General features: G+C 41.8%; 50 protein-coding genes and 5 tRNA genes. 21 read left to right on the top strand and 34 right to left on the bottom strand.

The annotated features are described in order from the left end of the window. Positions 1–15: 15 nt before the first annotated feature. The gene (locus tag CS921_RS06995) at positions 16–555 is read right to left on the bottom strand and encodes a YceD family protein (protein ID WP_099222375.1); all 540 of its coding nucleotides are present in this window, start codon (positions 553–555) and stop codon (positions 16–18) included. 142 nt (positions 556–697) lie between these two features. Between CS921_RS06995 and CS921_RS07000 the strand changes: the two genes are divergently transcribed. Beyond that, entirely contained in the window at positions 698–1861 is a 1164-nt protein-coding gene (locus tag CS921_RS07000) for a nucleotidyltransferase (protein WP_099222376.1), read from the top strand. A 455-nt stretch (positions 1862–2316) separates the two neighbouring features. Here the strand turns inward: CS921_RS07000 and CS921_RS07005 are convergent, their stop codons facing one another. From CS921_RS07005 to CS921_RS07030, 6 genes are all read right to left on the bottom strand, one after another. Next, a complete protein-coding gene (locus CS921_RS07005) occupies positions 2317–3363 on the bottom strand; it encodes a SepM family pheromone-processing serine protease (RefSeq protein ID WP_099222378.1) in 1047 nt (348 codons plus the stop codon). 20 nt (positions 3364–3383) lie between these two features. Next, on the bottom strand, positions 3384–3869 hold the full coding sequence (gene coaD / locus CS921_RS07010; RefSeq protein ID WP_099222380.1) for a pantetheine-phosphate adenylyltransferase: 486 nt from the start codon (positions 3867–3869) through the stop codon (positions 3384–3386). Next, complete coding sequence (rsmD, locus tag CS921_RS07015) at positions 3866–4429, bottom strand: 16S rRNA (guanine(966)-N(2))-methyltransferase RsmD (protein ID WP_099222382.1); 564 nt, start codon at positions 4427–4429, stop codon at positions 3866–3868. The genes coaD and rsmD overlap by 4 nt, the downstream gene beginning before the upstream one ends. A 121-nt stretch (positions 4430–4550) precedes the next feature. Then, complete coding sequence (locus CS921_RS07020; RefSeq protein ID WP_099222384.1) at positions 4551–4832, bottom strand: YlbG family protein; 282 nt, start codon at positions 4830–4832, stop codon at positions 4551–4553. A 33-nt stretch (positions 4833–4865) separates the two neighbouring features. Beyond that, on the bottom strand, positions 4866–5315 hold the full coding sequence (locus CS921_RS07025) for a YlbF/YmcA family competence regulator (RefSeq protein WP_099222386.1): 450 nt from the start codon (positions 5313–5315) through the stop codon (positions 4866–4868). Positions 5316–5363: 48 nt separating this feature from the next. Then, positions 5364–6419, bottom strand: a complete 1056-nt coding sequence (locus tag CS921_RS07030; RefSeq protein ID WP_099222388.1) for a CAP domain-containing protein — start codon at positions 6417–6419, stop codon at positions 5364–5366. A gap of 357 nt (positions 6420–6776) precedes the next feature. Here CS921_RS07030 and CS921_RS07035 point away from each other — a divergent pair, with 357 nt between their 5' ends. Then, positions 6777–8030 carry a sugar ABC transporter substrate-binding protein gene (locus CS921_RS07035; protein ID WP_099222390.1) on the top strand — a complete coding sequence of 418 codons (1254 nt, stop codon included), beginning with the start codon at positions 6777–6779 and terminating at the stop codon, positions 8028–8030. Positions 8031–8128: 98 nt separating this feature from the next. Here CS921_RS07035 and CS921_RS07040 read toward each other — a convergent pair whose 3' ends face one another. Further along, a complete protein-coding gene (locus tag CS921_RS07040; RefSeq protein WP_099222392.1) occupies positions 8129–9187 on the bottom strand; it encodes a tetratricopeptide repeat protein in 1059 nt (352 codons plus the stop codon). Positions 9188–9342: 155 nt separating this feature from the next. Beyond that, entirely contained in the window at positions 9343–10260 is a 918-nt protein-coding gene (gene cyoE / locus CS921_RS07045; RefSeq protein WP_099222394.1) for a heme o synthase, read from the bottom strand. A gap of 351 nt (positions 10261–10611) precedes the next feature. Here cyoE and CS921_RS07050 point away from each other — a divergent pair, with 351 nt between their 5' ends. Then, entirely contained in the window at positions 10612–11529 is a 918-nt protein-coding gene (locus CS921_RS07050) for a COX15/CtaA family protein (RefSeq protein ID WP_099222396.1), read from the top strand. Positions 11530–11605: 76 nt separating this feature from the next. Further along, a complete protein-coding gene (locus tag CS921_RS07055; protein WP_099222398.1) occupies positions 11606–12448 on the top strand; it encodes a Cof-type HAD-IIB family hydrolase in 843 nt (280 codons plus the stop codon). 74 nt (positions 12449–12522) lie between these two features. On the opposite strand, the gene CS921_RS07060 is transcribed toward CS921_RS07055, so the two are convergent. Continuing rightward, complete coding sequence (locus CS921_RS07060; protein ID WP_099222400.1) at positions 12523–13197, bottom strand: cyclic nucleotide-binding domain-containing protein; 675 nt, start codon at positions 13195–13197, stop codon at positions 12523–12525. Positions 13198–13532: 335 nt separating this feature from the next. Here CS921_RS07060 and CS921_RS07065 point away from each other — a divergent pair, with 335 nt between their 5' ends. Next, positions 13533–14252, top strand: coding sequence for a potassium channel family protein (locus CS921_RS07065; RefSeq protein ID WP_099222402.1), 720 nt, complete (start codon positions 13533–13535; stop codon positions 14250–14252). Positions 14253–14330: 78 nt separating this feature from the next. On the opposite strand, the gene CS921_RS07070 is transcribed toward CS921_RS07065, so the two are convergent. The 6 genes from CS921_RS07070 to groES all read right to left on the bottom strand — a co-directional run bounded on the left by CS921_RS07070 (position 14331) and on the right by groES (position 20036). Beyond that, positions 14331–14981 carry an MOSC domain-containing protein gene (locus CS921_RS07070; RefSeq protein WP_099222404.1) on the bottom strand — a complete coding sequence of 217 codons (651 nt, stop codon included), beginning with the start codon at positions 14979–14981 and terminating at the stop codon, positions 14331–14333. A gap of 16 nt (positions 14982–14997) precedes the next feature. Continuing rightward, positions 14998–15330, bottom strand: a complete 333-nt coding sequence (locus CS921_RS07075; protein WP_099222406.1) for a magnetosome magnetite crystal formation protein family — start codon at positions 15328–15330, stop codon at positions 14998–15000. Beyond that, the gene (locus CS921_RS07080; protein WP_240422319.1) at positions 15327–15944 is read right to left on the bottom strand and encodes a YcnI family copper-binding membrane protein; all 618 of its coding nucleotides are present in this window, start codon (positions 15942–15944) and stop codon (positions 15327–15329) included. The genes CS921_RS07075 and CS921_RS07080 overlap by 4 nt, the downstream gene beginning before the upstream one ends. Positions 15945–15955: 11 nt before the next feature. Further along, positions 15956–17575, bottom strand: a complete 1620-nt coding sequence (locus tag CS921_RS07085; protein ID WP_099222410.1) for a copper resistance CopC/CopD family protein — start codon at positions 17573–17575, stop codon at positions 15956–15958. A gap of 502 nt (positions 17576–18077) precedes the next feature. After that, on the bottom strand, positions 18078–19706 hold the full coding sequence (gene groL, locus CS921_RS07090) for a chaperonin GroEL (RefSeq protein WP_099222412.1): 1629 nt from the start codon (positions 19704–19706) through the stop codon (positions 18078–18080). 45 nt (positions 19707–19751) lie between these two features. After that, on the bottom strand, positions 19752–20036 hold the full coding sequence (gene groES / locus CS921_RS07095; RefSeq protein ID WP_099222414.1) for a co-chaperone GroES: 285 nt from the start codon (positions 20034–20036) through the stop codon (positions 19752–19754). A 333-nt stretch (positions 20037–20369) separates the two neighbouring features. Here groES and CS921_RS07100 point away from each other — a divergent pair, with 333 nt between their 5' ends. Both CS921_RS07100 and CS921_RS07105 read left to right on the top strand, forming a co-directional pair. After that, positions 20370–21053 (top strand): CPBP family intramembrane glutamic endopeptidase, encoded by a 684-nt coding sequence (locus CS921_RS07100; RefSeq protein WP_099222480.1) that lies wholly within the window; start codon positions 20370–20372, stop codon positions 21051–21053. Between the two features lie 3 nt (positions 21054–21056). Then, positions 21057–21260, top strand: a complete 204-nt coding sequence (locus CS921_RS07105) for a YdiK family protein (protein ID WP_099222416.1) — start codon at positions 21057–21059, stop codon at positions 21258–21260. A gap of 53 nt (positions 21261–21313) precedes the next feature. Here the strand turns inward: CS921_RS07105 and glmS are convergent, their stop codons facing one another. Next, on the bottom strand, positions 21314–23122 hold the full coding sequence (gene glmS / locus CS921_RS07110; RefSeq protein ID WP_099222418.1) for a glutamine--fructose-6-phosphate transaminase (isomerizing): 1809 nt from the start codon (positions 23120–23122) through the stop codon (positions 21314–21316). 450 nt (positions 23123–23572) lie between these two features. Here glmS and CS921_RS07115 point away from each other — a divergent pair, with 450 nt between their 5' ends. After that, positions 23573–23776, top strand: coding sequence for an LPXTG cell wall anchor domain-containing protein (locus CS921_RS07115; RefSeq protein ID WP_099222420.1), 204 nt, complete (start codon positions 23573–23575; stop codon positions 23774–23776). A 40-nt stretch (positions 23777–23816) separates the two neighbouring features. Here CS921_RS07115 and CS921_RS07120 read toward each other — a convergent pair whose 3' ends face one another. From CS921_RS07120 to CS921_RS07175, 12 genes are all read right to left on the bottom strand, one after another. Continuing rightward, the gene (locus CS921_RS07120) at positions 23817–24650 is read right to left on the bottom strand and encodes a hypothetical protein (protein WP_099222422.1); all 834 of its coding nucleotides are present in this window, start codon (positions 24648–24650) and stop codon (positions 23817–23819) included. A 23-nt stretch (positions 24651–24673) separates the two neighbouring features. Further along, the gene (locus CS921_RS07125; protein WP_099222424.1) at positions 24674–25135 is read right to left on the bottom strand and encodes a DUF6568 family protein; all 462 of its coding nucleotides are present in this window, start codon (positions 25133–25135) and stop codon (positions 24674–24676) included. Positions 25136–25216: 81 nt separating this feature from the next. Further along, positions 25217–26563, bottom strand: a complete 1347-nt coding sequence (gene glmM / locus CS921_RS07130; RefSeq protein ID WP_099222426.1) for a phosphoglucosamine mutase — start codon at positions 26561–26563, stop codon at positions 25217–25219. Between the two features lie 174 nt (positions 26564–26737). After that, complete coding sequence (locus CS921_RS07135; protein ID WP_099222428.1) at positions 26738–28087, bottom strand: CdaR family protein; 1350 nt, start codon at positions 28085–28087, stop codon at positions 26738–26740. Next, positions 28084–28905 carry a diadenylate cyclase CdaA gene (cdaA, locus tag CS921_RS07140; RefSeq protein ID WP_099222430.1) on the bottom strand — a complete coding sequence of 274 codons (822 nt, stop codon included), beginning with the start codon at positions 28903–28905 and terminating at the stop codon, positions 28084–28086. Before cdaA ends, CS921_RS07135 begins: the two co-directional genes overlap by 4 nt. A gap of 178 nt (positions 28906–29083) precedes the next feature. Continuing rightward, positions 29084–29527, bottom strand: coding sequence for a hypothetical protein (locus CS921_RS07145; RefSeq protein WP_099222432.1), 444 nt, complete (start codon positions 29525–29527; stop codon positions 29084–29086). 97 nt (positions 29528–29624) lie between these two features. Further along, positions 29625–31895 carry a glycoside hydrolase family 65 protein gene (locus CS921_RS07150; RefSeq protein WP_099222434.1) on the bottom strand — a complete coding sequence of 757 codons (2271 nt, stop codon included), beginning with the start codon at positions 31893–31895 and terminating at the stop codon, positions 29625–29627. Beyond that, positions 31892–32749, bottom strand: coding sequence for a DUF1189 family protein (locus tag CS921_RS07155; protein ID WP_162921709.1), 858 nt, complete (start codon positions 32747–32749; stop codon positions 31892–31894). Before CS921_RS07155 ends, CS921_RS07150 begins: the two co-directional genes overlap by 4 nt. Before the next feature lie 26 nt (positions 32750–32775). Further along, positions 32776–33627, bottom strand: a complete 852-nt coding sequence (locus CS921_RS07160) for a sugar ABC transporter permease (protein ID WP_099222438.1) — start codon at positions 33625–33627, stop codon at positions 32776–32778. Beyond that, positions 33628–34932: a sugar ABC transporter permease gene (locus tag CS921_RS07165; protein WP_099222440.1), complete on the bottom strand. Its 1305-nt coding sequence runs from the start codon at positions 34930–34932 to the stop codon at positions 33628–33630. 106 nt (positions 34933–35038) lie between these two features. Then, positions 35039–36295 carry an extracellular solute-binding protein gene (locus CS921_RS07170; protein WP_099222442.1) on the bottom strand — a complete coding sequence of 419 codons (1257 nt, stop codon included), beginning with the start codon at positions 36293–36295 and terminating at the stop codon, positions 35039–35041. Positions 36296–36469: 174 nt separating this feature from the next. After that, positions 36470–38245: an alpha amylase N-terminal ig-like domain-containing protein gene (locus CS921_RS07175; protein WP_099222444.1), complete on the bottom strand. Its 1776-nt coding sequence runs from the start codon at positions 38243–38245 to the stop codon at positions 36470–36472. Between the two features lie 137 nt (positions 38246–38382). On the opposite strand from CS921_RS07175, the gene CS921_RS07180 reads away from it, so the two are divergent. After that, a complete protein-coding gene (locus CS921_RS07180) occupies positions 38383–38883 on the top strand; it encodes a hypothetical protein (RefSeq protein ID WP_162921710.1) in 501 nt (166 codons plus the stop codon). A 57-nt stretch (positions 38884–38940) separates the two neighbouring features. On the opposite strand, the gene CS921_RS07185 is transcribed toward CS921_RS07180, so the two are convergent. After that, positions 38941–39915 (bottom strand): LacI family DNA-binding transcriptional regulator, encoded by a 975-nt coding sequence (locus CS921_RS07185; protein WP_099222448.1) that lies wholly within the window; start codon positions 39913–39915, stop codon positions 38941–38943. A gap of 196 nt (positions 39916–40111) precedes the next feature. Here CS921_RS07185 and CS921_RS07190 point away from each other — a divergent pair, with 196 nt between their 5' ends. Next, the gene (locus tag CS921_RS07190) at positions 40112–40465 is read left to right on the top strand and encodes a hypothetical protein (protein WP_099222450.1); all 354 of its coding nucleotides are present in this window, start codon (positions 40112–40114) and stop codon (positions 40463–40465) included. A 144-nt stretch (positions 40466–40609) separates the two neighbouring features. Here the strand turns inward: CS921_RS07190 and CS921_RS07195 are convergent, their stop codons facing one another. The 3 genes from CS921_RS07195 to CS921_RS07205 form a co-directional block, all read right to left on the bottom strand. Beyond that, positions 40610–40858 carry a hypothetical protein gene (locus CS921_RS07195; protein ID WP_099222452.1) on the bottom strand — a complete coding sequence of 83 codons (249 nt, stop codon included), beginning with the start codon at positions 40856–40858 and terminating at the stop codon, positions 40610–40612. A gap of 236 nt (positions 40859–41094) precedes the next feature. Further along, on the bottom strand, positions 41095–41997 hold the full coding sequence (locus CS921_RS07200) for an arginase family protein (RefSeq protein ID WP_099222454.1): 903 nt from the start codon (positions 41995–41997) through the stop codon (positions 41095–41097). Positions 41998–42276: 279 nt separating this feature from the next. Beyond that, positions 42277–44100 carry an APC family permease gene (locus CS921_RS07205; RefSeq protein WP_099222456.1) on the bottom strand — a complete coding sequence of 608 codons (1824 nt, stop codon included), beginning with the start codon at positions 44098–44100 and terminating at the stop codon, positions 42277–42279. A 293-nt stretch (positions 44101–44393) separates the two neighbouring features. Here CS921_RS07205 and CS921_RS07210 point away from each other — a divergent pair. From CS921_RS07210 to CS921_RS07235, 6 genes are all read left to right on the top strand, one after another. Further along, positions 44394–44465: transfer RNA gene (locus tag CS921_RS07210), tRNA-Glu, on the top strand. 115 nt (positions 44466–44580) lie between these two features. Further along, positions 44581–44654 (top strand) — tRNA-Thr (locus CS921_RS07215). A gap of 12 nt (positions 44655–44666) precedes the next feature. Further along, positions 44667–44750, top strand: a tRNA-Tyr gene (locus tag CS921_RS07220). 5 nt (positions 44751–44755) lie between these two features. Further along, positions 44756–44830, top strand: a tRNA-Gln gene (locus CS921_RS07225). A 7-nt stretch (positions 44831–44837) separates the two neighbouring features. Next, positions 44838–44910 (top strand) — tRNA-Lys (locus tag CS921_RS07230). Between the two features lie 171 nt (positions 44911–45081). Next, positions 45082–45738 carry a phosphatase PAP2 family protein gene (locus CS921_RS07235; protein ID WP_099222458.1) on the top strand — a complete coding sequence of 219 codons (657 nt, stop codon included), beginning with the start codon at positions 45082–45084 and terminating at the stop codon, positions 45736–45738. Here the strand turns inward: CS921_RS07235 and CS921_RS07240 are convergent. Next, positions 45731–46378 carry a GntR family transcriptional regulator gene (locus CS921_RS07240; protein ID WP_162921711.1) on the bottom strand — a complete coding sequence of 216 codons (648 nt, stop codon included), beginning with the start codon at positions 46376–46378 and terminating at the stop codon, positions 45731–45733. The genes CS921_RS07235 and CS921_RS07240 overlap by 8 nt on opposite strands. A gap of 342 nt (positions 46379–46720) precedes the next feature. Here CS921_RS07240 and CS921_RS07245 point away from each other — a divergent pair, with 342 nt between their 5' ends. The 5 genes from CS921_RS07245 to CS921_RS07265 all read left to right on the top strand — a co-directional run bounded on the left by CS921_RS07245 (position 46721) and on the right by CS921_RS07265 (position 51728). Continuing rightward, positions 46721–47626: an ABC transporter ATP-binding protein gene (locus CS921_RS07245; protein ID WP_099222462.1), complete on the top strand. Its 906-nt coding sequence runs from the start codon at positions 46721–46723 to the stop codon at positions 47624–47626. Continuing rightward, a complete protein-coding gene (locus tag CS921_RS07250; protein WP_099222464.1) occupies positions 47619–48851 on the top strand; it encodes an ABC transporter permease in 1233 nt (410 codons plus the stop codon). Before CS921_RS07245 ends, CS921_RS07250 begins: the two co-directional genes overlap by 8 nt. Before the next feature lie 18 nt (positions 48852–48869). Beyond that, positions 48870–49343, top strand: coding sequence for a GNAT family N-acetyltransferase (locus tag CS921_RS07255; protein ID WP_099222466.1), 474 nt, complete (start codon positions 48870–48872; stop codon positions 49341–49343). A 620-nt stretch (positions 49344–49963) separates the two neighbouring features. Further along, a complete protein-coding gene (locus CS921_RS07260) occupies positions 49964–50863 on the top strand; it encodes a helix-turn-helix domain-containing protein (RefSeq protein ID WP_099222468.1) in 900 nt (299 codons plus the stop codon). Positions 50864–51419: 556 nt separating this feature from the next. After that, positions 51420–51728, top strand: coding sequence for a helix-turn-helix domain-containing protein (locus CS921_RS07265; RefSeq protein WP_099222470.1), 309 nt, complete (start codon positions 51420–51422; stop codon positions 51726–51728). Positions 51729–51935 lie beyond the last annotated feature (207 nt).

Raw genomic sequence — 51935 nt, forward strand, 5'->3', positions numbered from 1 at the left:
CAGCTTAGCAAGTCGTCATTCAGATTCCTGATTTTTATCAAAGAAATCTGCCAGACCTGCAAGACGAGGATCCACTTTCGGTTGTTTTTCTGCTTGCTCTTTTAAAAGCTGCTCTTCTGTTTTGAGCGCCCATTCTTCACCTTTAGGAAGTGCCGTATCATCCAGCGCTTCTTCGCTAAAGACCTGCATGGGAATCTCAACAAGGAGTAGTTCCTCTACAACAGGCGTCAAATCTACGGTGTCCTTCTCCATCAAATGAAAAGATTCATCCGCCAAAGCCTCTTCCGTTTTCACAAAAGTTTCTTCCGCTGTGATTTCATAAGGAACATGCACATCCACAAGAGTACGTGCACACGGCAAAATCCATTCACCTGTCAGTTTGATATGTGCCGCTACTTGATTCGCCGCTACATCCAGACTGCCTGTGACATGTACAGGACTCGCATCTCGCACATCCTGATGATTTGCTTGTAAAAATTCTGTCAGGTTGACCGTCTCATCCAATTGGAAGATTCCGTCGCGTGATTTTTTCAACTGACTTAAAGCCCATTTCATTTTCATCACTCCAAGCGCAACAAAAAATATTATAGCTTTTTACAAAGGTTTTGTCAATGTTTTTCGAGCTTTTGTATCGCTATAATTCTTCTTTTATTTTATGGTAAAATAATGAAAAAGTACATTCAAAGGAGGGCGAAAAATGAAAGCCGTAGGAATCGTGGTCGAATATAATCCATTTCATAATGGGCACCTCTATCATTTAGAGCGAGCGCGGCAGGATACGGGGGCAGATGTCGTGGTGGCCATCATGAGCGGCTCGTTCGTGCAGCGCGGCGAACCGGCTGTGCTTTCAAAATGGACGCGCACCAAGATGGCTCTCTCGGCTGGGGTTGACCTAGTGATCGAGTTGCCCGTTCGTTTTGCGGTGCAGCAGGCGGATATTTTTGCGCGCGAGGCCGTTCGACTGTTGGGTGATTTGCAGGTTGATACGCTTTATTTTGGCAGCGAGGACGGGCAGGCAGCACATTTTGAAGAGCTGGCCGAGCTGGCTGTTTCAGAAGCATTTACGCTCAAATTAAAGGAACTTCTGGCAGATAAAAAAAATAGCTACGGGACGGCCTATACAGAAGCTTTGCGGCACGCTGGGCAAAAGCAACCGCTAGATTTGACTTTGCCTAATAACATTCTCGGCTTTCATTATGCGCTGGCGGTTCGTGAGCTGGGACTGTCGATGAAGCTTCAGACACTGCGCCGCCAGACGGACTACCATGAAGAGCTGCCGACTGATGCCCAACTGACCAGTGCCACAGCCATCCGGAAAATGATTTTGAAAGACGACTTTGCCGAGCTTGCCCCTTATGTGCCAACAGCCGTTTTTCAGGATTTGACCACCTATGATGCCCGTTTTTTGGCATTTGACGACATGTGGGCGCCGCTTCGTTACCGGCTTTTGACCGATTCGCCGAATGAGCTGGCCAAGATTAACAGCATCACAGAGGGCATTGAGAATCGCATGGTAAAAACGGCGTTAGAGACGGACTCGGCGGACGAATTTTTGCAGTTGATGACGACCAAGCGTTACAGTACATCTAGAATTAAGCGGGCAGCGGTTCAACTCGTGCTTCATCATTTGAAAGATGAACAGCAGACACCGTATCATCACATTCTTGGCATGACGCGCGCTGGGCAGAATTACCTTTCGTCTGTCAAAAAAGGGCTGAGTTTCCCGCTTGTGTCAACGATTTCCAAGGCTCCTACTGAACTTGTTGCTGCTGATATTCGGGCGACACGGATTTATGCCCTGCTTGAAGGTGGAAAGCTCGACATGAATGAAGATTTTAGACGACCGCTTCTATTATTTTAATAAAAAGGTCCTGATCAAATACGGTCAGGACCTTAAAAATTATTTTTATTTTTTTCGCATACTGACGGGCGTAAAAAAAGTTGACTATCATCACAATCACAATTAATCCCATCTCAATCAGCAGTAATGGTGATTTATACGATGGTGAATAGCGATGAAAATAGTTGACTCCTGTAATCAACAACAGCACCAAATATAAAATTGGAACGCCTATTCTGCAAATTTTATGGGAATAAAACTTTTTCCACATTTTTATCACCCGCTTTTTATGTTCATTATAAAAATAAAAACGGTTTAATGGAAATGTTTAACGGATAGATTTCCTTATTTTTGTCACCTGTCAATGGATTTATATCTTATTAAAAACTGAGTCATGTGAATCGTTTATAAAAAAACTGAAAATCAGACGCAGTCATTTAAGAGCTGACTCCAGCCACTGATTTTCAGTTCATTTTTTATTTTTTCTCCAACCGCTCCAAATAATCGACGGCGTCTTGGAATGTTTTGACGGGAACGATTTTCATGTTCGAGTCAATGTCCTTCGCGGTCTTTTTAGCCAGATCATAATTGGATTCGATTGTTGGGTCTTCTTTTTTCATGTCTTTTGTGATCGTGTCGTCCGGCGCAAAGAAAATATCAGCACCGGCATTATCGGCCGCGACCACCTTCTGATCGATTCCGCCGATTCGACCAACATTTCCGTCCGGGTCGATCGTGCCAGTTCCCGCAATTTGGTAACCTTTTGTAATGTCTTCATCTTGGAAACGGCTGTAGATTTCCAGACTGAACATCAGGCCGGCAGACGGTCCGCCGATTTTGTCCGAATCAATGTCGACTTTGGGATCCGTCGTGACTTTCTGATCGTCTACAAGCGTTATCCCAATTCCAACCGTGCCTTTGTTATCAATGGTTGTCAATTCAATTTCAGCGGATTCATGCTTTTTATTGTGCACATAGTCGACCTTGATTTTGTCGCCCGCTTTTTTACTTTTAACATATTTGATAAATTCTTCGCTAGATTTAAATTCATTGCCATCTACGGCTTTGATCAAATCGCCGGCATGCAGATATTTCGCGGCTGGCACATCATCCATCACACTCAGCACATAAACGCCGTTGTATTCGACTTCCACTTGCTGCCCGGCCGCTTTATAGGCCACCTGAATGGCGTTATTCTTGGACTCGTTCATCATGTACATCTGGCGGACATTGTATTCCTCATCCGACTCATCCTCATATTTCACTTCATCGTCTTTTTCAATCTCATGATAAGGCAAAAATTTTGCTGCTACATATGAATAAATATTGGCTGGTGACTGGGCAACCGTCACAAGGCTAAAGGAACCCTTGACAGTTTCTGGATGTCCCTTTACGGATACAAGCGGCTCCAATTCATCAGCTGAACCAGGTTTCGTGATGTAATAAGGCATTGGGATAAAGAATCCCACGATAAGTACGAGTAAAATGGCGATCAATGTAATCTGTTTCCACTGTTTGCGCATCTGATTCAACTCCTGCTTTCCTACTTTTTAAATTTTGTTTGTAAGGCCTGCTCGACAACTGCCGGCACAAGTCCGCTCACATCTTCGTGATACTGGGCTACTTCTTTGACAATACTGGAGCTTAAAAATGAATATTGCGTATTGGTCATCATAAAAAAGGTCTCGACTTCTGGATCAATCGTCCGGTTCATGGCGGCAATCTGCATTTCATATTCAAAATCGCTGACTGCTCTTAGGCCCCGCACGATCGTTTTGGCTCCCTTCGCCTTGGCATAGTGGACGAGTAGACCGCTGGAACTTTCAACGACCACGTTTGGCAAATGAGCGGTAGCCGCTTTAATCAGTGCCATCCGCTCCTCTAAAGAAAAAAGCGGCTTCTTGCTGGAATTGATCAGCACGGCCACATAGAGCGTATCAAAAATTGCAGCCGCCCTCTCAATGATGTCTAAATGACCATTGGTGATCGGATCAAAAGTGCCCGGGCAAATTGCTGATACCTGCTTCATTCTGCTTCCTCCTCCAGTTCATAAATCGACAAGATGGTGATGCCATAAGCAGGTTCTTTGATTTTCTTGAGCCTGCCGACTGCATCTGGAAGTTCAACTGTTTTGTCATGCTCACAGACAACTAGACAGCCCGAACGAAGCAGCGCCAGTTCAGAAAGTCGCGTCATCAGTTTTTCCAGTTCTTGTTTTTTATACGGGGGATCAAGCAGCACTAAGTCAAACTGATGCTCATTTTTTGCTAAAAGTGTGAGCGCCCTGAAAGCATCATTTCGATAGACTTCCGCCTGATCCGAAAGGCGCGTTGCCCGTAAGTTCTCATGGATTGTCTTTATGGCCGGTGTAGCCTGATCAATAAAAACAGCGCGCGCCATGCCACGGCTCAGTGCCTCAATACCAAGTCCTCCACTGCCTGCAAATAAATCGAGCACGTTCCCGCCATCGAAAAACGGACCGATAATCGAAAACAGCGACTCTTTGATTTTATCTGTTGTCGGGCGCGTGTTATTTCCCGGGACAGCTTTTAGCGGATGTCCCTTTCTCTGTCCTGCAATTACTCTCATCTTTCATTCCTACATTTCCTGATTAGTTTGATGATTACTTTTCCATTTTACCTAAATTGAGAAGAAAATCAAAGTCGCGACCTTATAAAAAAAGAGCAGATCCATAAGATCCGCTCTTTCCTTAAATACTAATCTGTACATCATCGCGCTTCCGTTCATAGCCCGATTCAATTTTGGATTCATATTCCGTTTTTAAAAATGGACGGAATGATGGTTCCACACGCTTTACATAGTGAAAGCGAGCAATCTTTGCTGAAATTTCTTCCACATCGCACATATTGCAGTAAAGCACCGCATATTTCAGCTTACGCGAAACATAATGCACATTGCCGAAGCGTTTCAACGAACGAACTTGCTTTAAATGATTCAGCCAAATGACGATGGCTTGACGATCATTTTCCATTGTAACCTGCCCCTTTTCCTTACCTTAACCGAATCAGGCCGAACAGCCGCAGCTTCCCCCGCTACCACAACCACCTGATGAGCAGCTTGATTTTTGCTCAAAAAATGGATTTCCGGTTGGTACTTTTATATTTTCTGAAACCGCACCGGCAAACAGCAAACTGATCTCATCGAGCAATGTCTGAAGCGCCATTTCGGCCTGCCTGAAAGCAGCAACATGTTCGTCCATATCAAGTTCGCGTTTTAAAGCACGGGTTTTTCGTGTAACTTCTTTATAATCAGGATGATAACGTCCAAAGCGCTGCACTTCATCATACCGTTCTTTGATGGTGATAAAAGCACGCCGCCTTTGCTCGGTTTCCGGACTGGTTTCCATCGCTTTTTTCTTTGCTGCATAATCGAGCATGATCTCCGAGTCCAAAATCTTCGCAGCTAAATCATCCGCCATGTCAAGAAGCGCAAGGTTTTCCATTGTGGCAATCATCCCTTATTCCCTCCATGACTTTTTATATCCTTCATTATACCATAATTCTTATTTTGTAAGAAAGTTTTGCGTGTAGTACTTCTGATAGGTTCCCTCACCCATATAGGTAAAACTTTTATCGAGCAGATTCTTGCGATGACCTTCCGAATTGAGCCAGCCCTCTACCGCCGCACCGGCATCCATATAATTATAGGCAATATTTTCGCCCGCCTTGGTATATTTGATTTCCGCCTTCTGCAATCTGTCAGAAAGCGCCCCTTCTGTCGGCGAATTGTGATCAAAATAATTATTTTCTGCCATATCGAGACTGTGAGAATAGGCAACTTTGGCAACCGCCGGATCACTTGCTACTTCATTTGCACCATATCGTTCGCGAATGACATTGGTGATCTCAAGCACTTCCTGGTCTGCCCCTTGATCGATCTTTTGCCACATGTCATCTGTGACTTCTTCCTGATAAATTTCCCCTTGATAGTTCAGTTCATAGGGATGCATTTTAACAAAAGACAGCTTATTCATATAGCGCACACTGACAAGCTTTGAAGTAAATTTATCAAAATTGAGCTGTGCATAAACGCCACTGCCCAAATCCGCCACCGGTCGCACGTTTAGATCGTCTTCTGAGAGCTCAAAGCGATAAAAATTATCTTCATAATGGAACGAGACTTCCGATTGCAAATTCGCATTTGTAAAAACCTCTTCCGACGACATGCCGATCTTATAAGGACTGACATCAAGGTCCTGACCAAGTGCATAAATAGTTTGCACCTGATTATTCTGAACGCCTACCAGCATGTAACTGGAATTAGGCTGATTATACACATAATATTCATAACCGTATGGTGTGGCATCTTTACGAACCGGCTCACCAAATTTTTGAACGACTTTACTAACATCTTGATTGATCAGCGCACTCAAACTATTTTGATCACTAATTGAGGCAGTAGACTCATTGGCCTTTTGCTCCTCATCCGAGAGATTTTTCTGCTTCACTTTTTCCGATGCTTCATTCGTATCGCTTGGACTGTTAAAAAAGAGATCCGTGTTATAGCCGATAAAAAGGCAAATCACAAGCAACACGAGAACTCTTAAAATGAATTTCATTTTCGCCCTCCTTGCATGTTTCCTTTATTGTAACGATTTTAATCATTAAAAGCTATCTTTTCATCAAAATGTTAAATAATCGCAAAGCATATTTCAATAAATCTTACATTTTCCAAAAATAATATTAGAAATCAAGCGAAATGAAAACGTTTCACTTACTTACCGCCATTTACAGATTAAAAAGAAGATTCTAGACATTGAATTCTTCGCTTAACTAGCCCTTTTTAGAAAGCGCTTGCATTTAAGGGTCCCCCATATTATAATTTTAATAGAAACGTTTCTATCGTATTTAGTTGCATAATCTATTTTATCTTATGCTGTTCCTGATTTTAAAATTGTAAAAACGGGGGAATCCAAATGAAAAAACGTTTTTCGCTCACAGTTTTAGCAGCAGCCGCACTCATGTCCGTCTTGTTCCTATCTGCTTGTGGAGGAGATAGCAGCAACGACTCTTCCTCATCCAAGAATGAGCTTGTATTCTGGGCAATGGGAGATGAGGCCTCAACAACTAAAGAACTTGTAAAAGGATTTACGAAAGAAACTGGTATTAAAGTAAAAGTCCAAGCAATTCCTTGGAGCAATGCGCACGACAAAATGCTGACTGCGATTGCTTCAAAATCCGGCCCAGATGTCGTCCAAGTTGGAACGACAAACATGGCAGAATTTGTAGAAGCCGGTGCCCTAGCTGATATTACAAAGAAAATCGATTCAACCGACAATCTTGATCCTTCTAAATTTTATCCGGCAGCCATTGAAACCACCCAATTTAATGATAAGACCTATGGCGTTCCTTGGTATGTAGAAACGCGCGTGCTCTTCTATCGTACGGATGTTCTTGAGGCAGCTGGCTATTCGGAACCGCCAAAAACTTGGGAGGAACTGCATGATGTCGCGGTCACTTTATCCAAACGAGGCGATGACCTTTACGGATTCTCGATTGACCCAAATGAAGGCACATTCGGCTATATGTTCGGCCGCCAAAATGGTTCCGAACTGATTAATGAAAAAGGCGAACCCGTTTTAGATCAAAAAGAATTCGTCGATGCGATCAAATATTTGGATAGCTTCATTAAAGATGGTGCCACGCCTAAGCAAGATTTAGGAATGGACATCACCCAAACCTTTGGTGGAGATCAGCCCATCCTACCAATGTTCATCAGCGGTCCTTGGATGGCCAATACACTAGAAACAACTGCACCTGAATTAGACGGAAAATGGGCGATTGCTACATTGCCTAAAAAAGAAAATAATTTATCCGCACTTGGCGGCTCTGATTTGGCCGTGTTTGAATACAGTGACAAGAAAGACGATGCGCTTAAATTGATCGATTATCTGAGCCGTCCAGATGTTCAAATGGACTACCTGAAATCAACCAAAAATCTTCCTTCCAGCATAGAAGCTTGGGAAGATCCTTCTATTAAAAATGACACCAATTATCAAATATTTAAAGAACAGCTGGAATCAAGCAAACCTATGCCGCTTGTCCCACAATATGAGGAAATGGCAGAAGCCTATAAAAAATATTGGGAGCAAATTGCTGTCAACGGAGAAGATGTTGACCAGGCAATGAAAGACCTGAATGCAGAAGTTGCAAAAATGTTACAGAATTAATTAGGCTAAAATTATCGCCACACATAAAAAACTGCAGACCCAATCTTTGTCTACAGTCTTGAGCCGACAGGAAAGTTTCAGCTTTTCTGTCGGTTTTTTTAATGCCCCATTTTGTCATGCATTTCTACGGAAGCACTGGGAAGCTGTTGCCCTACTATTTTTGGCTGCGTCTCTAGTGGTACAGAGTTTTGCTCCGACTGAAAACTACTCACAAAATAGATGCCCATTAAGAAAACCAATGAAATAATGGCAATGGGCAGGCGGACATAGCGATTCTGTCTTTCTTGGGCGGTCAGTTTATGATCACTTTGTTTGATCTGAATCAAAATGGCGGCAATCATGAGCAGTAGTGGAATCGCTAATAAGAAGAGGGCTGAACTCCCGATGACTTTTCCAAGTAAATAGACGCCCCACAGATAGGCGGTTATGAGCGGAATCGTGTAATAAAGCGGCGTGAAACGAAAAAACAAGCGCGTTTTTTCATAGAGCGCCCAGATTGGCTGCTTCGTTTGTTGCATTTTACGATTAAAAAGCTGATACTGCTCATTATCTGGCGCCAGACTGACCGCTTGTTCAGAGAGACTTCTCGCACGCTCAAAATCCCCGCGTCGATAATTTACCTTAGCAAACCAGAAGAGATAAAGCGGTTCTTCCGGCTCTAAACCAAGGGCCAAATGCTCATAATGAAGAGCCTGTTTATTTTTCGGCTCTTTTAATGCTAGTAGATAACTGTATTTCGCCAAAAAATGCGCATTTTCAGGTTGAAGTTCAATGGCTTTTTGATAAAATGGCTCCCGTTCATTCAGTCGTCTTGGCAAATGTTCGGCCAGCTCAAAATAAAAAATCGCCTCCTCAGGAAACAACTTGATCCCTGCCCGCGCATAATTGATCACTTTTCGGGCATCTTTCAGCCCCTTGTAAATCGCGATTGCCTGTTGGTAGATCTCTTTTTGTCCTGTATGATAGACGATTACCTGTTCCATTTGCTGTGCCGCATTTTCTAACTGGTTTATTTTTAAGTAGTAGTAGCTTAAATTTAAATACCCTGCGAAATGAGAAGGATTTTCAAGAATCATATTTTCTGCTTCATTTTTGGCTGTTTCTAAATGACCATTTTCTATGAGATGAATCGTACGTTCATAACTGGCAATTTTCATGGTATCACTCCTCCAAATCCAACTTTACTAGTACTTTAGCACATGAAAATGAAAAAATTGAGAACAAAAGTTTAAAGATTTGTTTAAGAAAAGGCGCTAGCATACAAAAAAGCTTTGAACCTGTCCAACGAAACAGTTTCAAAGCTTTAAAAATTTTACAAAAAGATTGAAATAACGATCATGGCTACAAATAAGATTGTCATGTAATTCAATGAATAAACAAACATCAAACGTGCCCATTTTATACTATCCGTCATTTTAAATCCGTATAATGAAAGCGCCAGCCAGCCGAGATTGAGTGCAGTAGCCAGTATCATAAACACTATGCCGAGTTCTGACATGAAAAACGGAAGAATCGTTAAAAGCACCACCCAGAACAGCATGCTTTTCTTGGTTCGTTCGATTCCTTTAACCACGGGCAGCATTGGAATTCCCGCCGCTTGATATTCTTCACGACGCTTGATCGCAATGGCATAAAAATGCGGTGGCTGCCAACAAAACATAATTAAAAACAGCATGACGGGAATTAAGCTAAAACTTGGCTCGACCGCAAACCAACCAATCAGTGGTGGTACTGCGCCGGAAAAGCTGCCGATCACCGTATTGGCAACCAGTTTACGCTTGGCATACAAGGAATAAACAACCACATACAGGAACACACCTAGCACGCCTAAAACGCCTGCCTGCCAAGTTGTCATAAATAACATAACTGTTCCCAAAATGCCTAATGCTGCAGCTACGGCCAGTGCACGAGGTCCTGAAATTTTCCCCGTCATGGTGGGCCGATTTTTCGTTCTTTCCATAATGCCGTCAATATCGCGATCAATCACATTATTAAATGCACCCGATGCAGCAACGACCATTGCCGATCCTAAAATTGTAAAAATGACCGTATCCAAATTCCCGATAAACGATTTCCCCGTTAATTGAAAAGCAAGCCACATTCCCGTAAAAGCAGTGATCGTATTGGAATTGACAATCCCAATTTTAATTAATTCTGTGAAATCTCTTACAGTAAATCGACTTAAGGAAACGCTCGATTGCATATCCCCAGTTTTCTCCATCTGATTCAAAAGTAATTCCCCCTTAGATTGCGCATTTCTATCATGGCAGGATCGTTTTTCCCCTTCCATCCTGCTACTCTTACCTTCCATTCTATTATGTGAAATTTGTACTTCAATTGTCAATAAATCGGCTTGTAATCCTTTTATCCATTGGCATTCCCAAACTTTGCATACAAGAGAATTTTGTGAAATCAATTGCAATCTCTCTCTTTATTTTCACAGTTTGCTTTCTTTACTTCACTTTAAAAACAAGCTACAATATAAGGACATCCTGTGCTCTATTCATAACATACCCTCATTTGCTCACTTTCTAGCACTTTGAGGAAAAATACATACGCATCAAAGGGGAGATTTTAAAGAATGAAAAAATTTTTAAAAATCTGGTCCGTCCTAACAATCATCTGTATGACCTTCGTCGTCTTTGGGGGAGCACTTGTAACAAAAACGGGTTCAGCAGACGGTTGCGGCAACAGTTGGCCACTTTGTAACGGCCAGCTTGTGCGATTGACCGATATTACACCAGAAAAGCTCATTGAAGTCGCGCACCGACTCACAACAGGGGTCAGCTCTATTTTTGTCATTGTGCTGGCTGTTTGCGCATGGATTTATATGAGGGATCGCAGAGAAACGAAACCACTGACGATTGTGGCGGTTGTTTTTCTTATTTTGCAGGCGTTTATGGGTGCCGCGGCAGTTATGTGGGGACAAAATCCGTATATTATGGCGCTACATTTTGGCATTTCAATCATTTGTTACGCAGCGATTGTCTTATTAGCGCTATTGATTTTTGAAGTTGACCGAAAATTTGATGCCCGCAACTTGGTGATGGGAACAAAATTGCGCGTCCACCTCTATCTGCTTACGATTTATACCTATTTGACTGTTTACACGGGGGCACTTGTTCGACATGAAAAAGCGAGTTTAGCCGTTCCAGTCTGGCCGTTTGAAAATGGTCACTTTATTTTTCCAGATTCCGTTCAAGATTATGTGCAATATTTCCACCGTCTCGCTGCATTTATTTTAGTCATCTGGATTCTCTATGTGACCTATCTTGTTTTCCGCGACTACCGGCATTACCGCGTCCTGACTTACGGAATGGTCTTATCTGTGATTTTCATTGCGCTGCAGGCACTTACCGGAATGTTATCTGTCTATACTGGCGTCAACCTCTATATAGCCCTTTTCCACAGTCTGATTATTACCATGTTGTTCGCCCTTTTCAGCTATCTTTGTCTGCTTGCTTCGAGAAGTAAAAAGAATCGCTTGCGAATTCGTTAATCCTCCTCGTGCCCTTTACGGAAACCGTAGAAATTGATACGATAAAAGTGAACGATTTACATAAAAGGAGATTTCTATGACTAACAAACTGATTTTTATTGATGTCGACGGTACACTTTGCAATGATTATGGTTTAGTACCGCCATCTGCCAAACTTGCGATTCAAAAAGCACAAGCAAATGGCCACCAAATTTACTTATGCACCGGTCGCTCCAAAGCCGAGATTACAGAAGAAATTGCCGCCCTTCCTTTTGATGGAATGATCGGTGCTGGCGGTGGCTATATCGAAACAAGTGCGGGTATTCTCTACCACGAAACTTTTAATGAAGCGGATCTTCAGGCCATTGTCCATTTCTTCAATGACAATAAGATCGGTTATTACCTTGAATCCAATCATGGTCTTTTTAAAAGCAAGTATTGTGTATCTGAAATGGAAAAACAACTATATGCTGACCTTGATCCATCAAGCGAGGCCTATCAGAAACTGAAAGAAGGGACAAAGGGATTCTTTGATTTATTGCAACCCGAACCACCTCTTGATGAGCTGACGGATGTCAATAAGATTTCTTTTATTCACGCTGATTATCCATTTCAAGACGTGGCGACTCGATTTGGCGATCGCTTTACCATTATGCAGACAACTGTCCCCGCTTTTGGTCAAAACAGTGGCGAAATTGTCCTACCTGGCATCAATAAAGAACTGGCAATCGTTCGTCTATTAGAACATTTAGAGCGTTCAAAAGCAGATACAATTGCAATTGGCGACGGTCATAATGATCTAGAAATGCTACAATTTGTTGAATACGGTGTGGCAATGGGAAATGCGCAGGAAGCACTGAAACTAGTAGCGGATGAAGTGACTGAAACGCATGACGAAGACGGAATTTATAACTTCTTCGATCGCTATGGACTGATTTAAATGATAAAAAAAGAAGCGAAGATCTGCCCTTTCCCTTTACTGGTGTCATGGCGGATCTTCGCTTCTTTTTGTTTTTAAAGGATGGTTCCTTTTTCTTCTAAATTTATGTGCATTCTATCTGCATGTTCTGCGGCTTTCTTTTGGGAAATCATCCAAACATTTTCATGCTTCACAACAATCTCCTGCTTCCTCAATTTAGCTAGTTGTTTATAAAAAGTACTGCTGTTCAACTCACTATACTGCAATAAAATTTTCGTCGTAATTTTTTTGGGTAATATGTAATACCCTTCTTTCACAGGTATTTTCAATAATTGAATAATACTGAATAAACAATGAAGTAATTTATCTTCCGAGGAAGTACACGAAGTAAGTGATTTATAGTAAATAGCTTTGCTTATTTCTCGCATAAAGAAATAATTAAATGGATAGTTTTCCGGAAAAGTAAGAACATACTCAATATCTGCTTTTTTTATGACATAAATGAAGCTTTCTGTGATAGTTTTATAGATGAATTTATTAGGAAATGCATCGAGAATCATGCAGTACCCCAACATTATCCCTTCTCCAAATAATGAATACATACTGCTGGGTTCTTCACAGAAATATGCGCCTACACATCCGTTTACAATTAGATAGACGTAGTCATCTTTAGCATCATTTGTGATAACTTCTGCTGCTGGATATCGAACTTTAGCGTATTCAATCTTATTAGCATCCAACACTTTAATAAATTCTTGATAACTAAACAAAATTATAGGCTCCTTTTCAGTTATTAATACTAGATAAGTATTAATTATTATGTTGCCACAAAAATACTACTATTTATTACAATGGTATATTGTTATTATACTCTATCATCACCTTTTTAAGGTTTATTTTAATACTATTTAATTTGAAAATGTTACGATTTTGTGAACATTTGTATTTAACGTCATTTTCTTTTTGTTTTTTAGTAAAAACACAATTAATATTATTATTTTTACATGTGATTTCAAATGAAATACACCTTTCTTTAATGGAACTTTTCTGTCACCAGCCGAATATGCTACAATAAAAGCATAAAAAAAAGAAGGGATCCTGTCTGATGACTAGAGAAAAAAAACGCTTAATCTACGAAATTTTTATGCTTGGGCTTGTCTTACTCTCCATTGCACTTTTACCCTATCATAACATCTATACCAACATATTGAATTGGCTTATTTGGCTGGTTTTTCTGCTTGATTATCTGGTTCGTCTGAAACGTTCTGAGCGAAAATGGCATTTTGTCAAAACGCATCCCTTTGAACTTATTGCAGCAATCCCTTTTTACAGCGGTTTTCGTGCAGCTCGAATCGTCAGTTTTTTTCGCATTCTGCAGCTCACGGCGATGGGAAAACGTTATGTTATCCCGCTTTTCACATTTTTACGAACAAACGGCTTAAATCGTTTCTTGCTGATTTTTGTTCTACTTGTCATTATTATCCCTGTTCCAATGGTTTTTCTTGAGCCCTCCATTAAAGACTATCCTGATGCACTTTGGTGGGCCATCGTAACAGCCACAACTGTCGGCTACGGAGATATTGTTCCAGTCACGCCGATCGGTCGTATTCTAGCTTCCATCATGATGCTATTTGGGATTGGCTTCATCGGGATGGTGACAAGTACACTGATGAGTTACTTTTCTGCCAAACCTAAAACGATGCAAAGCTCTGAAAAAATTGCCAAAATCACAAAGGCTATTGAGGACGTTCCTGAATTAAATAATCAGGAAATTGAAATCATCGAGCAATTTTTACAAATGAAAAAGCAAAAAGAAACCAAATAAAAGAAAAACAGCCACTAGCTGGAAGCCCTGAGCTGCTCCCTAAAGGGGGGCGGCTCTGGTCCGCTTAGTGGCTGTTTCTTATAAGTATCGGGTTAATTTTTTCTCTACGTGGAGTCGATATCTAACAGAGAGCTCCTCTACTGCCAGTATTCGTGACAACTCCTGCTTCCGGCCTTTCCCGTGGAGAATCATTTCATGGCAATAGGCAACGGTTACGTCTGGATCCTTGCCCTTTTCAAGTAGCGTCACTTGATCTCCGCGATGAATCTCTCCTTCTTGTATGGTTCGAGCTAGGTAACCTGTAAAACTGGTTTCCGTTACTTTCTTATAGAGCTCTGGCATGTGATGATATTTTGCAATTGTACTACACGGATTGCGTGCTTCGGTAACTTGAAAAACGGCTTGACCTGCCTGAAAAATATCGCCAATCGCCACATCTTTTTCCAGCATACCAGAAACGATCAAATTTTCTCCAAAAGCGCTCTTCGGTAGTTTTTTTTGAAAAATTTGCTCAAAAAATGCATAATGCTCGAGCGGATACAAACACACTGCTCGATCTGGGCCACCATGATATTTCTTATTATAAGGCTGATCATTTAGAAAGCCATCCTGTGTCAGATAAGCTTCTTCCACTGCTCGTTTCTCGATTCCTGTCATCATAGATTTTCCTTCTCCAAACGCCATTTCTTTTGGCATTCCGATGGCTACATGCTCAATCTGTCGCTTCATTTTCCCACCTCAGTTGTTAAATTCGATTCGTTGCTACTTTGACAATGCGGACGATGATCCAGATAAACAAAACCAGATTCAAGATTAGAATTGCGGCAACGCCAAATATGGCAAGTACTGCCAGCCCCTGATCATCTGCAACTCCCAGTCCATAGATTGCCAGAACACCAATAAAGACAATATTAATAATGGATGGCACCAAGCTAATCAAAAAAGCACTCCGCCCATGCTGTTTAACATATTCATTCGGTCCAAGCAGCCAAATGAACAGCGGCACTATAATTGGCAAAAAGAAATAACTCGCATAGGCAACAATCGCCCACACTTTATCCCCACTCGTTTGCTTCATTTTTTATTTCCTCCCTTTTTCAATCTCCAGACAAGCACGCAGGTTATAAGTGATAAAATCAAACTCAGCACAGCAAGAGCCATGGAAAGAATCATCCACTCACTACTTGTGTCTTCTTGTCTGACATTCGTTGTGCTGCCGTGCTCTGAAACCACTTGGCTTGTGGCATTTTTTTCAATTTCCGTCAAAGCATGCGGCGAGTCACTATCCGCAGCGCCGTTCCATTCCACTAGCTCCCCATCCGCATAGTACTGATAAGCGTCCCAAGCCATTTCTCCTGCTTGATCAGGATTTTTTACAATAAATGAAAACTGCTGAAATTCGCCAGCCCCTAAGCCGGCTTCTGTTGCTTCCCATCTTAGCACATTCTTTGCTGAATCAAAAGTCGCCTGAAAGCCAAGAACCGGTTCAACGGATTCATACGTTGCGCCTTCTGGTATTTTCAAAACAATTTTCGTCGTATTGCTGTCTTTTTCAACTGGCACCTTCATCGTATAAGTTTCATAGGAACCAGCTGCCGAGCGTTCTGGCTTTACGGTCACGTGTGCAGAGACAGCTTCTGGAATAGCGCACACCATCAGTATGGCGCTTAAAAAAATCGTAATTGCTTTCATCATTTCCCCCTTTATTCCACTTTGACATCAAAAGTTTGCTCGATCGTTGTGTAATCTTTCGTAAGACCTTTCACCGTAAGCCGCCAAGTTCCTTTTTGATTGAAATAGAGACCGCTTGCTGTATAAGCCCCCTCGGAAGACTTTTCCATCACCACATCCGCTTTGTCATCCTGCCGCTCAAAATGAATCGTTACTTTTTCAAAATTGCTCAGCGGCTGTTGTTCTGCGTCTGTAAATGTCACCATAAACTGATTCTCCCCTACGATTCTGGGTGTCACTTTCAGCTGAACAAAGCCTTCATTTTGTTCAGTGGCAAGTGTTTCTTGAAAGGGCTCCGGAGCTTTTGGCGGTGGAAGCGGCTGATTCGTCAAGAAAGCGGCTGTCAGTAATATGAGCAGGCCAATGATATTTTCAAGTACAATCGTCTTAATCGGCAACGGTTTTTGCTTCTGCTGGATATATAGATAATGAAATAATCCTAAAAGCCCCATGCAAATAATAAGTCCCAATTTGAGCAGCAAAACATATCCATAGCTCGTCGTGAACAAGTTTTTCATCTCGCCCAGATTCAACACACCAAGTAGCAAGCCCGTCATCAACAGCAGCGCAACAGCCCCCATTGCCACATAGCTGAACCTGCTCCAGTAAACTTTTCCTGCCTTACGTGTAAAATAAAGCAGTGCTAAAATGCCCCCAATCCAAACACTTGCCGCTACAATATGCAGAAAGTCTGCGGTTATCGCGATCACTGGGTCACTAGCCGCCTTGGCATGTCCACTCATCGCCTTTAGCAGCATCACAAAAAACAAACAAGCCATCATGAGAAAAAGCGCGCCATTTAGTCGAGGCTTTCCGTATTTGAGCCAGAACCAGCCCACCAGCCAAAAGCCACTTATTCCCAGCAAACTCATCAGCCATAAATGCCCCGTTGTTGTCTCTATTATCACCGAACCCATTTTATTTGGAAGCAAAGCTGATTTTAGCGGCAGATCGAGAATAATCGCTGTATGGACCCATATTGAAAGTATTTCGCCAAGCAAAAGCAGACTCATGGCAACAAACAGCCAACGCGTCGAACGCTCCGCAAATTGGTCGAGTGGCGTTTTGATTCTTTGCCTCATCACAAGTAGTAAAAGCCAGCCAGCAGCCATAACGAACCCACTATACAGCATAAATTTGCCGATTGAACTAGCCAGATTCACACTAATTGGCTGCTTTACAATGCTGCTTTCAGGAAGCGACTGCTTGGCATCACCGACTTTAAAAGCATTCGTTCCTGAAACTGGATGCCCATCCGCCGAAACAATCCGCCATGAAACCGAGTAGACATCTGCTGCATCCGCAAAATTACTTTTCAATTTTACAGAGATTGTCCGAGGATCTCTCCCCATTTTCGTCTGCCCATCATCGACCCGCTCCCCGACAGAATTTTTCACCATAATGGTTGGAAAATCTGGTTCAACGGCTTCGCTAAATGTCAGCTGAACGGTGTCGGGAAATTCTGCCAACCCACTGCCGTCTTCCGGTGTCATGCTGAGGAGTGTGGCATGGGCGGACACCTGTTGCAGCGGTACAAGCAAAAACATCCCGAGTAAAAGCAAAAGACAGCCGATTTTTCTTTTTAATCGCACAAATTTTTACCCCTTTTTGTAAGATTCTTCTTAAAGATACAGGATTTTTGTATAGGTGGAAAGCAATCCGCTTGAGACTTGTACTAATCGCTCTTTTTAGCTAAGAATATTAGTGATATTACTTGCATTTTCAGGAGAAAAATTAAGCCAGTTCAGCATATAATAACTGAACTGGCTTTAGGTATCCTTCCAGTTAATAAAGCGTTTTCACACTTAATTTGACCTAAAAAAGAAGCCTCTGAAAGATAGCAGAGACTTTTCTATTTTAAAATACATCAAAAAAAGAGCCACCTATGCAAATATTGCAGAGGTGGCTCTTTAGACAAAAACAATTCCTCAGAGCGATTATTTTCTACGCCATTTTGAAACCAATTAAAAAAAGCGGTCTCTGAAAAAATACAAGAAATTTTCAGAGACCGCTTCATTTAAAATTATGTGGATAAAAGTTCTTTTTTATCCATAAACGATAAACGGCTATTTAAAGCCATTCAGCAGGGCAACTTTACATCATGCCGCCCATTCCGCCCATGCCACCCATATCAGGGGCAGCTGGGCCGTTTTCGTCTGGTTTGTCTGCTACAACTGCTTCTGTTGTTAGAAGTAGTGCTGCCACAGAAGATGCATTTTGAAGAGCTGAACGTGTGACTTTTGTTGGGTCTACGATACCAGCATCAATCATGTTTACCCATTCGCCGTTTGCTGCATTGAAGCCAACGCCGACTTTTTCATTTTTCAAGCGTTCTACGATAACGGAACCTTCAAGGCCTGCATTGTGGGCAATTTGACGAACTGGTTCTTCAAGAGAACGAAGGACAATTTTGATACCAGTTGCTTCGTCGCCTGTAGCTTCAAGTTCTGCTACTTTATTGTAGACATTCACAAGCGCTGTACCACCACCGGATACGATGCCTTCTTCTACTGCTGCACGCGTAGAGTTCAAAGCGTCTTCAATGCGCAGTTTGCGTTCTTTCAATTCAGTTTCAGTTGCGGCACCCACTTTGATGACTGCTACGCCACCAGCTAGTTTTGCCAAACGTTCTTGTAGTTTTTCTTTATCGAAATCAGAAGTTGTTTCTTCCATTTGTGCGCGGATTTGGTTGACACGAGCAGCGATTTGATCGGAGTCGCCTGCACCTTCCACAATTGTTGTGTCGTCTTTTGTAACGACAACTTTATTAGCTGTACCTAATTGATCGATCGAAGCTGTTTTGAGTTCTAGTCCCAAGTCTTCTGTAATCACTTGTGCACCTGTCAAAATGCTGATGTCTTCCAGCATTGCTTTACGACGGTCACCAAAGCCTGGTGCTTTGACTGCTACCACATTGAACGTACCACGCAGTTTGTTGAGTACAAGTGTTGCTTGAGCTTCTCCTTCAACATCTTCTGCAATGATCAATAGTGGACGGCCTTGTTGGACAACTTGTTCCAAAACTGGCAGGATTTCTTGGATGTTAGTGATTTTCTTATCTGTAATCAAAATGTATGGTTTTTCAAGGACAGCTTCCATTTTGTCAGAATCTGTTACCATATATGGGCTTGTATAGCCGCGGTCGAATTGCATACCTTCTACAACATCAAGCTCTGTTGCAAAACCTTTTGATTCTTCAATTGTGATAACACCATCATTGCCAACGCGTTCCATCGCTTCAGCAATCAGTTTGCCGACTTCTTCATCTCCAGAAGAAATTGCCGCTACTTGGGCAATGGACTCTTTGCCTTCAATTGGTTTCGAGATGGCTTTCAACTCTTCAATCGCCGTCGCTACAGCACTTTCGATACCGCGACGAATGCCGACCGGATTTGCACCAGCTGTCACATTTTTAAGGCCTTCTCTGATCATTGCTTGTGCCAAAACAGTCGCTGTTGTAGTTCCGTCCCCGGCTACATCATTCGTTTTGGACGCCACTTCTGAAACAAGTTTTGCCCCCATATTTTCAAAAGGATCTTCTAGTTCGATTTCTTTTGCAATTGTCACACCGTCATTTGTGATAAGCGGTGAACCGAATTTTTTTTCAAGGACAACGTTGCGTCCTTTTGGTCCAAGCGTTACTTTTACTGCGTCTGCTAATTGATCAACACCACGAAGCATTGCGCGGCGTGCGTCTTCACTAAATTTAATATCTTTTGCCATGAGTTTCGTTACCTCCATTTATTGATGATTATTTTGGTTAAAATGTTACGCAATAACGGCTAGAATGTCGCTCTCACGCAAAATCAGATAGTCTTTGCCTTCAAAGGTTACTTCAGTTCCCGAATATTTGGAGAAAATGATATGGTCGCCTACCGCTACCTCAAGTGCTTCTTTCGCGCCACTGTCAAGTACGCGGCCAGAACCTACAGCTACAATTTTACCTTCTTGCGGCTTTTCTTTGGCAGAATCCGGCAATACAATACCGCTTGCTGTTTTTTCCTCTGCCTCTACTACTTCAATCACAACTCGATCTCCTAATGGTTTTAACAATGTAAATAACCTCCTCTAAATAGTTGTTAAGTTATTTTTAGCACTCGAACGCTTGGAGTGCTAACACAATTCTTATGATAGTCAAAATTGGTTAAAATTGCAAGCAGAAACGTTCGAGAAAAACGGATTTTTTTTGCTTGCTAAAAAGCAATTTTTCCTGAAAATTCAAGTCAAATTTGCCTATTGATAGCTTTTTTTAGTACAATAAGAAAGTATTTACAGATGGGGTTTAAAAATCTGTGGTAAAGAATGGCATGCTGAAATGGCCACCACTTTTTCAGTGTGCAGCTTGAGGGTTTAATGGATTCTCAGGTAGAGAAAGGAAGCGATTTTTTGGCAAAACGTTATACAACTATTGTCATTGTCTACTTTATGATGCTTTTTTCAGGAAGCATCGGCATTCCGCTTGTTCAAGCAGTACTTCAATCGGTTGGCGGAATGACAAAAACAGAAAGCTCAAGTCTGGCAGTCGTGTTATGGAATATTATTGCCAATCTGATTACGCTTCTAATTATTTGGTTGATTCTACGCAAGCAGCCTGAAATGAATAAAATTGCACTGGGTGAAAAAACAAGCCCGGGTAAGAGCGTCTTATTCAGTCTTGGCGGGATGCTGGCGCTTTTTGTTGCCCAGTATGTCTGCTTCTTCATTATCGCCTTACTAATTGGTGTCCCGGGAGGTTCAGAGAATACGGCAGAACTTGTCGCATTAACGAAGCAGGCGCCAATTTTCCTTGTGTTTATTAGTATTTTAGGACCTATTTTGGAAGAGTTGATTTTTCGAAAAGTTATTTATGGCGGACTTTCAAATATCATTAACATCCATGTAGCAGCCGTTATCAGTTCTTTCGTTTTTGCCATTTTACATGGGGATATTTATTATCTGCTGACTTACTTTGTACTTGGACTGATTCTTTGTTTCCTTTATACAAAAACAAAACGGATCACTGTTTCAATGGGTGCGCACGTTTTGATGAACACGATCGTCATGCTGATCAATATTGGATTTTGGAGGTAACAAATGAAAAAAAAGAACAGTGCGCTTTTACAGGGACTGCTTTATATCATCCTGGGCATTGTCTTCGTGTATTTTGCAGTCATTCAAGTTGATGAAAATGGCTGGGGCGTGTTTGCTTATGTCATTATCGCCATGGCAACCATTGATTTTGTCACGGGTTTTCGCTTTATTTTTGTAGGACTTCGAGAGAAAATGAACAAAAAATAATTAAAAAATCGTGTGAAGAAACCTTTTTTGTTGGTCTTCACACGATTTTTGTTTTACTCCACTGTCACACTTTTCGCTAGATTACGCGGTTTGTCTACGTCACAATCACGGTGCAGCGCGGCATAGTACGCAAGCAGCTGACATGGAATCACACTTGCGAGTGGGGTCAAATGTTCATGCACTTGCGGTACGACTAGGCGGTCTCCTGGCTGATCAACGCCTTCCATCGAAATGACGCAAGTTTCTGCTCCGCGTGCGAGTACTTCATTGACATTCCCGCGGATATTCCAATTAACATTTGGCTGTGTTGCAATCGCAATAACGGGTGTGCCTTCTTCAATAAGGGCGATGGTACCGTGTTTCAGCTCACCACTTGCAAAACCTTCTGCCTGAATATAGGAAATTTCTTTTAGTTTTAAAGCAGCTTCTAGTGCTACATAATAGTCAACGCTACGGCCAAGGAAGAAAGCGTTCCGCGTTGTCCCCAAATATTCACCAGCAATATGCTCGATGATTTCTTTGCTGGCAACAAGACTTTCCATGGCAGTCGCTACAATGCCAAGTTCCTGCACTAAATCAAAATTGATTGCTTCAGAAATGGCTTCTTTTCGACCGGCTGCTACTGCTAGGATACTCAAAACGGCTACCTGAGCAGTATAGGCTTTCGTGGATGCTACTGCAATTTCCGGGCCGGCATGCAGATACATCGCATGGTCTGCTTCCCGGTCAAGCGTAGAACCCGGAACATTGGTTAACGTAAGCGTCCGATAGCCCATTTCTTTCACCTTCACGAGTACTTGGCGAGAATCAGCCGTTTCGCCACTTTGCGTAATGAAAATAAAGAGTGGTTTCTTAGAAAGAAGCGGCATATTGTAGCCGATCTCACTGGAAACGTGCACCTCGACTGGGATGTGTGCTAGTTTTTCAAGTAAGCTTTTTCCGACAAGGCCTGCATGGTAGCTGGTGCCGCAAGCCACAATGTAGATGCGGTCGGCTGCAAGGACTTCGTTTAGGATTGCTTCGTCGACTATAATCTCCCCATCTGGATCTTGGTAAGCTTGGATTAGGCGGCGCATTACAGCTGGCTGCTCATCGATCTCTTTTAGCATATAATGCGGGTACGTGCCTTTTTCGATGTCAGAAGCGTCGATTGTTGCCGTATAGGCCGACCGCTCGATCACTTCCCCATCCAAATGTTCAATTTCTAAGCTGTCACTTGTCAAGATTACCATTTCTTCATCCATGATCTCGATAAATTGGTCGGTTTCTTTCAGCGCAGCCATCGCATCACTGGCGATCACATGGAAACCTTTGCCTTCTCCAATCAAGAGTGGGCTTTTATTTTTAGCTGCATAAAGCGTATCTGGTTCGTTCCGGTCAATCAGGCAAATCGCATATGAACCATGCAGAAGCTGCAGTACTTGGCGAAGCGCTTCTTTTGTCGACTGGCCGTTTTCCGCAAATTTTTCAATCAGTTGAACGATCACTTCTGTATCTGTGTCACTTTTGAAGTCAGCATCTGCCAGATAGTCCTGTTTGAGCAGCGAATAATTTTCGATGACACCATTATGAACAAGTGTAAAACGACCAGATGCACTTTGGTGCGGATGCGCATTCCTGCAGCTTGGTTTACCATGAGTCGCCCATCTTGTATGCCCAATGCCCAGCTCGCCAAATGCCCCTGCTGGAACGGCCGCTTTCAAATCCTGAATGCGCCCCTTCTCCTTTATAACCACTAGTTGATCCTCATGTAAAAGTGCAATTCCTGCCGAGTCATAGCCGCGATATTCTAATTTTTCAAGTCCCGAAAGCAACACGTCTTTCGCATTATTTTTCCCAATATATCCTACAATTCCACACATAAAAATAGCCTCCAATAGTAGCGGAGGGCAGACTTATCCCGTCTAAATTCCCCTCCAAAATTTTCGTTTCCTTGGAGGTGCTTACACCATGATCCTTACCGTTCTGTTCATCCGGTCACCCGAATGGTTTGTCGCTAAGGCGTAACGACTGCATGGACAGCCGGGAGACTCCCGCCGAAATTTCGATTAATCTCCTCCTCGTCAACTAGTTTGACGCCTGGCCGGATTTCACGACCGCTTGTCACCCATACAAACTAGTTCTGGCGCTTTTATGAAATTGTCCCGATCCTCCTTTTATTTTTTCAAGGAAACAAATTCATTCTACAATAATCTGTCTAGTTGGTCAAGCACTATCTTTCTTCACTTTTATCAAAATTGGTCTATACATTGACAAAAAATGATTTTTTCGGAATAATAGAACCTATAAGTATAGAAGAAAGGAAGAATCTTATGCACCGTCGAAAATTATGGGCAGTTATTTTCGTATTTACCTCCTTTGCCATCTTGATCCAACAAACTAGAATGGATGTGATGGCTGCAGATACAAATGGACAGTTGCCGACGACCGGCGATACCTTTTCTATTTGGCCGATCATCATTGGTATTCTTTTGATTCTCGCTGCAGTCTATCTTTTGTTCCGTAAGAAAAAATAAAGACGCTGGAAAAACAATAATCTGTTTTTCCAAGCGTCTTTTATTTTTCCTTTGTTGAGTGGCTGATCAGCTGGAACAGTCCGGAAATAAAGGCTGAAACGCCAATGATCAACTGCAAGCCGAACAATTGAAATTCTTTTACACTAACGGATTGAGCGATCTCCTTGGTAAAACGGACGATTTGCTCCGACCAGTAATAGTTATTTAAATAGAGGAAGCTAAAAGCCAGCGTGATGCCAGCCAACAGGTAAAACGTCCGCTTGAAGGAAAAGACGACAGCAGCTAGTAAGAACACGGCGGCTGAAAAAGCAATCACCGCATCGAATTCATTCGTAATAAAGTAAATGTCATCTCCTGATTGTTTAAAATGAAGGATGATCAGAACACCGACCGCAATGGCACAACCCGCACCAATCAGTGCGAATAAGCCACTGGCAAGGCGCCATTTTGTTTTCCATTTTTCATCTTCTGCAGCAGCTTTGGAAGGGAATTTTTTGCCAAATAGAAGTAATACGAATAGAATGAGTGCAAGTAAAAATATACTGGCACCGCTGAAATCAAATGGATACCCTTCAGGAATTTGCCCCTCGACTAGTGGCCGAATCTGATAGTAGCCGACGGAAAATCCTTGATAACCTAGGAAGAGCAGCAGGGCAAGCAGGCTAAACACTCGCCATTTCGCCTGACGCAAAAGTAGAACTCCCATAACGATTAGAAGAATGGCTAATCCGCCGATCACCCAATAATTCCATACAAAACTGTATTCCGCATCACTGTAAAAGTAACCGTAAACGGCGCTTAAAAAACTATATAATTGAATGATACCTGTTGTAACCATCAATGCGGCTACAATTTTCCGAAATTTTTCAGGCATATTTTTGCCCCTTTCTGTTTTTATTATAAGGCTTGATGGGCCAGCCACTTCTGAATGGCTTGCTGATTATCAATGTCGCCTTTATAGCGAGCTGTTAAATGACCGTTTGAAATAAATAATAACGTTGGAACCACTTTGACACTCAAAGATTCATCCATGGCAACAAAATCTTCCCCATTTTCACGCGCCTGATCTGTATTGTAATAGTACGCCTTTTGTTGATTGTTTGTGAGGGACTGTTTCAACTTTTTCTGAAAATCTTGGCAGTATGGACAGCTAGGGCGGCCAATATAGACAAACCCCGTCTGCTTTTTCTGAAGAAACTGCTCCAGTGAAGCCGTATCAACATCTTGGAGAACACTCTCACGTGCCGTTTTTTTCGTTTCCGTTAGTTGGATGGACTGCGTCTTAAAAATCAGCCCTAGACCTGCCAAAAAGAAAAGCAAGCCTATTACGATCAGCAAATGTTCGCGTTTTGGTTTCATCCTGCTCCTCCCATAAAAAAATCTGAACAAAAGGCTTGGCGGCGTTTTGCTCAGATTTTTTGAAAACGTCTTGAAGGACTATTACAAGCCCATTTCTGCTTGGACAACTTTTGCGATTCGCTCACAGAAATCATCTGTTTTTTCACGCGTATCAGCTTCCACCATCACGCGAACAAGCGGCTCAGTTCCAGATGGGCGAACAAGCACGCGACCATTGCCAGCCATTTCTTTTTCGACCTCTTGAATAATTTCACTGACAAGTGGATTTTCTTCTACTGCATTTTTGTCTGTCACGCGAATGTTCACAAGTTTTTGTGGATAAGTCTGCATTTCATTTGCCAGCTCAGACAATTTTTTACCAGTTGCTTTCATCACGTTAATCAGCTGGATTCCTGACAAAAGACCATCACCGGTTGTGTTGTGATCTAGGAAGATAATATGGCCTGACTGCTCGCCGCCGAGATTATAATGACCTTCCCGCATGGCTTCAACGACATAGCGGTCCCCAACAGCCGTTTGAACATCTTCAATGTCAAGCTCCTGCAAGCCTTTATAGAAACCAAGATTACTCATGACCGTTGAAACGATTGTATTATGATTCAGCAAGCCTTGCTCTTTCAAGTGTTTAGCACAAATGAACATGATTTTATCGCCGTCCACAATGCGTCCTAGTTCATCCACAGCAATCACACGGTCGCCGTCGCCATCAAAGGCTAAGCCAACATCTGCGTTTTTCTCAAGAACGAATTTAGCCAATGCTTCCGGATGAGTCGAACCTACGCCATCATTGATATTTAAGCCGTTTGGTGATGTCCCCATGGAACTGATATCCGCTTCGAGATCCGCAAACAAATGGGTAGCTAGCGATGCAGTGGCTCCGTTCGCACAGTCTAGCGCCACATGGTAGCCGCTGAAATCCTGCTCGATCGTTTGTTTCAAAAACTGCATATATTTCTGTTTGCCTTCAAAATAGTCATTAATCGTACCCAGACCGTCCGCACTTGGCCGAGGCAATTCGTCTGTATCTTTATCCAGTAGTTCTTCAATTTCGAGTTCCTGATCGTCTGAAAGTTTGAAACCATCTGCGCCGAAAAATTTAATGCCATTATCAGCTACCGGATTATGTGAAGCTGAAATCATGACACTGGCAGATGCTCCTTGTGCACGCGTTAAGTAGGCAACCCCTGGTGTTGAAATCACACCTAAACGCATTACTTCGATTCCAACTGACACTAAACCAGCAATCAGTGCTGATTCGAGCATTTCGCCTGAAATCCGTGTATCACGTGCTACTAGTACACGCGGATGTTCCCCAACATGACGCGTCAAGACATACCCGCCCATGCGTCCAAGTCGAAAAGCGAGTTCTGGTGTCAATTCTGCATTTGCCACACCGCGAACACCGTCAGTTCCAAAATATTTTCCCATTATTAATTCTCTCCTTCTGTGTCAAACATTGGATTCATCCTTGCATAGCTCCATTTTGACTATGTAAAAATCTGATTGTTTTCCACATATACGTTTTATTATACCCTGTCCTTGTAAAAAAATCATCTTACGGCAAAAGCGGAGGCCAAAAAGGTCGCTTTTGCCGCATCCTGATTACGTATCGGTCGCCGATTTCTTTGTAATTGTATACTTGGCGGTTGTCTGACTGAGCGTATAGCTGACATCACTCGGCAAATTATTGATGGCGAGCTTTGCACTATAGTTTTCGCCTTCTGTCGCTTTTGATAAGTCTGCTATCACTTTAAACGAAGAACTACTGAGCCCATTTACCGTGCTGGAAGGGCCCTTTACAGTCACACTCACTTTTCCATTAGATGGAGATGTAAGTGTAGCCGTCAAATCATCTTTTAGACCTGTTTCGGCAATGGATACATCTGAAAAGGTTTTACTGATATCCGTATTTGTACTATCATCTGACGTGTCATTCGTATTCGACCCTTGATCGGTTGTTGAATCGGTAGTGGAGGACTGACTGTCACTCGAGTCGTTACTGGACTTTTTTGCAGTCTTAATCTTGACCTCCACGGTAGACGGCTGCACAGATGTGGCTCCCTCAGGAACAGGGATCGTTATTTCTTTCACGGTATCAGCGGTAATATTCGATACATCGACGGAAAGCTCAATCTTATTGATCTTATCCAGTACTTCGTCATCACCGATTACGACAACCTCATCACGGTCCGGCGTAATACTTGAAATTGATAAATCATCTGGCGGTGAACCGGTCTGCTTGATTGTAAGCGGCACGGATTTGCCTACTTTATTCACCGGCACAGTCACTTCTACTTTCTGCGGATCAATCTCAACATCCAGTTTATTCAGCTTGCTATCAAAGGCCACGATTTCAGCCTCTGCGGTAAAGTCTTCTTTATGTCCACCGCTGTCATCAATGGTGGCTTTCACATAGGCGATTTGATCAATTGTATCTTTCGCACCTGTAATCGACACTTTTTTCGGACTGACTTCCGGCGTCCCTGCTTCGTAACCTGCTGCTACGACAGATTGCCCCAGCTCGACATCGACGGAAAATTTCTTCGTGACTTTTTCCTGCACATTAACGGTGGCCGTATCAGGCGAAATCGTTGCCTTGACGCGATCTGAAAGGTCCTTGATTTGAAGCTTGACATTTTGTTCGCCGATAGAAGCATTTCTGAGATCCACATAGACGGTGAAATCCTGCTGTGCTTTGGCATTTTGAACGATGCTTCTTGGTCCTGTAATCGTGACGGTTACCGTTTCTGGAACTCCTGAAACATATAGATTCTCTTTATCATAATAGACCTCAACAGGCACATTTTGAATGACTTCTGTGTCTGTTTGAGAAGAAGTTTGAATTTGTGTCGAACCGTTATTATCCGCATGCACGGAAATAAATAGAATTGCCGCCAAAATCAGCGCGATAATCCGAATCGACCATTTGTTGTTTAAAAAAAGATCCATCATTTCTTTTTGCCCCCTCTCCATCTAACAAAGAAAGGTGCTTTCTTTTGAAACACAGTGATTAGTTCCTGTTCAAGAATTTCATGCAGCCGATCTTTGGAAACATCACGGAACAGCTCGCCGCCTTTTGTGATAGAGATGCCGCCTGTTTCTTCTGAGACCACGATCGTGATGCTGTCAGTAACTTCACTGATTCCAAGCGCCGCCCTGTGCCTCGTCCCCAGTTCTTTCGATAGGAACGGGCTATCTGATAGCGGCAGATAACTTGCCGCAGATGCAATCTCATTTCCTTTAATAATCACCGCACCATCATGAAGCGGCGTATTCGGAATAAAAATATTGATGAGAAGCTGCGATGAAATATGGGCATTCAGCGGGATACCCGTTTCAATGTAATCTTCCATCCCTGTATCACGTGCAACAGAGATCAGTGCGCCAATCCGCCGTTTAGCCATATATTCAGTTGATTTTTCAATAGATTCGATTAAATTCCGCTGTTCTCTTTCAATCCGGGAACCCGTACGAATAAAAATATTCCCGCGCCCCAATGTTTCAAGCGCCCGCCTAAGCTCCGGCTGAAAAATAATAATGATAGCAAGAAAGCCCCAGGTAAGCATTTGATCGGTCACCCATTCGACCGTCTCAAGCCCTAGAAAACCACTTGCTACTTTTACAACAATAATGATAAAAATACCTTTTAAGAGCTGCACGGCCTTTGTTCCGCGAATCAGCATAATTAATTTATAAATGACGAACCACACGACTAGAATATCCACTATATTCGCGAGGTATTGTAAAAATGTCATATCTGTAAAATTCATTCTTTCGCCTCCTGATCAAGGCAAGCCCAGTTATTTGCCAATAATTTCGGAACACCTTGCCAAAGCAGAAATGTTCACTTATTTCATTATAGCATAATCCCCAGCTGCGAAAAAAGAAATCTATTGGACAAAATTAGAAAGATTTGTTTAAGAAAAAAGACCTGCGCAAGGCAAGTCTCTAGGTAAGCGCAGGACTGACTGGCACCTTGGCAAGCTTTTCCGCAAGCTCTGTCAGGTAGGCTTTTGCTTTTTCACGATTCGCCCCTTCAAAAAGCTCCAGCCATTCATGCGTCTCGTCGATTTCTAACAGCCGGTTCTCGAGTTTCCCGCGAAAATCCGCTCGAAGCAAGTAACCGTCCAATTGATCGATTGGGTCACTTACTGTGATTTCCTCTCCAGCCGCCTTTTGGATGATCAGCTCGACCAGCCCGATTAAATTGTTATCATACAAAAAGTCCTCTATCTCAAAACCAAATAAATCCTCTTCTTCGCCTTCATTTAACCGCTGCACGATCCTTTCTGCATCGAATAGCGTATCGTTCTCATCAAGAACATCTTCTATCCAGTCGATCAAATCCAGCCCCACATCACTTTCCAGCGCCTTGATTCCCCATGATCCCATTTATTTGCCTCCTCATTATCAAAATAACTACTTTCATTATAACATCAAAAAAGAACCAAAACCTGACTAGCTGCCAGATTCTGGTTCTCCTCATGATTTAAATCCGTCGTTTCACCTTGCTGCCCTGTTCAAGAATGATCTCTTCGTCCAAAATTTGAACGGTGAGCGATTCTCCTTCCAGTAGCGCCAGAGTGATTCCCGCAGCCGACACACTGACTTCAATCAGCGCCTTGCGGAAATTGATATTGAAAGAATACCCTTGCCAATCATCTGGCAGAAATGGTGCAAAGTGAAGCTGCCCGTCCCGCACCCGCATGCCAGCAAATCCCTGAACAATTGAAAGCCAGCTGCCGGCCATGGATGTAATATGCAGACCGTCCTCGGTATCATTATTATAGTTGTCCAGATCAAGTCGTGCCGTTCGTTTATACAGCTCGACTGCTTTGTCCGTCTTGCCAATCTCAGCCGCTAAAATAGCATGGATGGCCGGTGACAGGCTGGACTCATGAACCGTCAGCGGCTCATAAAATTCAAAATTCCGCTGCTTCGTCTCAAAATCAAAGGCATCACTGAAATAATAAATGCCCTGCAAAACATCGGCTTGTTTGATAAAGCAAGACCGCAAAATCTTGTCCCATGACCAATTTTGATTGAGCGGTTGTTCATTTGGCGAAAGCGTATCAGTCGCCCAAAGTTCTTTATCCAAAAATGTATCATGCTGAACAAAAATTTGCCATTTTTCATCATAAGGGAAGTACATGCGCTTCGTAATATCCTGCCATTTTGCCGTTTCTTCCGCCGACACCTGATAAGCTTCGCGCGCCTCTTCTGTCAAATTTTCCAAGGTGTAATCAAGCGTCCACTTAGCCATATAATTAGTAAACCAGTTGTTGTTGACGTTATTTTCATATTCGTTCGGCCCGGTCACGCCATGGATCATATACTTGTCGAGCCGATCCGACAAATGAACGCGCCCCGCCCAAAAACGCGACAGCTCGATCAGCACTTCGATTCCCTTTTCCTCCAAATAGCTGCGATCCCCTGTATAGTTGGTATAGTTATAAATCGCATACGCCATCGAACCATTGCGGTGGATCTCCTCAAATGTAATTTCCCATTCATTATGGCACTCAATCCCCGTAAAAGTCACCATCGGATAGAGCGCACCCGGCATCCCGATTTTCCGCGCATTTTCTTTCGCCTGCGTGAGCTGCTGATAGCGATACTCGAGCAAATGCCGCGAAACATTCTGATCTGTCAGTGCCAAATACATCGGCAGCGCAAAAGCCTCCGTATCCCAGTAAGTCGCTCCCCCGTATTTTTCACCCGTAAATCCTTTTGGCCCAATGTTCAGCCGCGCATCCTCCCCGTAATAGGTCGAGAATAATTGGAAAATATTAAAACGGATTCCCTGCTGCGCCTGATCATCGCCCTCAATTTTGACATCCGCCTTCTTCCAGCGCTCTAACCACAAGGCTTCATGTGCATCTCTCAAAGCCGCATAATCCAGCGCCTCGACATTCTGCCTGATTTTTTCCGCCGCGTTACCCAGCTCACCTTCCGAATAATCGCGTGAAGTCGTTACAAATACCCGCTTTTCAAGACTTAACTTTTCGCCTTGCTGAAGCTCCTCTTCCACACTATTCACAGTAAATCCTGCTTCACTATGCGCTTCTTTCACTTTCCCCCGTGAAAATTGGTTGACCATCTTCGCAAAAACCGTAAACCGCTCAATGCCAAAGTTATTGGGAATCGTCTTGACCAGCAATTCGCCTTCTGCGCGCGCCGCTTTATGTTGCAGATTTTCCCAGAAAGCCTCTTCATAGTTGGCATCTTCATTACGCACATTGCCGTCCAGGTACGGTTTTAGTGTCACCTTTCCAGTCCCTTCAAGCACCGTCACCTGATAACGAATGACAGCCAGTTCTTTCACAGCAATACTCAAAAAGCGGTCTGTCTCCACCTGAAAGCGGCCCTTCGCCGTCTGGATCACAAAAGAACGTGAAAGCACCCCATTCTGCATGTCCAGTTCCAAGTAAAAGTCTTCCAGCCGAGCCGTATAAAGATCGATCACCTCATCATCGATCAAAAGTTCTACGCCAATAAAGTTCAGCGCGTTAATCACCTTGCCAAAATAATCCGGATAGCCGTTTTTCCACCAGCCAACGCGCGTTTTGTCCGGATACCAGACTCCCGCCAGATACGTCCCTGGGTGGCTGTCTCCCGAATAATCTTCCTCAAAATTGCCGCGCAGCCCCATGTAGCCGTTGCCGAGTGAAGTCAGACTTTCCTGCAGACGTTTATCTTCCTTTTCGAGCGTCCGCGAAGTCAATTTCCACGGGTGCACATCAAATAGCCGCTTTCTCATAACTTAAATCCTCCTAAACTACGATCCACTTTCCGTGAGGCAGTTTGAAATTCTTTTCCAAATCTTGTTTTCAAAAATGTCCAAGCAATCAGCAACACCATACCAAGCGATGTGATCGCCAACATGATCGTTATATCAAAATAAATGAAGCCAATGATCGTACTTGCAAGAACGGGTAACCCCAGTGCATTCAGTGTCATATTGAGCGCCTCTTTAAAGGAACCGATCGCACCAATCTGACTTTTTTTCGTCATCCAGAGGAAACCTGCCGTAACGAGTATCAAAAGCCACGTGCTGACAAATAAAACACTCGCCACCATCATAAACTGACTGAGAAAAATGAACGGCTTGTTTTGCGTATACCAAGCATCATTCAAAAATTCATCCAGTGCGCTCTCTGTCGTCACCTTGCTTAGATCCATACCAGCATAATAAGGAATTGAAAACTGATAACCATCCTGATCCTTCACGATTATCTCCGACTGATTCATAACAATCGCATTTTTTTCATTGTCAACCGCCGCCTTTGGTTCATACAGCCCGACTGCACCATCTGTCTCCTGTTCGAGCATCGCTTGACCACCAGAAAGCTTGCCGTCCTGATCTACCGTCGCCCCTTCAAGCCCTTCCACAAGCGCCGTCTTATCCAGTGCAAAAGCATGCGGAGCTACCTGATCAAATTGGATCGTCTGCTCCTTAGCCGCGTGCATGGCAACTGGCATCAGCATCAAACTGACAAGAAACAGCCCGACAAACAGCATGTTGCCCCATGAAAGCTTGTTCCGCCCGGTGAAAATGCGTATGGGTGTCAAAATAGACGAGAAATATCGTTTTGGAAAAGAAGTTCGTTTCATCATTTTCATTCCTTATCTTCAAAAATTTATCCCTTGGTTCCGCCTGCCGTTAAACCTGATACAAAGTTCTTTTGCAGGAAGAAGAAGAGCAGACAGATTGGCAAGGCTGCAAGAATCGCCCCAGCAGCGAAAAGCGCCACTTTTTGTTGCTGCGGATTTGAAATGAAACTTTGCAAGCCAACCGCAATCGTTAAGTTTTCAGGTGTCCGAAGCAGGAATTTGGCCAGTAGGAAATCGCCAAATGGCCCCATAAATGCCCACAGCGCCTGCACGGCAATCATCGGACGAACAAGCGGCAGAATAATTTGCGCAAAAATCCGGAAATGTCCCGCACCGTCAAGTTTCGCAGATTCATCTAAATCACGCGGAACCGTATCAAAATAACCCTTCATCAGCCAAGTATTCATCGGAATCCCCCCGCCAATATAAATCAGCGTCAGGAACCAATACTGGTCGAGCGCTCCAAGCAGCATGGCCAAAACGTAGAATGCCGTAAGAGCTGCCATTGTCGGCACCATTTGAATGATCAGAAAGAACACCAAACTGTTTTTTCTTCCTTTAAACCGGTAGCGACTATAGGTATATCCGGCAAATGTGACGATCGTGACTTGCAGAATCATCGTTGCAATCGCAATAATCAAGGTGTTTTTATACCAGTCTAGATAAAGCGTCTCATTGAACAATCGGCTAAAGTTATCAAACGACCAGTCGCCCGTCCATTCCAGCGTAAATGCCGCGATGTTCCCTGGTTTGAACGCAGATGAGGCCGTGATGAGAATCGGGTACAAAATAATGACCGACAGCAAAATGAGAAACAGATACGTAAAGAATTTAGTGAAAAAGCGAGTTGTCCGCTGATCTTTTAGAAAACCTTTCATCTACATCATCTCCTCATTTCCAAAGGCATTGGTCTTTTTAAAGGCAATCATGGAAACTGCAATGACGATCGCTGAAATAATCAACGTCACCGCCGCAGCCAGCGCATATTGCGGAGAAGTCCCCGTCGTCAGCTTGTAAATCCATGAAATCAGAATGTCCGTCGACCCGGCACCGCCGCCGACACTTCCCGGTCCCCCTTCATTAAAGAGGTAAATAATCGAAAAGTTATTAAAGTTAAACGTATATTGCGTGATAAAAACAGGCGCCGTTACAAAGAGAATCATTGGCAAGGTAATTTTACGGAACCGCTGCATGGCACTTGCCCCGTCGATCCGCGCCGCTTCATAAAGCTCTCCCGGAATCGCTTGCAGAACCCCCGTCACCATCACGTAAATATAAGGGAAACCAAGCCAGCCCTGAATGGAAATCAGCGCTACTTTTGTCCAAAATGGATCGGTTTTCCACGAAATCGCATCAATATCGACAAGCGGCAGATGATTCAAAAGCGGAATCACTTGCTGGTTGATCGCACCGATACTGTCATTAAACATGTTGGAAAAAATCATGATTGTAATAAAAGCAGGCACCGCCCACGGCAAAAGAAAAATAACACCGAAAAGCCGTTTTCCCTTGATAAAACTCTGATTGGCAACAATTGCCGTAAAAACACCCAGCACGATTTGCAAAGTCGTCGCACAAACCGTCCAAATTAGCGTCCACGAAAATACACTCATAAATGTATCCCGATAAGAACTCAGGAAGAAAATATTGAAGAAATTCTTGAGCCCCACCCAGTCAATCAAGTTCGCCGGCGGAATATGATAAAAATCATAGTTGGTAAACGCCATGAAAAGCGTCACGAGGACTGGAAAAATAATAACAAAAGTCATCACAATGTAGGCCGGTAGTGTAAATAAATATGGAAAGCCCTTGTCGAGCACGTTTTTCAGAATCGCCACAGTCGTCGTATTGACCTCTTCGCCAAGCTGCCATCTCTTCGCGACATTTCTCGCGTCCAAAATATTCAATATGTAGAAGCCGATAAAAAGAAGCGTTACGATCAACTGTAAAGTACCTTCAATCAAGAAATACAGGGAATGGTCCACACCCGGCACAGTACCTAGCGTGACTAAACCGACGAGCGCATTAAACCCGACAGCAAAAAGTTCTATTATAAACAAAATAAAAACGGCTAAGAAAATGATTCCCTTAAAATTTTGCTTATTGTAAAACTGGCCAAATCCTGGAATGAGGGACAGCAGTGTCGCTTTTCGGACATTTTGCGGCTCTTTCTCCAGTTTCATCTTGCAAACCTCACATTCTTTCTACGCTGGTTTCATTTTAAGTTGTGAGCCCGCGCCATCATCAGCCAGCCGGGCTCACACTTAAAAATTTATTTATTTGCGCGTATTATTTCGTATATTTTTGACTAATATTGTCTTCAATTACTTTTACAGCATCATCAGCCGATTGTTGCGGTGTTTTAGCACCACTAGCCGCGTCAAACATTAGATTTTCAGCACCTGTCCAAACTTCCGACATTTCTGGAATGTTCGGCATTGGCTGCGCATTTTTATACTGCTCGATTACCGCATTTGTCAGCTCATCATTTTTGCCTGCCGCATAGTCGCGTGCTTCCAAATTCATAGGAATCTCATTTGTCATATCATAGAATTTCTTCTGATTATCTGTATTGGTTACATAGTCCAGCCAGTCTTGAGCTAGATCTTTATTTTTAGAGTAATTGCTTACGACCCAGCCTTTACCGCCTGCAAATGGTGAATATTCTTTTCCATTTGGTAATGTTGGGATTTTTGCTACACCGTAATTCAGTTTTGCTTCTTTGTAGTTTGCTGCTGACCAAGGACCGCCAATGATGGCAGCTGTTTTTCCTTTAACAAATTGATCTTGGATAAAATCATCCGCGCTCTTGTTATCTTGCATCCCTTTTGGCCAAACATCTTGGAACCATTTCGTTGCATAAGTGATCCCTTCGACAGAACCGGCATTGTTCAGTCCAATGTCTTTCGGATTGGTACCGTCATCGCCGAACACATAGCCGCCATAACCTGCTAGCAAGCCATACGAGAAGTAAAAGTCCGTCCATTTTGCCAAGAAGCCGATATTTTTACCTTTTTCAGAAGAAAAATCGAACCGTGGATCTTTGGCAAGATTTTCAAGGTCAGAAAAAGTAGCTGGCGCTTTATCAATCAAATCCTTGTTGTAGTAAAGTACGACTGTTTCAATAACAGATGGCGCACCGTATATTTTTCCGTCAATTGTAACCTGTTTCATATCTTTTTCATCATATTGATCCTGGTTGCCTAGTTTTACTTCAGCCAAATGCCCTTGCTGACCAAGGCTGCCGATCCGGTCGTATGCTGCCATCATCACATCTGGTGCCGTGCCAGCTGGTCCATCAAGAGGAAGTGCTTCCAGCTGCTCGAACATATCTTTTTCAACAACCTTGATTTTGACATCATGATCTTTCTCAAAATCCCCTTTGATGTCATTGATATAATCTTTGTATCCGCTATCAACAGAGACCGTCAATGTTTTTCCATCGCTGCCACTTTTATCGCTGGATGAACCGCCACCACATGCTGCAAGACTTAATGAAAGACCCGCAACTAAGAGAGAAATACCCATTTTTTTCTTCCAATTCATTTTACCTTTTCCTCCTTCAAATCAAAACTTCCTTTTCGACTTGCCGTTTCAGGTTAACCTTACACTTATTATAAGCAGGTTCAGAAAACGGTTTCAAGAAAATTTCACATGTTATCGGTAACAACTTTTCAAACACGGAATGTGAAATCCATTGCAATCAGGTGATTAAATTTGTTACGCGTTAACAACTCTAAAGCCACGTGCTGGAATTTTCACAAATGTATCAATTAACGTTGCATTCAAAGCATCTCTAGAAGACGCATCAAATCCAAACGCAGCCGCATCCTTCTCCACTTCCTGATCGCGATCGTTGAATATAAAGACAAGCTTTTCACTTCCTAGCTTCCGTTCAAACACAACCAGTTGCTCATTTGACCAGTCCTGCCATTTTAAGTCGCCATACGTCAAAAGAGACTGGTATTTTTTACGAAATTGAATCAACGCCTGCATAAACGCAAACATTTCTAGATCCTGTTCAGACTTGTCCCAAACCATACATTTCCGGCAGCCAGGATCATTTCCGCCATCCATCCCAAACTCCGTGCCGTAATAAATACATGGCGCTCCTGTATGTGCAAACATAAATGCCAGTGCCTGTTTGACTTTATTTTTATCTCCGCCAGCTCTTGTTAGAACACGCGCCGTATCATGGCTATCAAGCATGTTAAACATCACTTGACTGACCTGCGCCGGATAACGCATGAATTGTTCATTAATCCCTGATATAAGCTGCTCCGCCGAGATTCGTTCCTCAATAAAATGTTCAATAATCGTCTGCGTGAACGGATAGTTCATGACCGCATCAAATTCATCCCCCAAAAGCCACGGCCATGAATCATGCCAAATTTCACCAAGAATATAGACATCCTCTTTTTCAGCAAGTACCGCCTGACGGAATTTTTTCCAGAAAGCATGGTCCACTTCATTTGCTACATCCAGCCGCCAGCCATCAATATCAAATTCACGCACCCAATAAGTCGCAATGTCCAGCAAATACTTCTGCACTTCCGGACTTTCCGTATTGAGTTTTGGCATATGGGTAGTAAACGCAAACGTATCATAGGAAAGCGTTTCGGCCCCTTCTATATTGCCATTTTCACCAGGTCGAACTGGGAAAGAGTCAATGTGGAACCAGTCGCGATATTTCGATTTCTCTTCGTTCAAAAGTACATCCTGCCATTCCTTACTCTGGTCGCCAATGTGATTGAAAACGGCATCAAGCATCACGCGAATCCCTTTTTCATGGGCCGCATCGACAAAACGTCGGAAGGTTTCCTTGTCGCCAAAGTGCGGATCGATTTCAAAATAATCCAGCGTATCATATTTGTGATTCGTTGGCGCCTCAAAAATCGGTGTCAAATAGATCCCATTAATCCCCAGCTCCACCAAGTGATCAAGATGGGCCAATATTCCTTCTATGTCTCCACCAAAGAAATCGTTCACCTCTGGATCCTTGCTTCCCCATGCCAATACATTTTCCGGGGAACGGGACGGATCGCCATTTGCAAACCGTTCAGGAAAAATCTGGTACCAGATTGCCTCCTTTGCCCATTCCGGTGCTTGAAATGTATCGACCGCATGAATGAATGGAAACTTGAAATAGTAGTCTGCCGTTGCTAAATTTTCCTCCGTCGCATTAAAAAAACCACGTCCTCCATAAAAGGCTGTCTCCTGCTGGTAATCTTCTACAATAAAACCATATTGAAGGCGTCTCTTAGGTGGCGTGATTTGATAAAAGTAATAGTCGTGCTGCTCGGTTGTTGCAATTTTCTCCATTTCATAGCTTTCTTTTTGCCAAACCCCATCCTGATACAAATACGGATCTGCGGCTATCAGTGTCACTTTCTTCAAATCGCCCCGCTTGGCTCTAAGCCTGATATGTAATGTTTTTGCATCATAGCTGTAGGCAAAACTGCTTGCCGGTTGATGATAAATCGCTGCTTTTTCCACAAATCTTTCCTCCTTGTTTGTTAGCATACATTCAAGTTAGCACGATTTTGTAACCGCTCGCAATCTTTTTTCATTCGTTAACGATAACAGAATTTACTCACACTTTTCAAATAACCATTTCTTTGATACCCTTAATGATGAAAAAAACAAATGAGGTGACGACCATTCTACTTTCCCATCCGATTGACATTAACTTGCAAGACTTTATTCTAAACGGAAAATTTGATTACATTAAAATCGGCCAGACAAAAGAGTGGATTACCACCAATTTCCCTGATCCCGATTCAATCAACAACATGGGCCACAACTTGTTCATTTGGACGTACGGCAATATTGAATTTCATTTCAACGCCGATCGATTATTTCTTATCTGGTGCGATAACTTTCATTCATTTTCTGCGGGTCAAAATATTCGCTTAGATAAATGGATTTTCGAAGACACCCAACATTTAACACTCCAATCCATGACAGACATTCTTCACCGCCATAAAGTTGATTTTTCCGTGACACATCAGCCCAAATGGCAGACAACAGTGATTCAGATCACCAAAAGTCACGTGGAGCTATTTTTTGGTCCCTCCGCCTCTCAGCAAGAGCCGCCCGCCTATTCTTTCCACGGCTTTGGCTTAAAAAAATAAGCAATCGGTGGAAAGAACTTCTTACAATTGCCCTTTTCACCGATTGCTTATGTCTGATTATGACGTCATTGAATCGTTCCCCGTTGTCGAACCCCTTGCAATAAACGCCGGTTTAAATAAAATGTGTCCCTGGCTCTTTCCGTTATCCCCAATCTTTTGCAACAACATACGCGCCAACTCTTCCCCCATCTCAATGACCGGTGATTGAACGGTTGAAATATGCGGTGAAGATATCCGGTCTAAAAAGACTCCATCAAAACCCGTTACCGCCATGTTCTCACCAAATTTCCGCCCAAAAGTAAGTCCAGCCCGTACAACGCCAATCGCGATCCGGTCAGAGGCACACACGAAAGCAATATCATCAGAGTTATAACGCAATAAATCAAAAGCTTTCTTTTCGGCCACGCGAGAACTATTTCGAATAAAATAACTTTCTGGCGTAAGATTATGGGCATGCATGACTTCTTCATACCCAGACAAACGTGAGACCATAAACTGTTCCTCCAGCAAATTAATCCCCAAAAAGACGACTCGCTTAAAGCCCAGTTGCAGCACATGATCCGTTGCAAGTCTCGCTCCTTCCCGATTATCCACATCAATATAGTCATAGCCGCGCGTATTTTCCCCATACAAAATAACCGGTTTATCAATATTTAAAACCCCACTGTCAAAATCATCATGGCGCATCCCCGTGACAATTAGCCCATCATAAGAACCAATATTCTTTGATTTTTTTGTCACAAGCTGCAAGGAATAATAATGCTTATCCAGCTCACGGCTGATTCCCGTTAGTAAATTCATATAGTAAGGTTCCACTGTATCGATCTCTTCTAAGATCAAAAATTTAATTACCTGCGTCCGATTTTGAACTAAGGCGCGGGCAGCAAAATTCGGCACATAATCTAATTCCTTCATCGCCTGATAGACAAGCGTTTTCAGTTCATCCGAGACTTGATCCGGATGATTAATAACACGCGAAACAGTCATTTTTGAAACATTTGCCCGTTTTGCAACATCTGCTAATGTGGCCATTTTGGACCTCCTAAAAATTTCACTGTTTTTATTGTACCATGTTTCTTTTTTCCAGCAAGCAGCGCCTCACTAGGTACATCCATTCAATCTGCTTCCAATTCAAAGCTTCTTTACTTATTGATCTAACGAATGTTACACTTCACTATATGTAGATGGACACAAATGCATATTCTAATTATATACAGAGGTGAGTCAATTGGTAGTCTTTTATTCAGAAAAACATTCTAAGATCATTCAAACAGGCATTGAGGCTATTTCCAAAGTTTTAAATGGGGACGACCTGTCTGAAAAAGAAAGCTTGCTACTATGTCTAGACAAATTCCTTGATCCTTATTTTGGATATGAGCTGCCCTATGAGCGTGAGATTATTTTACTCTTGCAAACTTTTATTACAGACAATCATCCAACTGAAATGCAACAAACGGCCATTCATTTATTAATATTATACGCTTGGCCGCCATTCCCTATTCTCGAAAAAAATCTTGATAAAATTAAACCCGAATTATTAGCAAGTGTTACCGATGCAATAAACATGGATCATCCAAAATAGGCATGATTTTTACTTACTTTCTAAAGCTTTGCGTCAAAATTGGCTGAATTTCTATCATTATTTTTTGATAAACAGCGCAGAAAAAGAATTTCACAACAAAAAACATTTCCTTCGCGAAGAAGAAAATGTTGAGAACTATGTAGGTTACGCTTTATGATACTGAGCACCGACTTCTTTTTTGGAAGTTTTTTTATTTTTGACGGTCACGATGAAGCTTTGTACAATCTTGATAAGTTGATAACTCGCCCCAATAACCAGACCACAGAGAAAAGCGATAGCTGTCACGGTCAAAAAATTGACAATTGGAAAACTCACCGCATTAATTGCAGCAATTCCCAGTATAAAGACAATAATCATGGGTAAAACAAAATACCTGATATCGACTTCCGACATACTTCGCACTCCTTTTTCTCAGACATCCCTTCCATTTCAAGTAAGCATCACTTACTTATTACTAGTATACAAAGGAAAATGGCTTTTTTCAAGGAGTAGAAAACGCTTTCTATTTGACAGAAATATTTTTGTAACATAATTTTCATTCTATCTCCTTTATCTACACAGCTTTCCTCATTCCTTCTAAAGCCAACGTCTTTAAAAAGTAAAGAAAGTCACGAAATTGAAATATCACGTCATTCCGCTTGCAGCCTTAGATTATATTTCATCTGAAAATATCTTTCTAGTAAAGCAATCACCAAAGTAGCCGTCTTATTCCCCTCATCCAACAAAGGATTTAATCCCGTAATAGTAATGGATGCAAGTCGACCACTCAACGCCAAATTTTCCATCAAATAATCCAGCTCACGATAATACAGACCCCCACTCGACAAATAATCAGTCCCCGGCGCAAATGCCGGATCAATGGCATCAATATCTAAAATCAGATCCACCTGACGATCCGTTTTACTCAACCATTTTAAGACCTCATCCATCACCAGCCCCATGCCCATCTGATCAATCTTTGTCATGTCATAATGGCGAATTTGGCATTCCTGAATTGTCCGCCACTCTTCCTCCATAACCCGCCGCGTCCCCATAATCACAAGCTCTTCAGGATGTAGCGGCTGATTATCCATCACTTGGCAAAAATCAGTGGGCCCGATTCCAAGCGCTGAAGCCAAGGTATTCCCACTGTGATTCTTAGGCTGATAGGTCTTCGCTAAATCTGGATGTGCATTCACCCAGATAACATTGTGACGCTTGCCTGACTTTCGATATGCTCCAATTGTGCTGAGCGCAATCAACTGATCACCACCCAAAATAAGCGGCGTTTCCACATCAAGCGCCATCATGCATAGAATATCTTGTAATTCTTTCAACTTGTATGTAATCGCTTCCAAATCTTCGTGATAAAAAAAGGTCTCTTCTTCCAAGGCCGTTAAAAATGGCATATTGTGATAATCTTTTACCGTTACATTCAAGCGTTGAAACATGTCCAAAATCCCGCCAAAACGGAGTGCATATGGACCCAAGCCAGCACCCTTTCGTTCCTTGGAAAATGACCACGGCACGCCTAATAGCCCTACTTGCTTCATCTCATCCACCTAAATTCTCTTTATTTTGATATCATTTTAACACACACAATTAGGAAAACAAAGTCATACATTTTTAATTAATTTCCTAAAAATTGATCTTTTGCTTCCTAAAAATATATTTTTCAAAGCAGCACATGTATAAAAATGATTTTTAACACCTATTTACCTCTTCAAAATTGATTTTTTGCCATTTTACCAATATGTCTCCATTTGATAAACTGGCATTACCCCATAAACAAGCAAAGCATTGGTCTCCCCCAACCAATGCTTTGCCATCTATTATTCTTTTAAATGATATGGGAATGTTGCTACCACTACATTTTTCTTAAATAACAATTTCGTGCGAATCAAAAGACTCGTTTGATTATGAAGAAGGTTTTGCCAACCCTTACGCGGGATGAACTGCGGAATCAAGACAGTCAGCGTATAGTTATCCTGTCTTGCCTTCTGTTCTGCCGTATCAATAAATTTAATCAGCGGATCCGAAATGGAGCGATAGGTCGAATAAAGATGTGCAATCCGAACCTCCGGATGAATTCGATTCCAGCGGTCAACAAATTCCTTGCCTTCATTCCGATCAATCGATACGTGAACAGCAATAACTGTATCTCCAATCGATTTCGCGTATTTCAGTGCCCCTTCCACAACTTTTGTTGTATCCGATACTGCTACAATGACTGCATTTCCTTTGAACTCCGGTAAATCCACCGTGTCATCGATTCTTAACTGCGGTCCCAACCGTTCATAGTGATTCTTCGTCCGGTGAAAAACAAAAATCATAACCGGCATAATAATGAATACGGGCCAAACAGACTCCATACGCGTCAAGAATAGTACCACAAGCACCGTAAAGGAAATAAACGCGCCCAATAGATTCGCAGATAATTTTCGCTTCCACCCTGCTGGCCGCTCCCTAAGCCATTTCATAATCATCCCGGATTGAGACAACGTAAAAGGAATGAAAACCCCGACTGAATATAAGGGAACGAGCAATTCCGTTTTCCCTTTAAAGAGAATAATGAGCAAAATAGAGCCGACAGCGAGTGTCATGATTCCATTTGAATAACCCAAACGATCTCCACGCGCTAAATACATACGCGGCATATATTTATCCTTCGCAAGGTTGTAAGCCAGCATTGGAAAGGCTGAAAAACCCGTGTTAGCCGCCAAGACCAAAATGACGGCGGTAATAGCCTGGATGAAATAAAACACAAAATTACGCCCGAATACATTTTCAGTAATCTGCGAAAGAACTGTAGATTTCAACTCAGGTACAGTTCCATAGAAATAAGCCAATAAGGTAATTCCAAAGAAGAAAAAGCCGAGCAAGCTAGCCATAATTGTAAGTGTCCGTGCAGCATTCTTGGCTTGCGGCTTTTTAAAAAGTGGGACTGCATTTGAAATCGCTTCTATCCCCGTAAGTGAAGCAGAACCAGATGCAAAAGCGCGAAGTAGCAGGAAGATCGTCACACCTTCAACTGACGAGCCAATAGAAGCCGTCTCATGTGTGGCATCTGCACCAGTAGCAATTTTAAATAAGCCCGTAAAAATTAAAATAACGATCGAAAATACAAATAAATAGACAGGAACAGCCAAAATACTGGCAGACTCTGTTACGCCACGCAAATTAATAATCGTGACAAAAATAACCAGTAAGACACCAATTGGCACAGTAAATGGATACAGTGAAGGAATAGCCGAAACGATGGCATCTGTCCCAGAAGAGACACTTACCGCAACAGTCAGCATATAGTCAACAAGCAATGATCCGCCAGCAATCAAGCCAGCATTTTTCCCTAGATTCTCTCTTGATACAACATATGCACCACCGCCATGAGGATATGAATAAATGATCTGCCGATAAGATAAGCAAAGTGCAAAAAGCAACAATAGTACAAACAATGCAATCGGGATCGAATACCACATAGCAGCAGAACTTACAGCAACTAGCACAATCAAAATCTGTTCTGTACCATATGCAATTGATGAAAGTGCATCCGAAGACAAGAGGGCCAGAGCCTTTAATTTAGTAAGTTTCTGTTCACCTGCTTCAGAACTTTTTAAAGGACGCCCTATTAATAATCTTTTTAACGGCGAAGCCATATAAATTCCCTGCCTTTTTATGAAATTTTAAGCCAAAACAATATCCAACATTATAGCACAGCCCTACGGTAATGCAATCCTTTTTATTAGAATTTAATTAAAATATTTGACGCTTTTTGACTATTACAAATCCCGGCTTGATATTCCACCTATTCAAACGTTGAAACCTTATTCTCTATTACCCGCTATTCGCCAAATCATACATTTTTATTATTTTCAGAAAAGAAAAACTTTATTTTTGGTATTTACAAATGACACAAGAGTTTATATAATAGATTTTGGCTGTTAACAATGGCCCGTTGGTCAAGCGGTTAAGACACCGCCCTTTCACGGCGGTAACACGGGTTCGAATCCCGTACGGGTCACTTTTTTATAAAAAAAGACTAGTAATCTTTTTGAAAGTGTTATACTATATAATAGTAACTTTTTTAACGACTGCTTCTCAAATTGGAGTAGCCTATAGGATTTAGAAGGCAATATGCCGACTTAGCTCAATCTGGTAGAGCAACTGAATCGTAATCAGTAGGTTGCGGGTTCAATTCCTGCAGTCGGCACTTTTATAATATGGAGGGATAGCGAAGTGGCTAAACGCGGCGGACTGTAAATCCGCTCCTTAGGGTTCAGTGGTTCGAATCCACTTCCCTCCACCATTTATTGGGCCATAGCCAAGCGGTAAGGCAACGGACTTTGACTCCGTCATGCGTTGGTTCGAATCCAGCTGGCCCAGCCATATTTTAGAGCCGTTAGCTCAGTTGGTAGAGCATCTGACTTTTAATCAGAGGGTCGATGGTTCGAGCCCATCACGGCTCATTTCTTGAGTAGAATTGAATTCTACTCTTTTTATTTTGTCCAAAAATCCCCTCCCTTTTAATTGAATGCGAAGTTCCCGCCCCTCTCAAATAACTATTTTTCTTTTACAGTTGCACCTTCTAATGAAAACCTCTACAATTTAAACATATCACGTTCCAAGGAGGATCGTTAATGAAATCAACCAAAACGTCTATCTATCTGCTGTTTCTCCTCAGTGCACTTGCGTTCGCTGCTTTTGGCATTATTTGGTGGGGAGTATCACAAAATGCAGACTGGATTCATGCGCTCGACAATTGGGGCATTCAATTAATCCGTTCTAATATTACTGAAACTGCGACAAGCTTTTTCCATACTGTTACATTTTTCGGTGGCACAGTTTTCTTAACACTAGCCAGCATTCTTGTATTTGTTATTTTTTTATGGAAAAAAGGCTGGTCCATCGCACTTTGGTTTGGTGGCACGGCACTACTTGGCGAACTGGTGATTCCTCAAGTCGTGAAACATATAGTCATGCGCCCTCGACCAGAAAATCCACTGATCAATGTATCCGGCTATAGTTTCCCAAGCGGCCACTCAGCTGGATCTACAACCTTTTACGGCATCCTTGTCATCATTCTTTGCTTGATCATCTTTAAAAAGGCCGCTTGGAAATGGCTATCAGCTGTCATCGCTTGTTTATGGATCCTTACGATCATGGTCTCTCGCGTCTATTTGGGCGTTCATTATCCAAGTGATGTTTTAGCTGGATGTCTTGTCGGAATCGGCAGCATTAGTTTGACCACGGCGATTTATCTGCGGACCCAAACAAAAAAACTGCCATTCATGTGAATAGCAGTTGGATATTTAAGGTATAAATTTTTTTTAAAACTCGGAGACATTTTTCGAATTCTCGTTTTTCCAGCAGTTCAATCAGGCTTTCTAGGTACTTGATGATCTGATGGGCTGCTACGTCGAAAAAGTGATCCGGGTTTTTTTGTTCCAAATCACGCATGATATCAACTAAATAGTCAATATTTCGCTCTAAAACACGCATTTCCGTATAACGAATCATACAGCCGTAGAACGTTTTAATACTGCCTAGGAATACTGCTTCATTTTTTTCAAACGTCGCACATTTAATTTTAATCATTTCCGTGCGTAAACAGTCAAAACAGACCGGATTATTTTTTTCCTGTAATTTTTGTACAGCATAACTGAGATTGATAAAAATCATTTTTACTTTGCTGATAATCTCGTAGTCAGTTTTAGAGCATGCGCGGACATAAAATCGTTCTTTGTCAGGACTAGCTTTTAACAAACCTGATTCCGCTAAATAAAGCAGCGCCTCATTCGCAAAAGAGCGGCTGACATTGAACTTGCAAATCAAATATTCCTCCGTAATCTGCTCGCCCTGCTGAAATTGCTGGTTCATTATATCATTTTTAAATTCATTATAAATTTGATCAGCTACGAATGTGACTGTTGCCATCATCATACCCTCTTTATATTTTTTATATTTTCCTTCTTTATTTTAACGAATCGCCTTTTTTTTGCAAAATCAAACTTTTCATGATGAAAAGCAAAAAGCTGGAAAGCATGTTTTTCTAATGAAACATTTCTTACATATGTTTAAATACAGTTAACTGAATTAATTTCATCATATCAGGAAGTAGGTTTCAGTGTCTAGCTGATTTGATGAAAAGAAACTGGTATCTGCACGATCTTTCACTTAATCGCCACATTTAACAGCCAATCATGTTACAATATAGCAAAAGTCAAATTTTGCCAATTATTCCTTACATATAGTTCAAATGGCAAAGGGAGGATTTACATGACACTTGAGCTCAAGCATTTGACGAAAACATTTGCTGAAAAAAAAGCAGTCGATAATCTGTCTTTTCAAGTTGCACCTGGAGAGATTCTTGGACTGATCGGTCAAAATGGTGCCGGGAAAACGACTACTTTTCGCTTGATTTTGCAATTTCTTCAGCCGACTCAGGGAGAAATTTTATGGAACGGTCAATCCGCGGCCAAAATTCAAGCAAATGACATCGGTTATTTGCCGGAAGAACGTGGCCTCTATGGAAATGTGACTATTGAAGAACAGCTATTATTTTTTGCAGAACTGAAAGGCTGTAGTCGGAAAGAAACGAAAGCCAAAATTGACCAATGGCTTGAACGCGCAGAAGTTGTTGGGAAAAAGACTGATCTCATCAAAACTTTGTCCAAAGGTAATCAACAAAAGATTCAATTAATCAGCACCATCATTCACGAACCCAAGTTGATTATTCTGGATGAACCTTTCAGCGGACTCGATCCGGTTAATTCTGAGATTTTAAAGCAGTTTGTTTTTGAAATGAAAGCACAAGGAGCCGCGATTATTTTTTCCAGTCATCGAATGGAAAATGTAGAAGAATTATGCGACTCGCTGATTATGTTAAAAAAAGGGCAAACCGTACTAAAAGGAACCACTGAGGCAGTCAAATTAAGTTACGGACGCAAACGCATCCGACTTGTAGCCCCCCACTTATCAGATCAAGAACTTTCTTCACTGACAGGTGTTGAAAGCTTAACAAGAAGGTCTGATGGAGTAAGAATTATTCAACTGGAAGACGAAAAATTTGCCGAATCGATCTTTTCTTTTGTCACAAAGGATGGTTTTATTCCCATGTTCAGTTTAGAGCCGCCTACCCTTGAAGAAATTTTCAAATGGAAGGCCGGTGAAGCAGATGAATAAATTTTGGGTGATTACCAAGCAAGTATATAAACGGCGTGTCAAAACCAAATCCTTTTTATTTTCCTTGCTTTTTCCGCTTCTGATTGCAGCTGTGTTTTTCGCGATTCCTAAAATTGCCGATTATTTTGATCAAAGTGAAGCCACAAAGATTGCCGTGCTAAGCGATGAACCGGCTTATGCGCAAATTTTACAACAGGATAAAGATAATTTCACAGTCAACACAAAAATCGACACCGAAGACGCTGCTAAAAAAGCACTGAAAGATGGAAAAATTGACGGCTATGTGACCCTTTCTGAGCAAAATGGCACGATTTCTGCCGTATATACCACACAAGAAACAGCTGGACAGGATGTTTTGACACAAATATCTACCGACCTCACGTCAGCGAAGATTTCTGTCAAAGCGGCTGAATACAATATTAGCGCTGAACAGCTGCAAGATATTAACCAGCCAATTTCTGTCAAAAACCAAGTGGAATCTGATAACGAACTGACAAATCACCAAAAAGAGGTGATGAGTGCGGCAATTTTAGTGCTCACCTTAATTATTTTTATATTTGTCATGAGCTATGCCAATATCGTGGCCTCTGAAATCGCCAATGAAAAAGGTACTCGTATCATGGAGATTATCCTATCAAGCGTTAGCGCTAAAACGCATCTGCTGGCCAAATTGACGGCCATCATTCTCATGCTGCTCACACAAATCGGTTTCTATGTCATCTGTGGTGTTGTCTCCATGATTGTTGCCAAGAATACCGACACGGTCCAAAATCTGCTAGATCAAGCGGGCTCGTTCCCTGTTTATTATCTAGTTCTGAATCTAGTCTTTATTCTTCTGGGTTTGCTACTCTACATCTTGCTTTCCGCATTAATTGGTTCCATGGTGCCCAATGTGGAAACCGTTGCCCAGTTTATGTATCCGATGACGATTCTCGCTATCGTTGGTTATTGGGGATCTATCGCAGCAGCTAATGCGCCAGATAATATTCTTGTTATCATCGGCTCCTATATTCCTACCTTCTCGCCTATGATGATGCTTGCACGTATGGATCTTCTCTCCGTTTCGACAACGGGCATTTTCATCTCATTAGGCATTCTCGTCATTTCAATTATTTTATCATTTTGGTTGACGCTCAAACTTTATCGCAGCAATGTTCTGCTCTATTCAAACGAGGGGCTCATCAAAACTTGGAAAAAATCACTCGCTTATGCGAAAAAGCAATAATTTAAAGAAGGTGTAAAAATGGAAATCAGAAAATCACGGAAAGAAGACGCACACACCATGATGGAGCTCGAACACCTAGCTTGGACAGCCGGTACCACGCCCAGTGAGATTCATTTTGACTCAGCAGCAGAATATCTACTTAAAAATCCTGCAGGGTCAAAAATCGTCGCTGTGATGGATGAAAAAGTTGTCGGCATTCTCGGCTATAAGTCCCCCATCCCTATAAAATCAAATGCCCATGTTGCCGAACTTGATATCGCCGTCCATCCTGATTATCAGCGCCACGGAATCGGCATTCAATTAATGGCATATTTAAAAGAAGCGGCGCCTAAAGAAGGTTATCAAAAACTCCAACTTCGCGTCTTGTCCAACAATGAAAAAGCCATTCGCTTTTACAAGAAAAATGGCTTTCAGATTGAAGGCACACTAAAAAAAGAATTTCTTATCAATGGTACCTATATTGATGATGTCATCATGGGTTACTTCTTATAACAAAAAGCATGTTGATTTGTATGAAATCAGCATGCTTATTTTTTTCAATAAAAAACGCCAGAAGAGAATCTGGCGCGGCTGTCCTTCGTCACTACAAGGTTTCAAATAACGGGATGACCCTAGCGACATTCGGTACAGCAAATAAGTTGAACAAAAACTTAATTGAAACTAATAAAAAGCTTCAAAACAAAGAGAAATCCCTCTTTTGTATATTCTTCGAAAGAATGCGCACACAACCTGAATCAAGAAGGATTATTCGCACATATTCCTAAAAGAATACTAAAATGAAGGATTATTTGTAGAAGTTGTGAATTTTGCAATGTTATCATAATTTTTATACGGAATCATTATAGCGAAATCCACCATAATGAATTATAGTAACATTAGAAGATGGTTAAAAAACATACTCTGGTGAGGGCTATTATTAAATCTTGGGATGAAGATTAAATAGCTCTCGTTTTTTATCTATTATCCTGTAATATATACTATGACCGTTTACACAAAGAGCAGATATAGTAAATGAAAACACACATTGGGCCTCCTACCGGTATAATTTTACCACAACAACCAAAAAGAATAATATAATACCTCTAAAAGGAAAATAGAAAGGATGGCACCTAGTGAAGAGGCAACCCAAACTGACAATTGGACAGACGCTCAAATCCATTCGTGAAAACTCTCATCTCACCCAGAAAGAGTTATATGATGGCATAATGTCTGTTGCTCATAGACATAGAATCGAAGTGGATGAACAAACACCCAGCTTCGAAAAACTGAGTAACATTCTTTCCAGAGTTTCTATCTCATTTGATGAATTTGAGTATATAAAAAACGGCTATCAATTAAAAACGGCCAACCTTTTCTTCTCAAAATTCCTTACACTTAGAACGACAAACTATCCTGAAAAAATGAAATTACTCAAGGAAGAAATGGAACAATATTTGCAAGCTGAGAAAAATCAATTTGTTCAGCATCTGCTTTGGATTCTGGAAGCCTTTATTTATAAGCAAGAAACAAAAGACTTAGAAGGAACAAGAAAATTGGGTCTTCGAGTGTGGGAATCTCTTGAAAAGAAAGATGCTTGGTATTTTCTGGACATATTTTTAATCAGCCAGATTGTTTATATTTTTGATTATCAAACTATTGAGCATATTATGAACAGGCTTTTCACCTATCTAGATCTCTATCATGATTTTCAAAATACCAAACAAATCGCTAAATATGTCTATTATAATTACGCCACTCTTCTTAAAGAACATGGGGAAATAACTAAAATGATAGCCCCACTTAAAAAATCACTTGAAATCGCCCAAAATGAGCATGATTTGCTTTTAATGATGGACATTAAATATTTATTAGCAGAAATAGATTGGATAAATGGTGAAAAAGAGCTTAGTTTAAAAGAAGCAACAAAAATCATCCAATCCCTTTATTATTTTGGCATGAAAGAAATTGCGCTTGATAATAAAAAGGAATGGCTAAAACTAACAAATATTGACATTTCTTTAGAGGAATCGTAAAGGAAGCTTCTCAATCAAAAAGAGGCTTCTTTTATTTTGCAAAAAAAATACGCCAGAAAAATTCTGGCGTCGCCGTCATGATTGGTGAGTACAGTCGGATTACGTTTTGGGATGAGCCCGACTGGCAATCTGCACAGCAAATGAGATGAATGAAAACTAGATTGAACCATACTGAAAGATGATTCAAAATCCATTGGGACTAATGCCCAAAAACAATCCTTGAAAATACCTTCGTTCAAGAATTTATGTCAGAAGTGTGAAAATTAATAATTGTTATCTAAAAATCTACGGTATCCTTATAGCCGTATCAGCAATAATATTCTATATTATAACTATACGATTTACATATCGTGGCAAAGGGGCTATTTAATTTTTACGATTAGGACGCGAAGTTAAATAGCTCTTTTCACTTTAAAAGTATCAAATTATGATACGATAAAATGAATCAATACTTGGATTGCAGATAACAATAATCTCACCTCCATTACTCATTTTAACAGATGCTTGTAAAAGCTATACATTATGTTACCAAAAAAAACATGAGGAAGTTGATACAATGATTGACAGACATAAACAGAATATTGGTGAAGCACTAAAAAATATTCGACTAAATTATGGCATGACAAGCAAAGATGTTTATGAAAATATCATGTCCCGCACACATTTATACCGAATAGAAAATAACAACCAAGTGCCTAGTTTAGATAAGACAATCAAGATTCTTAACCGTTTTTCTATGTCAGTAGATGAGTTTGAATTTATAAGAAATGGTTATGCGCTCAATGAAGTTCAGCAAGTATTGCAAGATTTTAAATCTATTAATACTACTGTGAATATACCNNCCTTTTATCAAGAAGATCATTAATAACATTAATAATATACTCGCTATCGAAGAAAATATCTTGTTAAAAAATATCAAGTTAATTTTAGAAGGTTATATTATTCTTCAAGAGCAAAAAGATCTTTCTCAGGCTCGAGTATTTTTCACGCAAGTATGGAAGAACCTAGAAAAAAAGGATACTTGGTTTTATAATGATATACAATTAATTTCAAATATATTTTATATTTTTGA

Source organism: Listeria costaricensis (assembly GCF_900183385.1).
GTDB classification, from domain to species: Bacteria; Bacillota; Bacilli; order Lactobacillales; family Listeriaceae; genus Listeria; species Listeria costaricensis.

Excerpts from the sequence above, each read along its gene's own strand:
- CS921_RS06995 (WP_099222375.1), bottom strand. The coding sequence starts at position 555 with ATGAAATGGGCTTTAAGTCAGTTGAAAAAATCACGCGACGGAATCTTC.
- CS921_RS07000 (WP_099222376.1), top strand. The coding sequence starts at position 698 with ATGAAAGCCGTAGGAATCGTGGTCGAATATAATCCATTTCATAATGGG.
- CS921_RS07005 (WP_099222378.1), bottom strand. The coding sequence starts at position 3,363 with ATGCGCAAACAGTGGAAACAGATTACATTGATCGCCATTTTACTCGTA.
- coaD (WP_099222380.1), bottom strand. The coding sequence starts at position 3,869 with ATGAAGCAGGTATCAGCAATTTGCCCGGGCACTTTTGATCCGATCACC.
- rsmD (WP_099222382.1), bottom strand. The coding sequence starts at position 4,429 with ATGAGAGTAATTGCAGGACAGAGAAAGGGACATCCGCTAAAAGCTGTC.
- CS921_RS07020 (WP_099222384.1), bottom strand. The coding sequence starts at position 4,832 with ATGGAAAATGATCGTCAAGCCATCGTCATTTGGCTGAATCATTTAAAG.
- CS921_RS07025 (WP_099222386.1), bottom strand. The coding sequence starts at position 5,315 with ATGATTGCCACAATGGAAAACCTTGCGCTTCTTGACATGGCGGATGAT.
- CS921_RS07030 (WP_099222388.1), bottom strand. The coding sequence starts at position 6,419 with ATGAAATTCATTTTAAGAGTTCTCGTGTTGCTTGTGATTTGCCTTTTT.
- CS921_RS07035 (WP_099222390.1), top strand. The coding sequence starts at position 6,777 with ATGAAAAAACGTTTTTCGCTCACAGTTTTAGCAGCAGCCGCACTCATG.
- CS921_RS07040 (WP_099222392.1), bottom strand. The coding sequence starts at position 9,187 with ATGAAAATTGCCAGTTATGAACGTACGATTCATCTCATAGAAAATGGT.
- CS921_RS07050 (WP_099222396.1), top strand. The coding sequence starts at position 10,612 with ATGAAAAAATTTTTAAAAATCTGGTCCGTCCTAACAATCATCTGTATG.
- CS921_RS07055 (WP_099222398.1), top strand. The coding sequence starts at position 11,606 with ATGACTAACAAACTGATTTTTATTGATGTCGACGGTACACTTTGCAAT.
- CS921_RS07065 (WP_099222402.1), top strand. The coding sequence starts at position 13,533 with ATGACTAGAGAAAAAAAACGCTTAATCTACGAAATTTTTATGCTTGGG.
- CS921_RS07070 (WP_099222404.1), bottom strand. The coding sequence starts at position 14,981 with ATGAAGCGACAGATTGAGCATGTAGCCATCGGAATGCCAAAAGAAATG.
- CS921_RS07075 (WP_099222406.1), bottom strand. The coding sequence starts at position 15,330 with ATGAAGCAAACGAGTGGGGATAAAGTGTGGGCGATTGTTGCCTATGCG.
- CS921_RS07080 (WP_240422319.1), bottom strand. The coding sequence starts at position 15,944 with ATGAAAGCAATTACGATTTTTTTAAGCGCCATACTGATGGTGTGCGCT.
- groL (WP_099222412.1), bottom strand. The coding sequence starts at position 19,706 with ATGGCAAAAGATATTAAATTTAGTGAAGACGCACGCCGCGCAATGCTT.
- CS921_RS07105 (WP_099222416.1), top strand. The coding sequence starts at position 21,057 with ATGAAAAAAAAGAACAGTGCGCTTTTACAGGGACTGCTTTATATCATC.
- glmS (WP_099222418.1), bottom strand. The coding sequence starts at position 23,122 with ATGTGTGGAATTGTAGGATATATTGGGAAAAATAATGCGAAAGACGTG.
- CS921_RS07115 (WP_099222420.1), top strand. The coding sequence starts at position 23,573 with ATGCACCGTCGAAAATTATGGGCAGTTATTTTCGTATTTACCTCCTTT.
- CS921_RS07120 (WP_099222422.1), bottom strand. The coding sequence starts at position 24,650 with ATGCCTGAAAAATTTCGGAAAATTGTAGCCGCATTGATGGTTACAACA.
- CS921_RS07125 (WP_099222424.1), bottom strand. The coding sequence starts at position 25,135 with ATGAAACCAAAACGCGAACATTTGCTGATCGTAATAGGCTTGCTTTTC.
- glmM (WP_099222426.1), bottom strand. The coding sequence starts at position 26,563 with ATGGGAAAATATTTTGGAACTGACGGTGTTCGCGGTGTGGCAAATGCA.
- CS921_RS07135 (WP_099222428.1), bottom strand. The coding sequence starts at position 28,087 with ATGATGGATCTTTTTTTAAACAACAAATGGTCGATTCGGATTATCGCG.
- cdaA (WP_099222430.1), bottom strand. The coding sequence starts at position 28,905 with ATGAATTTTACAGATATGACATTTTTACAATACCTCGCGAATATAGTG.
- CS921_RS07145 (WP_099222432.1), bottom strand. The coding sequence starts at position 29,527 with ATGGGATCATGGGGAATCAAGGCGCTGGAAAGTGATGTGGGGCTGGAT.
- CS921_RS07150 (WP_099222434.1), bottom strand. The coding sequence starts at position 31,895 with ATGAGAAAGCGGCTATTTGATGTGCACCCGTGGAAATTGACTTCGCGG.
- CS921_RS07155 (WP_162921709.1), bottom strand. The coding sequence starts at position 32,749 with ATGAAACGAACTTCTTTTCCAAAACGATATTTCTCGTCTATTTTGACA.
- CS921_RS07160 (WP_099222438.1), bottom strand. The coding sequence starts at position 33,627 with ATGAAAGGTTTTCTAAAAGATCAGCGGACAACTCGCTTTTTCACTAAA.
- CS921_RS07165 (WP_099222440.1), bottom strand. The coding sequence starts at position 34,932 with ATGAAACTGGAGAAAGAGCCGCAAAATGTCCGAAAAGCGACACTGCTG.
- CS921_RS07170 (WP_099222442.1), bottom strand. The coding sequence starts at position 36,295 with ATGAATTGGAAGAAAAAAATGGGTATTTCTCTCTTAGTTGCGGGTCTT.
- CS921_RS07180 (WP_162921710.1), top strand. The coding sequence starts at position 38,383 with ATGAAAAAAACAAATGAGGTGACGACCATTCTACTTTCCCATCCGATT.
- CS921_RS07185 (WP_099222448.1), bottom strand. The coding sequence starts at position 39,915 with ATGGCCACATTAGCAGATGTTGCAAAACGGGCAAATGTTTCAAAAATG.
- CS921_RS07195 (WP_099222452.1), bottom strand. The coding sequence starts at position 40,858 with ATGTCGGAAGTCGATATCAGGTATTTTGTTTTACCCATGATTATTGTC.
- CS921_RS07200 (WP_099222454.1), bottom strand. The coding sequence starts at position 41,997 with ATGAAGCAAGTAGGGCTATTAGGCGTGCCGTGGTCATTTTCCAAGGAA.
- CS921_RS07205 (WP_099222456.1), bottom strand. The coding sequence starts at position 44,100 with ATGGCTTCGCCGTTAAAAAGATTATTAATAGGGCGTCCTTTAAAAAGT.
- CS921_RS07235 (WP_099222458.1), top strand. The coding sequence starts at position 45,082 with ATGAAATCAACCAAAACGTCTATCTATCTGCTGTTTCTCCTCAGTGCA.
- CS921_RS07240 (WP_162921711.1), bottom strand. The coding sequence starts at position 46,378 with ATGGCAACAGTCACATTCGTAGCTGATCAAATTTATAATGAATTTAAA.
- CS921_RS07245 (WP_099222462.1), top strand. The coding sequence starts at position 46,721 with ATGACACTTGAGCTCAAGCATTTGACGAAAACATTTGCTGAAAAAAAA.
- CS921_RS07250 (WP_099222464.1), top strand. The coding sequence starts at position 47,619 with ATGAATAAATTTTGGGTGATTACCAAGCAAGTATATAAACGGCGTGTC.
- CS921_RS07255 (WP_099222466.1), top strand. The coding sequence starts at position 48,870 with ATGGAAATCAGAAAATCACGGAAAGAAGACGCACACACCATGATGGAG.